Here is a 57671-nt window from a genome sequence, read left to right on the forward strand (position 1 = left end):
CACCTCGCGCAGCTCGACAATGGGCAAGCGCTATATGTGGACAAGCGTGATTCTACGCGGCCTATTCAAATGTTCAGCCAAGCAGGCAAAGTCGGGCCGGGTTATTGCACCGGGGTTGGCAAAGCCATGCTGGCGTTCTTGGACAAGAATGAGCAGGAAAAGGCGCTAGCACAACAAGCATTCTATGCGTTCACCGACAAAACCATCACAGGTTCTGAGCAACTGTTGGCAGAATTGGCTGAAATCAAAAAATCTGGCATGTCGTTTGACCGCGAAGAGCATGAGCCCAACATTATCTGCATTGCAGTACCCATTCTTGCCCCGTCGGGCCGCGTACTTGGCGGCATGTCCGTCACCAGCACCACCAACAGAACCACACTTGATCAACTTCAAGAATATGCGCCGCAAATGAAAAAAGCGGCAAAAGAAATCGCAACTGCGTCTGAGAATTGGCAGTTCCCAAACCACTAAATTTGTCACGCCCGAGGGGGGAATAAAATGTCCGGTGTAAAGATATCAAATGCAATAAAGAAATATGAGAGCGTTCAGGTTATTCACGGCGTCGATCTTGATGTTGAAGACGGCGAATTTTGCGTTTTTGTGGGCCCATCTGGTTGTGGCAAATCCACATTGTTGCGCATGATCGCTGGTTTGGAAGAAACCACAGGCGGCACCATCCAAATTGGTGACCGTGACGTAACACATGCCGATCCGGCGGAACGCGGCATTGCGATGGTGTTTCAGACCTACGCACTTTACCCCCACATGACCGTTGAACAAAACATGGGCTTCGGCTTAAAAATGAATGGCGTGGAAAAAGACGTCATCAAACAAAAGGTCAGGGATGCATCACAAATCCTAAAACTCGACGATTATTTGGATCGCAAGCCCAAGGCTTTGTCTGGTGGACAACGCCAGCGGGTGGCCATTGGTCGCGCAATTGTTCGCGGGCCTGAGGTGTTTTTGTTTGATGAACCTTTGTCTAACCTTGATGCGGAACTCCGGGTTGAAATGCGGGTAGAATTGGCGCGGTTGCACAAAGAAATTGGCGCAACCATGATTTATGTGACCCACGATCAAGTTGAAGCCATGACATTGGCCGACAAAATCGTTGTGCTGCGCGCCGGAATTGTTGAGCAAGTTGGCTCCCCGATGAAGCTTTATAAAGACCCGGACAACAAGTTTGTTGCTGGATTTATTGGCTCGCCGGGCATGAACTTCCTCAATGCGACTGTTGCAAGTAAAGCTGTAAAAATTCCAGCCTTTGGCGACCGGCAAGTGAGTACCAGTGCGGACCTTTCGAAAGCCGGAACTGATATTTCAGTCGGCGTTCGTCCCCAACATTTAACCATCGACCCAACAGGTTCGGATTTATCCGTAAACCTTGTCGAGCATTTGGGTGGAGTGACCTACGTCTATTTGGATGCAGGAACCGGCGAACGTATCATTGTTGAAACAAATGCGGATGAGGATGTTTTGGAAATTGGCACAAAAGTGTCTGTTTCCTTTGAGGCAGAAAACATGATGTTGTTTGACGCGAAAACCGAAAAACGCGTGCGCTAAGACTGGCTGAGAAATCGATCCAACACTTGCAAAAAGTTGGATCGATCTGCCTTGGTGAAACCGGGATTGTAACCTTTGATCTCGCCCGACTCGCGCAAATCCTGTTTAAGGCCGCGCATGGCGATGGCCATGCCAATATTTGCATCGGTAAACGGTTTGCCGGTTGGGCCCATTACACGGGCCTTTTTGTCCAAACACCTTTGTGCCAGCGGAATATCTGAAGTGATGGCGATATCGTTCGCTTGAATATTTTCGGCGATCCAATCGTCGGCCACGTCGGCGCCATGGGGCACAATGACGTGTTGGATCATTGGGTCACGGGATGGTCGCAGACCACCATTGGACACGATGAACGTTTTCACGTTATGCCGTTCGGCAACGCGGATAATTTCACTTTTGACCGGACAGGCATCGCCATCCACATAAATACTCACCATAGCGGTCTTTTAAATCGAAGACACTCGATTGGCTAGCGCTGATCGGCAGGCATGTGTGGACGCGTTGCGCTTCATCACGCGTGGGCTTCACCCAATATCCCTCGCCATCCGCCGACCAAATTGGTCGTTAGCTGCCACTGCCCTGTCGCAATTCTTGCCAGATCGTTCGACATAGAATTTTGATATCCAACAAAACACTTTGGTTTTGAATATACTCTAGGTCAGCCTCAATTCGACGTTTGGCCATCGAGTAATTGAGCGTTGGACCACGCAGTTTTCTAACCTGCGCTAGACCTGTAATCCCGGGTAAAACGCGATGCCTGTTATGATAATTTGGCACGACATCTTCATAAAGTGCATCGACAACCCGCATATTCGGCACATGACATCTGGGGCCAACCAAAGACATCTCGCCCATCAAAACGTTCCAGAGTTGGGGCAATTCGTCAATATTTGTACGTCGGAGGAGCCGACCAAACGGGGTAACTCTAGGGTCGTCATATTGGGTTTGCTCAAGGCCAAGCATATCGCCCTGCCCGTAAAACATGGTGCGGAATTTGTATATGGTGATCAATTTTCCGTTTCGGCCGAGACGACGCTGGCAAAAGAACACAGGCCCTGGCGTATCCAATTTAATGCCAATGGCAACGAGCAGCAATATAGGCACTAGCGCTAAACCACAAAGCGCGCCCCATATGTCCATACCGCGCTTCAATATCCGCCCGGTGACGATTGACCACAAAGGTTTTAGCCCGCGATCGGGCCTACCGTAAACAGCACGTACCCCACGTCGGGTGGTTGTGTATTCTCTGGAAAATTCGAAGCTCATAAACGAACCAAAAGCCAAAAGTAAAAGTTAAATATGTGTTAACATTATCCGTACTTTTACCTATTGGCAATTGCAATTTGCTGGGCCAAACCAATGCAACTTAAATGGATTTAAATGCCTTATCCGGCATATGATGTTTTGTAGTTTTTCAGATATGAAGTTGTTTGGTGAGCGCCGCCATTGAGCACGGGCACAATCGATAAATGCTCGAATTGGGCAAGAATGTGATGAGCCTTTCGCACTTCTGCTTGCGCCAGCTTTCCAGACTTCACCACAAAAATTGCCGCATCTGCATGTTTCAAGAAATAGTTAGTATCCACAACTGGAAGCAATGGTGGGGTATCGATGATGATATAGTCGTAGTGCTTGGAAACACTGTTGAGTAATTTCTCCAACCCAGGTCCGGCCAACAACCTATCTGGACTTGCAGTTGGGTTACCCTGACCGATCAAAACATCCAAATTTGCTTCAATTTGATTGTGAAACGACGCCGTTAAAGCCGTTGCGTCTAGTGGGGTCGCCAAGAAACTTGAAAACCCTTGATCGCTTTCCACGCCGAGCAGATGATGAAGCGTAGGTTTTCGAAGATCACCATCAATCAGCAATACACGTTTTCCCAATGAGGCCGTCACTTTAGACAGAGCCGCGGAAACGAACGACTTTCCTTCGTTCTCCACACTAGATGTGACCAGTACAATTTTTGCGCTCTTTTCCCCAAATTGGGCTGTTCTGGCTTTTTGTGACAATGCCAACTCCAAATCCAACCTTAGCCGACGTGAGGCCTCAGAAAATTCAAGTTGTTGCATGGCATGAATAAGGGAGGCTGAATTTTGATTTTGGTTTGGCGATATGTATGGCAGTGCGAGTTGAGGAAACGATGCGCCGATGCGCTTGCCCATTAATTCACTTAATTGATCATCTGTGGTTACACCGCCCAGATACAGATCATAAAAATAGGTGACTGCTACACACAGCCCGAGCAGAAGGACAGCAGCCGTTAACATGATCATGGTCCGGTTGGGAAAAACTGCCTTGGAGGCTGGTGTAGCAAATGCTGCTATGCGCAAGCTCGGCGTTTGTGCGGCAAGTTGGCGATCCATATTTGACGTACGTTTGACCAATTCTTCATATTGCTTTCTTGCAGCATCCGTTTGGGTTTTGACCTGATAGAACTTGGATAATATCGCCGCAGGAAGGTTGACCTGCGCTAAGCGAAGTCGAACTTGGGCCACAACAACCTGCTGCTGACCAACCAACTCTCCAATCAACCTGCTTGTCGACGATCTTTCATTTTCCACCAACAGCGAGAAGTTAGCTTTAAGGAATTCCAAGTCCTTTTCGATGTTTTCTACCCCGTCTTGACCCACACCTTTTGCCGCCTGCGCCGCCAATTCATCACGCTGTCTTGCCAGTTGCTCGAGCGTTGCGCCGCCTATTTCGGCTGCCAGCACATTCCATTCTGATGAGATATCAAAGCTGTCAATTCTGCTGATCGAGGTTCTTGCTAGAGCTTCTTGTTCCTTCATGCCAAACAGAACTGATTTGAGTTCTGCCAATTTTGGGTCACCTGAATGGGCCGCAATTTCAGCAAGGTTTTCAACAACAAATTCGCTCAGTTGAAGTTCTGAATTCATCAGAACATTTTTGGCCTGTTCCACTTGTTGCTCGAGCATTGTCTGTGCGCGTAAAACGGAGTTAATCCGTTGGGCAAGGCGGAGATCGATATGAAGTTGAGCCAGCTGATTGACAATGGCGGCGGCTGTTTGCGGATCAATGGAACGGGCGGAAAGTTCTATTATGAATGTTCTACCCTTCCGCTTCACAAATACCGCGTCTTTGAGATGGCGCACAATTTCGTCCATCGAAATTTTTTGAGGCGGCACCGGCTTTAAAACACCCAACATCCATTTGAGAATGGAAGAATTTGTTTCAAATTCCTGAAGTTGTTCCAATGGCAGTGCGCGTGCAACTTCATAGTAAACTGGGTCGGACTTTAGCAGTTCCACTTCACTGTCAATCACGCCATTGACGAGGCCAAATGCCAGTGGTTCCGCCTGCGGGTCAAATAGACGCTGACCGTCAACATCCACTAAAAGTTTTGCGTTGGCTGAATATATTGGGGTGATCAGATTTGTCGTCATAAAGACAAATGCCAGTGCGGCAAAATAGAAAATAAAAATCAATCTTGCTCTGCGTATCAACAGCGCGGTAACCGCACGGAAATCGGCTTTTGGTTGGCTCACTAAGTCACCGGCAATAAAATAAAAAACGCATAAAATATATATTGGATTAGTATAATCACGTATTAGCCTATTGAATAGCCCTAAACGACACGCCCGCCTTTCCGCCGGTTTGGCCGGTATTCATCCGATCGAATTATTGATCAGTTCCAAAAATATCTCTTGTGAAGACCTTGTCGCGCACATCATCAAGGTTCTGGTCAACCCGATTGCCAACGATCAAATCGGCTTCGCCCTTAAACTTGCGCAAATCGTTTTCCACTCGGGAGTTAAAGAAGCTTGGCTCGTCAAGCCCGGGCTCATAAACAATAATTTCTATGCCTCGGGCCTTCAGTCTTTTCATAATACCTTGCACCGAACTCTCACGAAAATTGTCGGCACCAGCCTTCATCGTAAGCCGATAAATGCCGACCACAGAAGGATCTTTCAACAGAATTTGCTCGGCAATAAAATCTTTTCTGGTTCCATTTGCCTCAACGATTGCCTTGATCATATTTTGAGGCACATCAGCATAGTTCGCCATGAGCTGACGCGTGTCTTTAGGCAAGCAATAGCCACCATAGCCAAACGAAGGGTTGTTATAGTGCATTCCAATCCTTGGATCATGCCCGATACCTTCAATGATGACCTTGCTATCAAGCCCGCGCGCCATGGCGTAGCTGTCCAACTCGTTCATATAGGCAATCCGCATGGCGAGGTATGTATTGGCGAACAATTTGATTGCCTCAGCCTCTCGGGCATTTGAAAACACCATGGGAATGTCTGGTTTGATCGCACCTTCAGCAAGAAGCTGTGCAAATACATTCGCACGGTCAGAAACTTCGCCAACAACAATTCGCGAGGGATGCAAATTGTCAAAAAGCGCTTTGCCTTCGCGCAAGAATTCGGGTGAAAAGATAACGTTTTTGGTGTTGAGTTCTAGCGAAATACTTTCGGTAAACCCTACCGGCACCGTCGACTTGATGACCATTGTTGCGTCGGGATTAAGCTTAGTGACATCGCGAATGGCGTGTTCAACTGAAGAAGTATCGAACGTGTTTTGAACAGGATCGTAGTTCGTGGGCGTTGAAATGATCACAAAGTCTGCATTGGCGAAAGCAACGTCAGGATTGTTCGTCGCTTGCAAATCAAGGCGCTTATTTTGCAAGTAATCCTCTATTTCAGGATCATGGATCGGGCTAACTCGATCATTGATCTGCTTTATGCGTTGTGAAGAGATATCCAGCGCCACAACTTGGTTATGTTGGGCCAACAAAATGGCATTTGCCAACCCGACATAACCCATTCCAACAACTGCTATTCTTTTGTTCATCGCCAAATCGCCATCTCAAAACTGTGTTGCTGTGGTTCAATAAATCGGTGCGCCAAAATCGCTTAACTGGGCAACAATACACACCTGTGACAAAGACGCAATTTCAGCGAGGGGCATTTTTTGCTGGGCAAATAGACCCGCCCCTAAATCCAACTTATCCCCCTTTGGCTTTCATGCCCCATAATTTGCACATCATCTAACAAACATTGGACCAGATATGCTTGACCGTTTTGAAAGCCTTAGTACCAGCACAAACGACCCGGCCTCCCGGGCTTTTTCCATCACACCCGACGATGTTTCAGACATAGCTGAAATCACCCGCGCACTATTTGTTGGCGTGGGCGGCGATGTTTCTGTTGAAATGGCAAATGGTGACAACGCGATTTTTAAAAATGTGCCCAACGGCGCGACGCTGCCCATCCGCGTCCGGAAAGTAAGAACGGACACAAGTGCAAACTCAATTTTAGGCCTATCCTAATGATCGGGGTGGGCATTGATCCGCAATCCGCTAGCCCGCAACCCTTTTTGGCAATCAGCCAAAAATGGGACAAGCATCGTGGTGCCTTGGACGCGCATTTTTCAAACTTTCCAACCGGCAACGGCCCACATGTGCAACCCGTCGCTGGCACAAAACCAACCATAACGACCAGCAATGGCGACATGCTGGGCAGTTATCCAGTGTTTATCCAATTTGATAATACTGCACTGGTTGACCAACATGTGCGCATTGAATGCGGCGTTCCAGCCCTTGTTGCGGGTTCTTTCCTACGGCCTGAACAGGCAAGTTTGAACAGTTCACAAAAGGCCAAAGTGAACTCGCGTATATCGGTAAATGTAACATCGCAAGCCGTCGCGTTTTACGTCATCGGCTCAGCGGACCCCTACCGGTTTATCGTAGACGGACAATATGTCGATCTGGTCGGCACCCTACCCGCCGCAGCATCAGGCACTGGCGCAAACTATATCATGCTCAATTTTGCGAGCGCGGCAACGCGTCATGTAACAATCGAGCTACAGCGTGGGCAAGGCCTGCGGCGCATCTTGGCCGATGGTGCTGGCACCTTTGAAGCAAAACCTGTTGCATCAACAAAACGCATCATCATTGTTGGTGACAGTGTAACTGGTGGGCAAGGGGCCACCCATTTGGGGGACGGATTTGCGCCCGTACTTGGTGATCTTCTGGGCGTTTCAGATTGCTGGGCCTCAGGGGTTGGTGGCTCAGGTTACCTGAACACCCAAGGCGGTTCGCGGTTCAAACTGAGCGAACGATTGGGCGACGTAAATGATCATGGACCATGGGACTTGATTGTGATCGCGATGGGGTTGAACGATTTCGGCCTTGGCGATGCGAAGGCAGAGGCAGGTATTTGTTTTGACCTGATCCGATCATCCAACCCGGAAACACCGATTGCAGTGGTCGGACCTTGGGACAATTATGCACCCACGCCTGTTGGCTCCACCTACTCCGCCACGAAATCAGCCATTATGTCAGCAGTTGGCGCCCGTCCGGGGGTTTATTTTATAGACCCCGAAGGCATCGCCTACACAAAAGATGATAGCGTGCATCCGGATACAGCGGGGCATACCACTCTCGCTCAATGGTTAAATGGCGAGTTGCGACAATTGGTTCAATGAGCTTATTCGTTATGCTAAATTTCGGTTCTTGATCCATTTCGCTGGGTTGCCCACGTAAACCCCGCCGGCGTCCAAATCCCTAAACGTGACGCCGCGCGCGCCCAAAACGGCCTCATCGCCGATTGCAACACCGGGCCCGACAAAACTCTGGGCCGCAATCCATGCACGATCACCAATGGCAATCGGCGCGGTTTTTAGACTAAAATCTACATCCGAAATATCGTGACTACCTGTACAAAGATATGCACCTTGCGAAACGATTACAAAATCGCCAACTTCGATTTTGTCCATGGAATAGCAAATTGCGTTTGGACCAATAATTGAATTGGCACCCACGTGCAGGTTTTTGGGGTACCAAACTTGAACCGATGAATATAGCCGCGCTGATGGGTGAATATTTGCGCCAAAAAGATTAAGCAGAAATGCACGCCACTTATAAAATGCCGGTGGTGTCCAGCGGGCAAAAAGAAACCACACTGCGCGAAATAATGCCCGTTCCAGTCTGTGTGAAAGGGGAAAGCTCGCTTTACCGGTAAAGATATTTTCCTCCGGTTTTGCCAAACCACTCCGTGCATCACGCATTTTGCTTGCCCTCCAAAACCCGTTGATATTGCGCGATCATTGAAGTGGCTATGTCTCCCCAATTGTAACGGTCCGCGAACGCCTTGCTCAATTGCGCCTGCGCTTGTTTTTCTGTTTCAGATTTGGCCAGTTGTGTTCGTAAAACTGATGACAGGTTGGAAAAATTGATCATAAGACATGTTGCAACATTGTGTGTGAACAGTTCAGGCAAATTGCAGCGTTCGGAGATAAGCGGCACGCAGCCAAATTGCAGTGACTGCAAGACTGCCATGGGCAATCCTTCGCTGAGCGACGGCAAAACAAAATACCGCGCTGTTTCGAGCGCCTCGGTCTTTTGCTCACCATAAAGCGGTCCGACAAAATTCACGTTATCATGCGCACAAGCCGCTCGGATTACGGCACTCTCGTAATCCTCATTGCCCCAGCCAGCTATTGTTAGAGGGACGGGCATATCCGCAGCATGCGGCCAATTCTCAATCAGCTCGATGACCTGTTTTTTTTGATGCAAACGACCCAGATAAAGTGCGCTATCGGTCTTTAGACCTGTGAGTTTCCCATCCTGTTTTTCAACACCGTTGGCAGCTGTAAAACACCGTTCTTCGTTACAATTCGTAAACTCGAATATCGCCTGCCGTTCGGCATTGCATAAAGCATGCACATGTGATCGACGCATCAATGGCTTTTCAAACAGCGCCGCATGAGCCCATTTCAAGGTTGCACGTCGTGCCAAAATATATGGATCAAGCATACCACGCGGGGAAACCACAACGGGTATATTTAGCAATTGAGCGAGCCGGCCGACCGCACTTGTTGCGCCCCATATGCCATGCAAATGAATAAGATCCGGCTTGCTTAAAAACAATTTGACCAAAGACTGGAAGCTAAAACTCCATGGCCCTGCCCATCTGCTGTGGGCGATGAGCGGCGTGTCCTGCCAAACATGCTTGTCGCTCTCGAAGAACTGGTCCGTTCCCCCCATGACAACGTTCTCCACTCCAGCAACCGAAAGCGCCTTGGAAAGACCTGAGACGGAGAAATATAGTCCGCCAGCGCTGCGGGAAAGTGACGGTGTAACATGGGCGACCTTCATTTTAGGCCACCGCCAAGTTGGACGCAGAACGCCTTGCGTACCAGTTAAAGAATTGGCTGAATAAGATTGCGAGGTAGAAATATCTGAGGCAGTTGCGGATGGGATATTGGGAAGCAAAAAACAACGCCAATAGAAATATCGCCAAAACAAATAGGTAAGGCGCAGCACCAATTTGCGCCGTTTTCGACACTGATCGCATAGCGACAAAAACAATTCCCCAAAATAGAAAGAAATATAGCGAACCAAAAACCCAGGCTTCACCAAATGCATTGAAAGGGACATAGTGTAAAACGCGTTGCTCGTTCAAAGCCTTGACCGACTGAAACCCATCAATCGCGTCGATGGTGGGCATAAACGACAGCACCTTAAATGCAGTATCATAGTTTTCAGGGACAGCTGTTTGGACAGAAGCCGATGTGACCAGCAGGCCCGAAGAAACGTTTGCTAAAATCTTTTGGAATTGCTGGCCATTCTCAAATGAAAAAATCAACTGTTGAACGACAGAACTTAAACCCAACTCCGCATGATTGCGAGCTTCCAATGCGTACGAAATAGAGGCGAAAGCCAACAATACCAAAACTGCAGCAAGTAAGGTCCTCTTGCCTATAAACATGGCAATAGAAGCAATAGCAAAATAGACAGCAACAATGCGGCTGCCTTCCGCAAGGCCCAGGCCAATTGCAAACAATATGAGCGGCAGTGAAAACCAAAAGAACTTTCGGTCATCGGATAAAAAGCTACTCATCGCTAAAACGATCAATAGGGCCGAACCCATCCGGTAGGTCGTGATGATCAACTTGCCAATTTTATCGTCCGCAAAAAGCGCGTTGTAGTCTTTGATTGACCCATAGTCGGCATACCCAAACAATGTTTCTTGCCCAAACTTTATGGAGATAAAAATTGTGGCAACGGCGCAAAACCCGAGAAGCGAATTTGCAAGTAAGGGCGGGACTTGTAGCGCTGAATATGAACATGCAAGTTGCGTGTTTGCATCCCGATATGAAAGTGAGGCCGTAAGTCCGAGCATCACCAATATCAAGCCCGAAACTGCTTCTGGGCCAAACCAATTGGGTTGACCATCAACGAAATACGCGACTGACCCGACCAGTTCGATTAGGTCATTGAAGATCGACATGCCAAAAAGCCAATTGTTTGCGGCGGCAAAAATCAGCAATATGCGGCCCAACAATGGTGCATTTGGCATGAACAACGCGCAAAGCAATGCCCCGACAGCGAACAGGTGAAACAAACTCATGTTGTTGTTCCCTGTTCAATGCCAGTAGAGGTGCGTTGGTTATGTCTTGAAATACATAGGTAGGCAGCGAACGCCACACAGCAATTCGCCAACAAATCAGCAGCAACAACTGCGCCCAACCCCCAATGCTCGGTAAAACCAAATGTTATGGTCAGGCCAACGATCACGCCGATCACGCTAAAAATTGCGGCTTCTTTGAACATGCCCAGCGCTGTCAAACTCTGGATAAGCGTTAGGGCGACGGCACCTGAAAATATCAATATTGAAAATTTCAGGATCAACTCACCAATGGCTGACGAGCCGCTTTGCGCGCTGAAAGCGCCAATAAGGGCAGCAATCAGTGTCGACATAATAGCAATGGAAAGGTTGATCCGTTGCGCTGAAATAATATTAGAAAACTGGATGCGATGAGACAAATTGATCTCTCTCACCAAATCAGGAAACTCGACACGCCTAGCAATGTTGGTCAGCAGCAAAAACCCGGTCACGATTTGCTTTACGTAAATGAGCGCGCCGACAGCCCCACTCCCCAAGACGGAGAAACAAATGAGCAGTTGAAGACGGAAGTAAATTTGTCCCGGTATTACACTCATCAGGGATGCGAGCGAAGTGAAGAATATGTCCTTCACCATTTTGGACGTAACTTCTTCATTCAAGAGTTTCAGGCCGCAACGTCGACTGACGAGGTGCTGAACGAGAACGGCGATTAAGCAGCCGAGTGAAAATGCTGTTCCCAATAAATAGCCACCAACTGCATCTTGCAAGTTGAGCGCGATCGGCAAAATTAAGGCTGAAATCACATATGGTGATGCAGTGGATATGCCGCTGGCACCGCTAAGACCTAGCCCATCCAAGACACCTGTTGAATTGAACACCCAGATGATAATTGCTGGTGCAGCGCATATCACAAACGCATTTGAGAAAGCCCAATTGCTCACTAAAGTATATGCAAGCACGGCGCTTAGTATCAGCATACAAATTCCGGCACGCACGATAATGGCAGCGCGAAATAATTGCGCGATTTCATGCCGGTCGGTTTTGCCATGAACGATCAGGGCGACCTTTCGCGTCAAAACCGTAGTGCAGCCACCATCAACGATAAGAAGGGCTAAAATTAAAAATGAAAAGTGTGTGCCAAAACTAGCCAACTCGAGCAGTTTGTCGCCCATCACCAGCCATGTATTGGCCAGGAACATCGCGCCCTGCCCCAACAAAAGTCCGAAAAGGAGCCAGGCCATGTTGACCCACTTCGTCGTGAACCGTTTGACATTCAAGTGGTACAAAGGCGCTCCAATTCTACTTCGAATTGGGCCAGTATTTTGGTTTTGCTCCAGCTTTTTAGTGCTCGTTGTCGCGCGTTGACTGCCATCTTTTGATAAGTGTCTTTTTCATCAAGCAGTTTTACAATTGCAGCAGCGAGTTCAATTGGGTCGCCAGGTTTTGTTATTAGACCACAGCCCTGAACTTCATTAGCGATGCCGGTTCTCGCCTCAACGGTCGCGACGACCGGCCGGCCAGACGCCAACATGTTTGTCAGTTTGGATGGCAACACCAAGTCCGCAGCGCCAAATGTTTGTGGCAATAAATGAATGGTTGCAAGATTGAGCAGCTCATTGAGCTTCTCAGTTGGTTGGAGATCGTGAAACTGGATGTTGTCCAAACCGTCGGCTTGCGTTTCGAGCCCGGTTAGTGAGGGCCCCTCTCCGCAAATCACAAATGTTATGTCAGCTCGATGCGCCAAGACCTTGGCGGCTTCCACAATGACTTCAATGCCTTGTTTGAGGCCGATGCTGCCTGAATAGAGCGCTATGTGCGGCGTGGAAATATTCCAACTTTGTCGAAACGCTGAGGGCGCATCAAGGGGATGGATTTTATCGGTGTCCGCCCAGTTTCTAAATTCGATCGTATTTTCTTTGCTCACCCCTTTTGTGTGCAACTTCTTCACCATTTGTGGCGAGATGGAGCTGACCCGATGAAACCGAGCCATAATCCAATTTTCAAAACCGCACGCTAACCGACCCAGCGCGGTTCCCTTCGACAAAAGAGCGGTTGCTGACGCCGCTTCAATTTCAAAATCTTGGATATGCAACCAAGACTTAGCCCCCACCAAAAACGCTGAAAATCTCGCCGCGATGGCTGAGAGTAACGAAGGGGCAATGCAAAACACGCAATTTGGGCGAAGGGCAATGGCTTGAACCAGTGCGGGCACAAAGCAACTCAGCAAAAAGCTCAGGTGGTGTAAAATTCGTTTTGGCCCGGTTGGATTTTTTGGCACAAAAATCGGCACTCGGTGCACACAGACGTTGTTTTCCACGTTGGTGGTCCAGTGCCATTTTGAATAGCCTCTGGCAACTTCCCAGTTCGGATAATAAGGCTGTGCTGCGATCACATGAACCTCGTGCCCTTTGGCGGCGAGCATTTGTGCCAATTCAGATGTATAAACGGCAATGCCAACTTTTTCAGGCGCATAGTTGAGCCCCACGATTAGGATTTTCATGGCACCTGCTCCAAGCTCGTGCGCAGTAACTTACTGTCATGCGTAAAGGTCTTTGCATCAGTGCGATAATAGCTTTTGTGCCAAGCAACATATTTGGCAATCCCGTCATCAATTTTCGTGTTCGGGACATAATCAATGAGCTGTTTTAGCAAACCTGTATCTGCCCAGGTTGCAGGTACGTCCCCTGCTTGCAGGGGCAAAAGATTGCGCAGTGCCGTTGTGTCGACAGCATTTTCAATAGAACAAATGAGGGTTTCGAGTGGGGTTGGCTGTGAACTTCCAATATTTACCACCTGATAAGGAGCAGCTGTCGGCATAGCCGCGTCAGTTGGGGTTGGCGCGACGTCAATCAGCAACCGCAAAGCGCTGATCAGGTCATCAATAAACGTGAAGTCTCGGGACGACTTACCATAATTGTAGACATCTATCGGCTTGCCATCGAACATTGCTGAGGCGAACTTAGAGACCGCCATATCAGGCCTTCCCCACGGCCCATAGACTGTAAAAAATCGACATATGGTAGTCGGTATTTGATACAGATGCGCATAGGAATGGGCCATCACTTCCATTGATTTTTTGGTGGCGGCATAAAACGATAATTGATGTTCCGTGCTGTCGTTTTCTGCATAGGGAGTTTTTGAATTGCTTCCATAGACCGAAGAAGAAGACGCAAGGAGCAGATGGTTTGGCGTAAATTTGCGGGCCGCTTCCAAGAGTTCAAACACGCCGTCGACATTGCTGTGCAAATGAAGCCTTGGGTTTTCAACAGAATGACGAACCCCGGCTTGCGCAGCAAGATGAACCACAATTTCGGGTCGATATTTTTCGAACATGCCTGAAAGAAACTCAGGTTCATCGATAGAACGGCAGCTGAAAGTAAATTCGGGTGTTTCAAGTAGCATCGCGCAGCGCTTTTCTTTTAGCGCCACATCGTAATAATCGGTATGCGCATCGATGCCAATGACACGGAAACCATCTTGCAGCAGCAGTTTACAGCAGTGATATCCGATGAAACCTGACGAGCCTGTAACCAGCGCTATAGGTTTGATCTTGTCCATTTCAAAAAGCATCCGTAGCCAAGAATGAATTGTACGTTTGCGCGATCCCGTCCTTGAGTTGGATTTTAGCTTCCCAGCCCAGCTCCCTTAATTGGTCGGTGTTCATGCACTTTTGAAATGTGCCGTCAGGCATGCTCAAATCGTTGGACACCTCCCCTTTAAAACCGACTATTTCGCACACCAATTTTGCCAGTGCTTCGATACTGATATCCTGACCTGTACCGACATTTATATGTCCGCCGCGCTGGTAATTTTTCAGCAAAAACACAAGCGCATCCGCACAATCATCTATATGCAGAAATTCACGTCTGGGCTTACCAGTCCCCCACATTTCAATCGTTGAATTATTATTCTGTTTTGCCTGATGCGCCTTTTTTATTAATGCGGGCAGCACATGGGCTGTTTGCAAATCATAATTGTCATGGGGCCCGTAAAGATTGCACGGCATCGCTGTGAAATAGGCGCGTCCATATTGACGATGATAGGCATCGATCAGTTTTAAAACCGCGATTTTGGCAATGGCATAGGCTTGATTGGTCGGCTCCAATGCGCCAGTCAAAAGTGCATCTTCTTGTATGGGCTGTGCGGCCAATTTGGGATAAATACAACTGGAGCCTAAGAACAGCAATCGATCGACATCGGCCAAATGAGCCGCGTGGACAATGTTCGTTCCAATCATCAAATTGTCGTACAAGAATTGGGCTGGATAACTGTCATTCGCTGATATTCCGCCAACAGTTGCCGCGGCGAGAATAATGGCGTCGGGTTTGATGTCTGCGACATAGGTTTCAACCGCTTTTTGATCTCGCAAATCAAGTTGCTCGCGATCAATCCCCAGGGTTTCACATGGTTCGTTTTCAAGCCGTCGCAACAGCGCCTTGCCGACCATACCATTGTGACCTGCAACCCAGATTTTTTTACCCGCTAAATCAAATCTCATTCGGCGGCAGTTTGGTAATTGGGGATATCATTTGCCAAAGCATGCAAGTCACGTTGCACCATCTCGCGTATTAACTGGCGGACCGATATTTTGGGTGACCAACCCAATTTTTCGCGTGCCTTTTTCGCGTCACCAATAAGTAGGTCAATTTCTGTAGGTCGAAAATATCGCGGATCAATTTCAACGAGGCACTCGCCCGTTTGCCGATCATATCCGCACTCATTTAAACCCTTACCACGCCAAGCAAGTTGAATGCCGACCTCTTTAAACGCCAACTCAGTAAATTGGCGAACAGATGTGGTTACGCCCGTTGCAAGCACATAATCTGAGGGTTCGTCCTGTTGCAACATTGCCCACATTGCTTGGACGTACTCTTGAGCATGCCCCCAATCCCGCTGTGCGTCCAGATTGCCCAAATCTATTTTGCGTTGTTTGCCAAACTGGATTGCCGCCACTGCGCGAGTGATTTTTCGGGTTACAAACTCTTCGCCGCGGATCGGGCTTTCGTGATTAAACGCAACACCGTTCGAGGCGTGCAATCCATAGGCTTCTCGGTAATTGACCACGGTCCAATAGGCATGAAGCTTCGCGGTTGCATAGGGCGAACGGGGGCGAAACGGGGTAAGTTCGTTCTGCGGTGTTTCTTTCACGTCACCATACATTTCGGACGATGAGGCTTGAAAAAACCGTGTCTTTTGTTCAAGGCCCAGTATTTTTATGGCCTCAAGCAATCGCAATGTACCAAGGCCAACTATATTCGCTGTATGCTCTGGAATATCAAAGCTGACGCCAACGTCGCTTTGAGCGGCAAAATTGTATATTTCATCTGGTTGGGTTTTTTGCACAATACGGATCAAGCTCGACGCGTCAGTCATATCTCCATGGTGAAGTGTGAAAACGCCGCATTTTGCAGATTTCTCAAGTAGCATATCTAAGCGCGCAGTATTTGGAGATGATGTACGGCGCAAGATGCCGTGTACGCGATAGCCTTTCTCAAGAAGAAATTGAGCGAGCAACGACCCGTCCTGTCCGGTTACACCGGTAATTAAAGCTGTTTTGTGCAAAACGCCACCCGACACAAGTATAAACTAAGTATTTATTCAAAAAAACATATATTCTGATACGTAAATATAAATACGTACATATAAATACTAATGTCATTTATGATTGTTTGACAAGTGCCACAAAAAGTACGTTCATAATATTCTAAAAATCAACGAACCTCGAAAGCCCACTTCGAGTGGTATCGGCTATATCGCTGCGAGGTAAATGCGAACGGCTTCCTGGACGTGCCTAAACCGGTCCCCGCCTAGATGTTTTCCGCCGTACCATCGGGTGACAATCACAAGATGGTTGGTAAGGCCTTCCCGTTCTAACATGCGCAGAATAATCATCCCTGCGCCGCTTTCGCCGTCGTCGTTTTTAACTCCACCATCGGTGCATAAAACACCCCAACTATTATGTGTGGCTTTTGCGAATTTCTTTTTCTTTTTCAAGGTTTTGATGAGGGATTTTGCATGCTCGGCTGAATGACATTCGCCGCCAGAAACAGCATATTTAGACCCACGGTCAGAGATGATATTTTCAATGATTTTCATGGTGTCGCTTTTCAACCCGCAAACGAGGATCAATAATCTTGTTCGAAGAAAATTCCCGCTTTTGTGTTGCCATCGCCGGAAGTTTCACCGCGTGCTTTAAGGCTGTCTGTTATTTCCAAATCAATGATGATTTTGTCGTCTTTTGCGGCAGTGCCTTTTTCAACATTTAGATAGGTCCGATCGTTCAAATATCCACCTATACCAACTGTGGTCTCGCCGCTTTCGTTTGACTTCACGTCAATATTATCCACGCCAGATAGGTTTCTCAAACGGTCAAGCAGCCCTGGACCGGAATTTGAACCGTTTAGCGTGGCCACTGCATTGGCAAGTTGAGCAATTTGTAAAGCTGAAAGACTGCTCAGGCTTTTGCCGAAGAACATATTTGCAATAATCTCGTCTTGCGGAAGTGACGGGGACGAGCTGAACAAAAACTCAGGTTCGGACGCATAGCCTTGCACGAGGATAGAATAAATCGCACTGCCATCGCGGGTGTTTGCCCGGAAATTAAGCGTCGGGTCCAATGGGCCTGCAAATGTGACGCGCCCCGTATCAAAGTCAAACCGTTTGGTCAGCAATTCCAGTCTGCCGCGTTGTAATGAAATTTGCCCCGTAGCTCTGGGGTTTGACGTTGTGCCGCTCACTTTAATGCGGCCTCCAAGTTCTGCATCCAAGCCCCTTCCCCGAATGTAGATACGGCGCGGCGCATTCACATCGATATCCAGCCTGATGGTTGAACCCGAACTTCCTGAACTGTTTGCTGGGGCGAGTTCTCGTGCCTGCTGCTTCACCGCAGTTGGCGCGGATTTGTGCGTTATATCAACAGGTGAAACGGAGTTCGGCAGGTTTTCAGGTATGGTGATATTGGCCTGTGCAATTGCAACGGAACCGCTTAACACACCTGATCGCGCAATCGGCCCTGTCAATTTCAAAGTAGCATTCATGGAGGTGGCAACAACGCCATCCTCATATTTTACGTCGTTTAGCTTGATATCAAAGTCACTGTTCAACGCATCTGCGGCCCTAAGTGACGTATTGCCCGTAATCGTGATCCGCCCGCCGGACGCGACGTCGCCCGACAATTCCTGCACCTCAGCTCGATCATTATTCAATATGATGATGCTCGAAATGTTGCCGAGTGACAATTTTGAAGCGACCTCCTGCAGACTGGCGCCCTGCGTTTTCACAACACCGCGAAATCTTGGCGCTGCAATGGGACCAGTAATCTGCGCCTCAATGGATGCTGCTCCAGAAGCCAAAATACCAGCCCGGGACAATGGTTGCGCGATGTAAGCGAAGGGCAAGTTTCCTGAAACCCCAACATTCACGGATTGAGCAGTCAAGTTCACATCGCCGTTGACGGATGCCGACGCTCCACCTGAAAGGGTTGAGGCAATGGATAGGCGGCCATTTTGGAACGTCCCAGTACCATCCGAGTTTAACGAAGAAAGTCTATTTGTTCTGGCAGCGAGAATTGATGCGCCGCGAAGCGAATATTGATATCTCGCTTTTGGATCGGCGATTGTGCCTGTTACAAAAACATCTGCTGAAATTGTACCCTGCGCCCCTTGTCCTGATGGGGCCACTGCGTCCAATTCAGCAACTGAGATGTCATTTAGCTTGAGTTCTAAATCTAACTTTTCTGCAATATCCCCTGATAATGCAGCCGTGCCGGAGCCAATCCCGATGAAAGGAACATTGATCTGTGTATTTCCATCCGCGATTTTGATTTGAGCGGTCTGTCGCAATCGTACTGGCAAGTCTTTGTACGTCAGTTTAAACTCATCGATATTGACTACCGTGCCATCGCTTACATTCTGCATGGTCGCATTTACGACAATCGGCGCATCGTTGCTTCTTGCGTCTAGGCTTATTGCAAGGTTGGATAGCGGGCCCAGGATTTTCGTTTCTACATTTTGTATTTTCTCGCCACCGGCAATCACTTGCTCAATAGTTGCAGTGCCTTCTAACTGGCCATCACCCAACAAATCGGCAGCCACTAAATTAACATTCAACGCTTTCACGTTCGTGCCCTGCACACTGAGCGCAGGGGCAGTTAACTGCAATTGTGCTGACTGCTGACCACCATCGCCAGAAAGCAGCAATGAACCGGAAATTGCGCCCTCTAGTTGTTCTTGCAGCAGCAACGGAGCGATTTGCTTTAAGTCCGTTTGATAAAACTGAATTTGCCCGTTTGCCATGCCAGACACTTCAATCGCCAACTGCCCTTTTATTTGTGTCGCAGGCGCGATGACTACTAAATCGTTCAGTATGTGCGATCCACTATCGCTACCCGTATAAATTGCTGAGGTGCTGATCTTTTGCTCTTTGAACACACCTGACAGATCCAGCTTAATGCCTTCTTGCAGAAGCCCTGATATTTCCCCTGAGACGTCCTTAATCGGCTCCCCGGCAACGCTTAAATCCTGACCGTTTAGCTTGATCAGGGTTGTTGGATTGTTTATTGGACCGTTTGCTTGAATATCTACATTCACCGCCCCAACAAGCGTCGCATCAAACGAATTCAAATCTGCCAAGGACGCATTGCCTTTGACGTCAATTTCATTGTTGTCCAAGACCCCTTGAAGCGCGAAGTTCAGGTTATCGCTTTCGCTCTGCAAAGAACGAACTTCAAGCCGACCGCCATCGCTAAACAATTGAGCGGACAACGTGCCACCGCTTTCAGAAAAGAGTTGCTTATATATGCCGCCAGCGCTTGGGTTTATCGAGGCATCTACATTCATTTCCGCTTTCGCGTTGCCCATGTCGTATTTGCCCGCAACTTGCGCGGCAAATTTGCCCCCCTTAAGCGATGCTTGGCTAAGTTCGACTTGTTGGTTGGCAATATTCAGATTGGATTGGAGAGAAAGCTGGCCGGTGAGCAATTCATCGAGTTGCTCGATACCTGTTTGCAGTTTCTCAATGTCAGAATTTGCAGAGAATTTACCATTGGATTCGAGGAAGTTGATTTCTTCGCCTTTGACAGAAACAGTGCCATTTCCAAGTTCGACAGCACCTTGAACAAAACTTTCAAGTTCAGCGTCAACCGTCAAACTCGCGTTTTGTAGCGCCCCATCCATTGCCGCGCGTAGGGATATATTGCCAAGGCGAAACTGATCTGGGGATCCGGCCGGACCAAATGCAACTTCAGTGCCTTTTTGAGAGAACATGCCTTCTAAGGTGAAGTTCATCTCGTCGCTTTTTGCGTTATACGCGCCCTGCAATTCAGCGCTTGTTAGCGCGGAGTTGAACGTTGCCTGTTGAAGCTGGACCGAGCCATCGCTCCCCCGTGTTGCATTGAATGCCAGATTTGAGCCACCAGCGACGAATGGCACCAGTTGATCAGGCAAAAGCGGCGCGAGTTGACCGTTTAAATTCACCGACAGGGTTTGGACCTCATCACCAAGACCGAGCAACAGATTTCCCTGCACAGTTTGCTTGTTGTCTAGTGCAATGGCGAGTTTTCCAGCAAGGGCTGAAAGAGGTCCGCTTGTTTCCAACTGAACGTCGAGCGCAGGCAGGCCGGGTACATCCAATAGTCGCGCAAGCATACCATCAGCTTGTTCGGAAAACGACAATTGCGCCGCTAGATTATCACTGTTTGGATCAACCGCCCAAACAGCAGATGCCATTTGTCTTTTACTGTCCAAGTCCTCGACAACGAGGTTGCCGCTTGTCTGCAACGGGATATTTTGTGCTGATGCGTTACCGGAAATATGAAGTCGTTTTGGCGTGCCAAATACTTGTTTGGCAAAGCTGATTTCACCAATGTCCAAACTATTGAGCGAAAGGCTTTGAAGCGGTGCGGGCAAAAGTTGCAACGGCGCAGTACTTTGCTGAGAGGCTGCACCTGCATCCGGAAAACGGAAAATTTCAATTGAACCAATGCGCGCTTTTGAGAGGTCGATATTGCGCCCAATCAATGCGCCAAGGCTGTATCCAATTTCGATATCTCGAATTTCTGCCCAAACGCCTTTATCGTCTGACAAAGTAAGCTCTTGAAGGGCTAGCCTGTTGCCAAACACCTGATCCAAACCGGAAATCTCAATGGATTGATCTGGTGAACTTGCAATTTGGCTCACCAAGCTCGCCGTAACGGACCGTCCAGGGCCCGTCATGGTCAAAAGCGTGGCGCTCAACAAAATTACAACCAACAGTGATGCAGCAAGGAGTGCTGCACGCAACAGCCAATTTGCCTTAGGCGGCATAGAGCTTACCTTCGTTCAAGAATCAGAAATTAGAATGCCTGACCTATCCCGAAATATAAGGCATAATTAGGCTGCCCAGCAATTTTATTCATTGGGAAAGCAATATCAGCACGAATTGGCCCCAATGGTGTCAAATATCTAACCCCTGCACCAAACCCAGTATAGAGCGATCCGCCCTGCCCTGGGATGTTCGAGGTAAACGCTCCGCCAGTATCGACGAACGCTACAACGCCGATTTGCTCGTTGACTTTGTAACGTGCCTCAACCGAAGCTTCTATGAACGACATGCCCCCTGCCGGGTTGCCATTTGCAGTTAATGGTCCTGCTGCACGATAGGCGTAGCCTCTGATCGATCCCGCACCGCCTGCGTAGAAGCGACGATCAACCGGCACATTGTTGATGGACGTGCCAAATATTGTCCCGCCCGCAACGCGGCCAGCCAAAACGAATTTCTTTTCCGCATCAAAACTATAGTAAGTGCTGGCGCTTGCGGAGGTTTTAATAAAGCTCGCTTGGGTGTTAAACGCATATGTGGGTTCGGCGAACAAGGTGGCGTATATACCCTCCGACGGGTCCAAAGGATCGTCGCGATTATCCCAAATCAATTCAAATGGCGCGGAAACGATGGAAGAATTTCTTGTCGAATTTTCGTCGGTAATCACCGCATATTCAGCCGCTAATCCACCTTTGAGCGTAAGTTCTTCACGCAGCTTATTTGAAAGACCGGCTTCAATTTTGCCGCCATATTTTCTAAATGCATTCGAGTTTTCAATACCCAGTGAAATTTTACCCTCAAAACTGGTCTTTGGGCCAAACGCGTTTGGTTTGAAAAACACCAGCGCAGTTTGAGCGTCCAAGTCGTTGATGCTACCTTGACCGATCCGACCGACCGATGCTTCTGCGCGAAGCTTCTCCGCCCCGCCAAATAAATTCCGATGAACCCAAAATCCTTCAATGCCTAAACCATCAAGGTTGCCAGCGGTAACTCCAACCCCAATTGTGCGTGGCTTGCGTTCGCTCACCTCGATCACCAGATTGAGCTGGTCGCCATCACGCGCATCTTCGTTGGGTTTAATGACGACACTATTGAAAACGCCCAGCGTTTGAAGCTGCCGGGTCGAACGCTTTATGGCTTCAGGATCATAAATGGCACCTGATTTTAAATCTGCAACTTGAATAATCGTTTGTTCTTTAACGTCGACCGCGCCTTTAACAGAGATGTCACCGATATAAGTGATGGACCCGGTACTGAACTGTAAAATAACGTCCAACTGATTTGTGGAATGATCTGCTTGTATCGTTCTTTCTTCCAAAGCAGCAAATGGGTAGCCTTGATTGCGCCATTCATCCAAAATTGTCTTCTGCGCCGACAAAATAAGATCAGACTTTGCCGTTCTTCCTTGCACAATATCGTATGGCGAAAGATCAAGCGGTGAACCGTTTATCGTCGCATTCGGCTTGGAGAATACAAACGTCGACCCCGCATCCACATTGATAATCACATCAACCAACTGCCCAGATAAATCCTTATCCAGCGGCACATCATCTAACGATTGGCCGGCGATACGGATATCTAGCAGCGCACCGTAGTGGGCCTCAGCATAAAGCGCCGCCAAAATTCTTTTTTGATCAACGCGTGCACGGGTTATCAGGCCAATCGTGCCTTCGGGCGGTTCGGCCTGATCTGCAACCAGTAAAGAGGCGTCCGTGATGACCGCGCGTAAGCTTTCATTGTCGGTTTGAACAGTTGTGGAATAGGCGACATAGCTGCCGTTGGCGTCGATGGGTGCTGTTTGAACGGCTTCCTCGCCGCCAAACCGAAAACCAAAAAACTCGAATCCCGCAGCCAATGAGCTGCTGGACAGGCCTAAAACAAGCCCGAACATCCCTATCGTTGAAAGACGCGCGAATTTGGACAATTTGGTGTAACTCCGTACATTTACGACACATATCCAGTTCCGGACGGGTCTTTGTAACACAAAGATATTACTTGTTCAAAAACGAATTCGTGAAGCGGCATTTTCGCGCACATCACCCGGTTTTGACCTGCACAAACAGTCGCCTCACCCGCAGTTCGCCAAACAATTTTCCAGTTTGCAATAGAAGGCCCTCGCCCTCAAATCGATATGGTGGCTGTGCGCAGAAAATAAATTTCGAGTGATTTTTAGTAATCGCATGTGCGGTGCTATAATTTTTGTTCCTGCGCGAAGTGTTTTTTGGCGAGCAAGAATGCGCCATCTAGCGCACCACCCAATGGTGGGTGGCAAATGCTTTGATACTCTGTCGGCATCCATTTTTGGTAAATTGGGCCAAGCCCCCCGACGAAACAAAGACGTTGCGCAATAATTTTGTCAGCGGAACCCAACATGCTGATCAATATCTTTATTGCACGGTCGATAATTTGATGTGCAACAGGGTCTTGCGCTTCGTAAGCTGTTACAATTTGGGGCGCCAATTTTGCGTAATCTGATGCAACAGATTTGCGGGCGAACTCAATCATTTTATGGGGCGAACCACCAAAGTCCTGTAGTGTTTTTTGCGTCAATTGCGAGGGAGCAAACAGCCCGTCATATGCTTTTATCGTATCACGCAGCAATTCGCGACCAAGCCAAGCCCCACCGCATTCATCACCCAATTCAAATCCCCAGCCGCCGGTACGTTGTGCTGCGCCGTATTGCTGCCGAACGATGAACGATCCAGTGCCCAACATGGCAACAACGCCGTCATTTTCTCCAAGAGCTGAGGCAACTGTTAATTCGATGTCCGTCGCGACATGTGTTTTTTTGAATGCCAGCGCAATTTGCAACTGTTCAAGATCCGCAGCGCGACTTGCGCCTGCACCGGCTAAACCCACCAGCGAGAAGTCGTGTTCACTCAAACCCAAATCACGACCCGCAGCTTGGTATGCCTCATGCTTGAGTTGGATCAGATTTTGGATGGTTTGTTGAGTGTTGGTGCAGATATTTGCAGCGCCGCCGGAAGCACCCCCAAGAATGCGCCCATCGAGCGTACAAAGCCGTGCGCGGGAACCGCTGCCACCGCCGTCAATTAGCAGTAAACTGCTATCTTCATTCGCCATTGCCAATGTTACTCGCTTTGGTCAGTGCGGCGCGCAGATGGCCACCCACACTTTTTAACATCGCAATGGATTGTTGAGCATCGGCACCTGTTTCGCAAATCAAAATTGCGACTTTTACGTCCCAATTTGCCGTCTTTAGGGCTTCTAGCGATTCCGTTTTTGAGGCAGAGGTCAATTCGCGAACAAGATTTAAGGCACGCGCGCGCAACTTTTCGTTGGTCACGTTCAATTCAACCATCCGGTTGCCATAACACTTGCCAGAGCGGACCATTGCCCCGGTCGAAATCATGTTCAGGACCATTTTTTGCGCCGTGCCAGACTTAAGCCGTGTTGACCCCGCAAGAATTTCTGGCCCCACAAGCGGGGCAATGGAAATATCAACGATTTCCTCAATCGGGCTATTCGCATTGCACGAAATACCAACGGTTGTTGCGCCCTTTTCATTCGCGAATTTCAAGGCTGCCATCACGTATGGGGTGCGTCCGGAGGCTGCTAACCCGATAACGAGGTCGTTTTCGCAAACACTCGCCTGCTCAATATCAAAAACGCCACGTTCCGTATCATCTTCAATACCCTCTTGAGCTTGGAATATTGCTGGTGCGCCGCCAGCAATGATCGCGTGAAACAGCTCAGGGGGCGCCGAAAATGTGGGTGGAATTTCGGATGCATCAAGCACCCCTAACCTGCCGCTTGTCCCGGCACCCACGTAAATTATTCGCCCACCAGCTTTTAGTGAATCTTTGGCCGCTTCAATTGCTAAACCTATGGGTTCCAAAACGCATTCGACAGCCAATGCAACAGCTTTGTCCTCGTCATTCATCAACTGGGCAATTTCTTGCGCTGACATTTCGTCTAACCGTTCTGAACGCGCATTTGTGCTTTCAGAAGTTAGCCCTTCAAGGGTGGAAGACAAACGCAATAGATTATCTTCAGCGATTTTGTTATGGTCAGCCGTCATGTTGGAATTATGTATTCCCAGTCGAGCATCGTCAAGAATTTTAAATTCTTTGCCCGACTTTTTTGTGATATTGGTGCTTTACGTCAACTAAGGGAAATGCCCATTAAATGCAAAGTGCTCAGAACCTTATCGCAAAGTTAAACGCAAATCTTGAGGATTTGTCACAAAACGAACGCCGTATTGCACAGGGTATCTTGGACGACCCTTCCCTTGTGACCACAATGACCTCACAAACACTGGCGCTGCAATGTGGCGTAAGCCAATCGAGCATAATCAAATTTTGCAAGAAGATCGGCCTGCCCGGCTTCCCGGCTTTAAAGATTGCGTTGAGCGCTGAGATTGCGCGAACGCAAGGTGCTGAACAAATTCATGGTGATATCTTTAGCGATGACCCGCTAAATGCGGTGGCGCAAAAAATGTATAACAGTAAAGTTGCGGCTTTGTCGGAAACGCTAAAGCTAAACTCTACCCATGATTTTAGCCTCGCGGTGGAGAAACTGGTCGGCGCAAATCGAATTATAATTTTGGGTGTTGGCGGCTCCGCACTCGTAAGTAGCGATTTTGCGTCCAAGCTAACCAAGTTAGGCAAGGCCGTTATCTCTGGCGGCGATGCCCATGTTCATTTGGCAAACCTTGCCCGATTTGACAGCGACGACCTGTTGATCCTCATTTCCTATTCAGGAAAAACCAAAGAACTCTTGGTTGCAGCCGATTATGCCCGACAGCACGGCATTCCAATCTTAAACCTAACAGGCCCAAGCACCTCTAAGAATATCGGCAAGAATGAATTGGTGCTCAAATGCATCGCCAGCGAAAATCTTGTCCGGTCATCTTCAATCGCGACCCGCACGGCCCAACTGGCAATCACTGACTTGCTGTTTATTTTGTTCGCTCAAAAAGAAGCAGATATGGCCAGCAAAATTCAAGATAGCCAAGAAGTGGTCAACCAACTTCGTTAGTTGGACTAAATTATTCACAAATTCAAAATCAGTGATTTTTTATTATTGACATGAGATTTTGAGAATTTTATATTCCTTAACAGAGGAATAAACTCCTCATCCGGCGAATAGCACCTTGAACATGATTTTGGTCATGCGAAAACCTCGCCGATGAAGGCGTTAAATACGTTGCTCTTCAAACCTATTCATTTGGCCAAATGCCAAAAATGTTTTTCTAGGGAGGGAACAAAATGAACAATCTTAAGAGACTTGCCACATCAGCTGTGCTCAGCGCAGCGACATTGGCGTATGCGGGTACTGCACTCGCCCAGACACAATTGGATTTCTGGTCATGGCGTCAAGAAGATGTGAAAGGCTACAACCAGATCATCGCGGCTTTTGAAGAACAAAACCCTGACATCAAGGTTACGTTCACAGCCCATGAAGCAACTGCATATAACACAATCCTGACCACAGCATTGGCTGGTGGCGCTGGACCGGACATCATGCACACACGCTCATATGGCTCATTGGAGGTGATTGCGGCCCCTGGCTATTTAGAGCAGCTTGATGGCAAAATCGATCTTTCAGCATTAAGTGCTGACGAACTGCTTGGCACAACATTGCGGGCTGATGGGCATGTTTATGCTGTTCCGTTCGCATCCCAAACTGTTCTTGTTTATTACAACAAAGACCTGTTCGAAAAACATGGTGTTGAACTGCCTGCAACTTGGGCTGAGTTCAAAGCAGCTGCTGAAATGTTTAAGCAAAAGAACGTAACACCTTTGGCAAACGGTATCGCTGATGGTTGGACAGCCGAAGTTATGGCTGGCGCGTTTATGCCAAACTTTTACGGCAAAGAGTACTTTGGTGAAGTTACATCCGGCGGAACCGATTTTGAAGACGCACGTTTCGTCGGCGCATTGGAAAAACTGGCCGAACTAACAGACTACATGCCAAATGGTTTTGAGGGCGTTGATTATGCGACCATGAAACAACTCTTTATGGCAGGCCAAGCTGCGATGTTCGTTGGCGGTTCATGGGAATTGCCTGGTTTTGTTGATAGCGGCGTAAATTTCGACATCATGGCAGGTCCATCGGCTGAAGCAGGCGGTCCACGCATGGTCGCAACATGGCTTGATGGTGGATATGGCGTAAATGCTTCATCAGAAAACAAAGAAGCAGCGCTTAAATTCATCCAGTTCACAGCAACACAGCCATTTGCACAAATGTTGTCAGATAAATTGGCAAATGTACCAGCAGTTGACGGCGCAAACATCTCAGACCCAATGCTTGCAAAAGTATCTTCGTTCCATGCTGAAGCGACACCATACATTATGCTTGTAGCATTCCGGTTCAACAAACCAACGGGCTCTAGCTTGTTGCAAAATGGATTGCAGGAACTGTTCACCGGCAAAAAGTCTGCGGCTGAAGTTGCCAAAGATATCAGCGACGGAATTAAAAGCGCTGAATAGGCATAAGTACGCCTAAACCATCCCTTTGGGGCTTCACTCCCTGCCCCAAAGGGCCTGACTATTAGTTCAGCACTACACCAATTCAACTCACCCTTTTCAGGACAATAAAATGGCACAAATTGAACTGCGCGGCGTGACCAAACAATTTGGTGATGTAAAGGTTATCCACGGTGCTGATCTTACAATTGAAGGCAATGAATTTGTTGTTTTCGTCGGCCCATCCGGTTGCGGAAAGTCAACATTGCTCCGCCTCTTGTCCGGGCTGGAAGAACAAACCGCCGGTGAGATTTATATAGACGGGGAGCGGATTGACCACTTACCGCCAGCCAAGCGCGGATTAGCCATGGTATTCCAATCCTACGCGCTTTACCCGCATATGACTGTTTATGAAAACATGTCTTACGCATTACGCGTTGCTAAGAAAAGCAAGGCGTTCATAGAAGAAAAAGTAAGAGCAGCAGCAGATATTTTACAGCTAACAGAATTGTTAGACCGCAAGCCAAAAGCCTTATCCGGTGGACAACGCCAGCGCGTGGCGATCGGACGAGCGATTGTGCGCGACCCTCGGGTATTCCTATTTGATGAACCGCTCTCCAATCTAGACGCGAAGCTTCGCGTGCAGATGCGGATTGAGCTGACCAACCTGCACCAACAGCTTAAAACCACGATGATTTACGTTACCCACGACCAGGTGGAAGCCATGACCATGGCCGATAAAATCGTCGTGTTGCGCGCCGGTAATATTGAGCAAGTTGGTGCGCCCCTTGAATTGTTCAAAAAGCCAGGCAACAAATTTGTTGCTGGGTTTATCGGCTCCCCGGCAATGAACTTCTTTCCCGGTAAAATTTTGAAAATTTCGAATGATCAACACCATGTTCGCCTAACGAACGGCGTGGAATTTGAGTTTAAAGCCGCCCCCGGTTCGCTTGAAATTGCGGACAATGTAAATTTGGGTATTCGCCCTGAGGACTTGTCGCCGATAGGCTCTGGCGATGGCACATTTACTGGCGCGGCAAGCACCGTTGAGCGCCTTGGTGCGCAAACGTATATTTACCTCAAAACCGAGGTTGGCGAAGACATCGTTGTGCATCATCTTGGCGATTTAGAAGTAAAGCCCGGTGAGAAAATTCAAGTCAGCTTTAAAGTTGATGACTGCCATCTCTTTGGCCCTGACGACCAACGCATTGAGATTGGCAGGTAGATGACCATGTCCAATGTTACTGACAACGATTTTCAGAACGCGATCAAACACCGCAAGAGACTTAGACGATTGTGGATTGTCTTTTTGCTGTTCCCCGCAGTTGCGATTTTGGCAACCTTTGTGTTTTTGCCCATGGCCTCGGCAATCTGGTATTCAGTTTACGACTGGGATGGACTGGTTCGTGGAGAGTTTGTCGGCCTTGCGAATTTTTCCGAAGTTCTTTTCAACCCGCTAAACAACAAGTTCCTATTCAACGCGTTTTTCAACAATATCAAAGTGTTTGTCACGTTGATGATTGTGCAAAACGGATTGGCTTTGGTTTTGGCGCTTTTGCTCGCGCGCGAACCCAAAGGATATCGGTTTTACCAAGTTGCGTTTTTCCTACCCGTCATCCTTTCCACTGTAATTATCGGCTTCCAATGGAAATTGTTCTTGAACCCAATTTTTGGCCTTGTGAACACGTTCTTGCGCATGGTGCAGTTGGATAGCTGGGCATTGCCTTGGCTCGGCTTGCCTGAAACCGCGCTCGGATCAATGCTCATTGTAAATACGTGGCACTGGGTTGGTTTTCCAACACTCGTGTTCCTCGCCGCGATTCATCGCATTCCCAAAGACCTAATTGAGGCAGCTCGTTTGGACGGCGCAAGCGAGTGGAATATCGCGCGCGACATCATTTGGCCGCTTATGGCGCCTGCCGTCACCATCATTGTCGTTTTGACGTTTATCGGCTCGTTCAACTGGTTTGAAATCCCTTACATTATGGGCGGCCTTGAAGGATCTCCTGCCTATTCCACAGATATGCTGGGACTTTTGTTCTACCGAACAGCCTTTGGTTCGGTTAGCGCTGGGAACTCAGACTTCGGTACTGGCTCAGCACTTGCGGTTTTGATTTTCATTTTCATTTTCACCTTCTCAACCATCGCGACACGGTATTTGACCAGTCGCGAAGTTGAATTGAGTTAGGGGCAGATCATGACAGAGAAAAAATCTGGCGATTTCGGCACATGGTTGATGCACATATTTTTGGGCTTCAACGCGCTGATCATGCTTTACCCCATCATTATGATGGCTCTATCGGCGTTTAAGACAAATAACGAGATATTCTCAGCGCCCTTCTCATTGCCGAGCAGTTTCAACCTCGACAATTTTGCTGTCATTTGGAACGAAACAAATGTGCCACGCTACTTCTTGAATTCGACAATTGTTACTGGCATTTCTGTGCTGTTTTTGTTGATCATCGGCACTATGGCTGCTTACGCGTTATCCCGATATAAATTTCGCGGCAACATCATGGTTTCGTTGTTCTTTTTAAGCGGGCTAATGTTGCCCCTGCGCCTTGCCATTATCCCACTTTTTATCCAGTTAAAAGCGCTTGGGCTGGTGGACAATCTAATTGGCTTGATATGCATATATACTGCGATGTCGCTGCCCGCGACCGTGTTTATTATGACTGGATTTCTGCGCTCTCTTCCATCAGAACTTGAAGACAGTGCCCGGATGGATGGCGCGAGTGAATTCCGCATTATGGTAGAAATAATGGTGCCCCTTATCACCCCGGCAATGGTTATTGCTGGTATCTATAATGCGGTCCCTATTTGGAATGATTTCTTCTTCCCCTTAATCTTTATTCAGTCACCTGAATGGAGAACTATTGCGCAGGGTTTGACCTCGTTCTTTGGCGAATATTCGATCAATTATGGTGTACTTTACGCAGGACTTACCCTTGCAGCTTTACCCATCATGGTGATCTTTATTGTCCAATCGAAACGCTTCATTGCTGGCATGACTGCCGGCGCGATTAAATAATCATAGTATGTTACGCGACTTAGATGACTTAATCGGGAAGGCAATTGGCGAAAGAACCTTTCCGTCAATTGAAGTATTGGTGGCCACAGGCTCTTCAACACTGGCGCATGGTGTTTGGGGCAGCCCGACAAATAATGACGTTCCTTTGAAGTTCAACTCAGTTTTTGATGTTGCGTCTGTCACCAAGCCAGTTGCCACCGCTACGTTGTTGCGACAATTGATACGAGAAGGTGCTGTTTCGCTTTCCGACAAAGTAGCGCACTTTGTCCCCGCGTTTCTTGGTGACAACAAAGAAGATATCACCCTGGGCCAACTCGCATTTCATGTCTCTGGGCTTCCTGCGGATATGCCTTTGGCAAAAATGACAGACGATCGTGAAACAGCGCACCAACTCTTGATGGATGTCGCGCTTAGTCATGAACCTGGGGCGAAGATGATTTATTCTTGTTTGGGTTACATCCTACTTGGCGAAGTAATTGAACACGTCCTAAACGTTCCACTTGAGCGTGCTTTCAACAATTATGTCGCCAAACCGTTGGATCTAAAAGACACACTGTTTCGACCTCATACACGCAGGCATTTTGCTGAACGAATTGTGCCTACGGTTAAGCCAGACAACACCAACAACGCAAGAACTGGCGTGGTTCACGACAGCACTTCGCGTCTGCTTGGCGGCAACAAAGGCAATGCAGGCTTGTTCTCAACGGCCAAGGACTTGCATAAATTCGCCCTCGCCCTGCTCGAAGAGCAAGACACGCTTACATTTGAAAACGGCAACCCCAATCATCTAGTTGCTCGAACCTTGGGCTGGGAACTAAAAACTTCGGCTGAGGATGATTGTAGTTGCGGGCGCGCGTTCCCGATCAATTCGATTGGGCATACCGGGTTCACGGGCACCTCCCTATGGATCGATCCTGCATCAGAACTCATCGTCATCGCATTGAGCAATCGAACCTACTTTTCTCATCGAGAAAACTTACCTGCGATGAAAGACTTCAGATCGCAGTTACACGACCTTGCCGCCAAAACATTACTTGGTAATGTTTAGGCGGCCTCCTCCAGCTTTCCGCAATCGATTTTTAAGCAGGCGAAAAAGTGAATAATCAAGATTTGATCAATCAGCTCTCCAATGCAGTCGGCAAACGTCATGTTCTCACAAGCAAAGCGACGACCCGACGGTTTCTGACGGGATTTAGAACCGGTCAAGGACACGCCATAGCAGTTGTGCGGCCCGGCTCGCTTGTTGAAATGTGGAATACGCTGAAAGCCTGTGTGGCGGCGGATAAGATCGTAATTTTTCAAGCGGCAAATACCGGGCTGACCGGCGGATCGACACCAGACGGCCATTACGACAGAGATGTCGTGCTGATTAATACGCAAAGACTGCGCACCATTCATCCGCTTCATAACGGTCGGCAAATTGTCGCCCTACCTGGTGCAAGTTTGTTCGAGTTGGAGAAGTTGTTAAAGCCCTTAGGCCGCCAACCCCATTCAGTTATCGGCTCATCTTGCATTGGCGCTTCGGTTATCGGCGGTGTGTGCAACAATTCTGGCGGCGCTCTTGTGGAACGCGGCCCCGCATACACCGAAATGACTTTGTTTGCTCAAGTGACGTCTGAAGGCACATTGGAGCTGGTCAACCAGCTGGGCGTAGAACTTGGCGAAACGCCCGAAGAAATTTTGACAAATGTTGAAGCCGGAAACCTTTTAAACACGCATCAGCCCAATAATCAAAAAGCTTCTGACACTCAATATCCAAATATTGTACGAGACATATCGGCCCCAACCCCTGCCCGTTTTAACGCCGACAAACGTTGCCTACACGAAAGCGCCGGATGTGGCGGCAAACTTGCGGTGTTTGCTGTAAGGCTCGACACTTTTCCAACGCACAAACGCGATAAGACGTTTTATATAGGTACTAATGACCCATCCGATCTAACCAAAATTCGGCATTCAATCCTTGCAGAGTTCGAAAACCTGCCAATTAGCGCCGAATACATGCATCGCAATTGCTTTGACATAGCTGCAAAGTACGGCAAAGACACCGTGGTAATGATCGATAAGCTGGGGACAGATAAACTACCGGCATTTTTTGCACTGAAAGGCGCGATCGACGCGCGATTGAACAAGTTCGCAATTACTCATGGCTTCACTGACAAATTCATGCAGACGATTAGCGGTCTATGGCGTGATATTTTACCGCGAAGGCTATACAAATTTCGAGACCAATTCGAACATCACCTCATTTTAAAAATGTCTGATGACGGGATAGATGAAGCGGCTCAGCATTTACCAGAAATACTATCTGGCAAAGATGCCTCCTTTTTCGAGTGCGGCGAAAGAGAAGCTCAACTTGCTGCTCTCAACCGATTTGCGGCAGCAGGCGCGGCCATTCGATATGCTGCAATTCATCGCGATGAAGTTGAAGAAGTATTGGCACTAGACATTGCGCTGCCGCGAAACGCGCTAGACTGGTTTGAAAAGCTTCCGCCAGAAATCGCCGACAAACTTCATCACTGCCTTTATTATGGGCATTTCATGTGCCACGTTCTGCACCAAGACTATATTGTCAAAAAAGGAGAGGACCCTGCGGCCATCAAAGAAGCAATGCTTCAACTTTTAGATAAACGCGGCGCGGAATATCCTGCAGAGCACAATGTCGGTCACCAGTATGAAGCAAAACCAGATCTAGCCGCGTTTTATCGCACAATTGACCCAACCAACTCGCTAAATCCCGGTATAGGCAAAATGTCAAAACGTAAGCACTACGCGTCGTCAAATGCAGCGCAGTAACATGAGTTCATTTGATCTAGCTGCCGAGAAGACCTAACAATCCTTCGAGGTTTTATCACACAAATTTATGCAAATGGGCGCCCGTGCTGGACGCCCATTTTTGATCTGCGGCTATGCCTAAGCTGCCGCAACTTCGTCTAGGAATTTGTCCACTGTACCTTTAAGGACGGTAGACTGTTTGGACACACCTTCTGATGCGCTTAGTACTTGTGCGGCGCTTGTGTTGGTTTCATTTACCGAGGCCGAGACGATATCCAATGACCCGACAACCTGCTTTGTCCCATCAGCGGCTTGTGAAACTGCTTGTGCAATTTCTGCTGTGGCAGCGCCCTGCTCTTCTGCTGCGGAGGCAATGGATGCAGTGAAAGAGTTAACCTCAGCCATAGTGCGAACAATCTCCTGAATGGCTGACACCGCATCACCGGTAGATTCTTGTATGTCAGCGATTTGGTTTGAGATTTCTATCGTGGCGGTGGCCGTTTGATTTGCCAAGGACTTCACCTCTGTGGCAACGACTGCAAACCCCTTACCTGCTTCCCCAGCCCGCGCAGCCTCAATGGATGTGTTGAGTGCCAAAAGATTGGTCTGCTCTGCGATGTCTTGGATAAGGGATATAACGTCCCCGATTTTTTTTGCAGCGGTTGCTAAGTTTTCTACCTTATCGTTGGACGCATTAGCTGCGATATTTGCCGCACTGACCAAATTATTTGTTTTTGAAACTTGGCGGGAAATCTCTTCAATGGATGCAGCCAATTCCTCAGCTGCCGCGGCGACAGCCTGCACATTCTCAGACGCCATTTGGGACGCCCCCGCTGCTTCACTGGTTTGGCCTGACGTGTTGTTCGCGATAGTGGTGAGTGAATTCGCCGTCGCGCTCATTTCAGATGTATTTGTGGCCACAACATCCAACGTTGCGGTGACTGTGCCCCTAAATTGAGCAATCAGTTCTTCGATGTTGGTCTGCCGCGCATTGCGGGTCATCGCTTCCGCGGCGCTTTCCTTTTCCAGTCGAATTCGCTCAATGCCGTTTTGTTTGAATATCTCAACAGCTCGCGCCATATTCCCAATTTCGTCCGAACGATCACGCGAAGGAATTTCTACCGAAAGATCGCCATCGGATACGACTTTCATCGTTTCGGTCATTTCCACAATCGGCCCAGAAATTGCTCTGCCGGTGACGAATGCCAACAACGTACCGAATATCAAAGCAATAATCGAAGCAATGCTCGTCGTCATAACAGTTGTGTTGATTTCTTGTGTGGCTTGAGGTCCAAGCTCGTCTTGAAGTGCCTGACTTTCAAGCTTAAGGCGCTCCATTTCGTCGGCGAGCGCAGGGCCAATTTTGTCTAAGGTATTTTGAATTTGGTTGTTGCGCGCATTGATGATGGTCACTGTTTCATCAAATGCAGTTTCATAAGCATTCGCACTTTCTAGCACTGAATTGGCAAGTTTGCGCCGTGTCGGATTTTGAAGTTCGTTCAGCATTGCTTGTGCCAAGCGTTTAAACTCTGCTAGCTCCAGTTTTGCGCGATCCGCACTTTCTTGACTATTGTCGACCAAAAAGCGATTGGCATAAAGACGCGCAAGCAGCAAACTTCTCAAGTCAATACCAGCCATATAACTTGCTTTGGCGTCTGAAGCCGAAAACGCACTTTGCATAATTGATGTGAGGTCTTGTTCCGCTTGCGGACCCACCACGTTCATTTTTGCAACAAGTTCATTACGCTGTCGCACCAACTCTGTGACATTCGTGAATACAGTCTGATAAGTTTCAATCTGCAAATAGGCATCCGACATCGCCGCAAAGGCTTGCTCCCGCGCGAACAAATTTGAGCCTTCATTTATCAAGGCCTCGGTAGAGCTAATTCGATTTCGAACTTCCTCAGCAGCGGCATCCGAGTTATTCAGTATGAAGTCTTTGGCACCTAGTCTCGCCATCAATAAATTGGCCTGAATACGCCCTAAATGGTTGGTTTGCAGCGCGTAGCTGCGGTATTGTTTAAAGTTCTCATTCGCACCTGCAAGACCAAAATACGCTAGTGCTGCGACGACCACGAGAAAAGCCAAGATCATTCCTGAACCTAAACCAATTTTCATGCCAACCCTCATGTTTTTAAACGGGTTTTTCAACGAAACACTTGGCTCTTGTTCTATGCTTTTCATGATCGATAGCCTTCTCAAATGGACATAATTCAGAATGATGGTTGTGCGTTTTTGTGCGCGAAACGGCCATCAGAGCTTTAATAAATACATGAGACCGAAAGTATGGAATTCAGATGGTCACGGGTCATGTTCAACTGAGGTTATTGAATCAAAGAATTGATCGTTTGCCCCATCATATGTTTGATTAGTTTTGGTTAATCCCGGGTAACACAAGGCGTGTGTGTAAGTACCTATGCCCGGCGAGAATGATTAAATACAGCGCGACAACAACCAAGATCATAGATAGGCATTTGCCGAATTGTAGCGGCAAATTTGGTGGGGAATGGGAAGATAATTGTCGTGTTACAACAACCGTAAAGCGAACTCTATTTCGCGATACGGCCACCAACCATGGGTCGCGGAGCGCCTGTGGTGGTGGGGAAACTAATCGGCATTCCGCGCAATGTTCGCACAGCAAGCAAAGCAAAACATTCCGCCTCAACAGCATCACCACGCCAACCGTGATCTTCTGCAAATTCGACAGTACACCCCGTGCGCTGACCAAGTGCCTTCATCATCGCGGGGTTTTTTCGGCCCCCGCCACAAACCACGAGGCGTGAAGGTCGTTGAGGCAACAGATCAAGTGCCTTGCCAACTGCGGCAGCTGTAAATGCTGCAAGAGTTGCTGCACCGTCGGCATTGCACAATCCATCAACCATTTCTGGTCCGAAATCAAAACGGTCGAGCGATTTAGGAAACGCCGCATCAAGGTACGGATGGTCTAGCAGTTTTGAAAGTCGTTGTTCATCAACCTTGCCTGAAAGGGCCAATGCGCCGTCCTCGTCCATCACCCCAAGACCACGCGCTTTCATAAAATCATTGGTTGGCGCATTTGCGGGGCCGGTATCAAATGCAATCAACTGATCGGCACCGTCGGTCCAGGAGATGTTGGCGACACCTCCCAAATTGAGTATAGCCACATCTCCATTGGCCTCAATTCCGCGCAACAATGCAGCATGATAAATTGCGGAAAGTGGGGCGCCCTGTCCTCCGGCTTCTATATCAGCAGTTCTAAAATCATAAACGACTGGCACACCCAGATGGTTTTGCATCCGAGGACCATCCCCCAACTGACGCGTTCGCCCAATGCGACCCGGTTGCGGTGCGCGGTGTAATACGGTTTGTCCGTGAAACCCTACAGCGCCAATTTGTGACATCTTCATGCCTGCACTCTCAACCAGCGCCTTTACCGCTTGGGATTGCGCATCTGTTAGCAAGGCTTCAACTTTGGCGAAAATTGCAGGTTCCGGGCCATCAAAATTCCAGTCGCGCGCTTCAGCAAGCGCTTGGGAAAGCATCTCATTGATCTCATTGGGATAAGGCGCGAGTGTGTAGGGTCCGAATTCTGCGACACTTTCTCCGTCCGTGCGAATGAGCGCGACGTCAATGTTCCCGTCCAATACCGTCCCTGTCATGAGGCCCACGGACCAAATTGAAGCCATGTCTTGTTCCTTATGAACTTGTAACGAGGTCGCCAACTGCGCGTCGTAATTGTGCAATGCCGCTATCAAAATGGCGGGTGGGGTGAACGCGGTTGGTCAGTAATGTCCAACTCAGCCCTGCATCAAAATCCACCCATAAGCCCGTACCCGTAAAACCAGTGTGACCGATTGTATTTGTTGAACAATTGTCGCCACCAGACCAGCCAGCGTGAGGACGTTCAAATCCATGCGCCCGTGTTTCAGACAGTGGAGTACGCATCAGTTTTACCGCTGGGCTATGGGCGTCGCGCATCAGGTCAGCTGCAAAATCTAGGACTGCATTGGCAGTGCCAAATAGGCCCGCATGACCTGCGCCCTCTAGCGCGTAACAATTGTCGTCATGGACCTCACCGCACATCACTTTGTGCCGCCAGGTACAATCCTCAGTCGCTGCACTTTTCATGGGATCTGCGCTGAAAGAAAATCCTCTTGGAAGTTCTATTTCGCGGAGGCTGCAACCATAGAACCGTTCGAGTGCAAACCCTAACAGAATGAAATTGATGTCGGAATAGACCGGAGACCCATGTCGCCACTCGCACTGGAGAATAAAAGCGCGCAGCAATTCTGGATCACGTCCATATGTATAAATCGGCTCCACGGCCGGAAATGGAGTTTGATGCCCCAAGCACTGGCGAAATGTCACTTTTCGTTCCCACGCATTCGCATCATATTGCCTGAGATCAGGCAGTAGGCTGATCAGCGGCGTATCCAGATCAATGTGTCCGTCCACGGCAAGTGAAAGAATTTTGGGTGTTGTAAATATCACCTTGGTCAAGGATGCCAAGTCAAACCAAGTATCATCATGCATTGATCGAGCGGAAGGCACAGTTTGCGCCTGGCCTTCAGAAATGATCGCTCGATCACCTTCGTTGGTAAAGACGGCTAAAACACCACCGGGAATGCGCCCTGCTTGAATGGCGTCGGATACAGGCGCGAACGCTTTTCGAACGATATGTGCTGCGTCCATCATTGCTTAAACAGGTGGCATGCCACCTCTCCTTTTGCGCCCACGTCACCAACGCCCAATTCGGGTCGAATGGACGAGCACACATCCATAACTTTTGGGCACCTTGTGTGAAAGGCACATCCTGACGGTGGATTAGATGGATCGGGCACTTCGCCGCCCAAATTGGTGCGGGAGCGTTTGTCTCCGACCCGAGGAATGGCAGATAACAGCGACTGAGTGTATGGGTGTTGTGGGCGCGCCATCACTTCTTCGGTTTCGCCAATTTCGACAATTCGCCCCAAATACATAACCGCAATTCGATCACTCACATGGCGGATCACAGAAAGATCATGGCTGATAAAGATGATTGAGAGATTGAGCCGTTTTTGCAGGCTTGCAATCAAATTGATGATCTGACTTTGAATGGAAACATCAAGCGCAGAAACTGCTTCGTCGGCAACAATCAGTTTGGGGTCCAGCGCAAGCGCACGTGCAATAGCAATGCGTTGCCGCTGCCCTCCGGAAAACTCATGCGGATATCGGTCAATTGAACTTTGCGGCAACCCAACGATATCCAACAGGCCTTTGACCTTTTCCAAGCGCTCGGCGCGTGTGCCAATTTTGTGAACATCAAGCGGTTCACCAATCAGCTGTCCGACCTTATGGCGCGGGTTGAGCGACCCGAAGGGGTCTTGAAAAATGATTTGAAGTTCACGGCGAATTTCTTTGAGCTGTTTACGATTAAGCTCAACGATATCGCGACCCTCGACGATAACTTCGCCAGCACTGGGCTCAATCAACCTCAGAATTGAGCGTCCTAATGTGGATTTCCCGCAACCAGACTCGCCCACGACGCCCAAAACTTCACCATCTTCAACGTTGAACGAAACGTCGGAAACCGCCTGAACGGTAGCCCCTTTTGGCCCGGGGAATGTTTTTGATAGGTTCTTAACTTCAAGTAGTGCCATTAGACTGGGTTCCAACAACGTAATCGGTGGGCTTCATCGCTCAATTCCGGCATTTTTGTTTTGCATATTTCAACTGCGGCGGTGCAACGCGGGTGAAATGCACAACCGTCAGGCCGGTCACCGGGCGGTGGCACAGTACCGGGAATTGCTGGCAACTCAGTGCCGGGTGGGTTGGCGGCAGGAATAGTTCGCAAAAGCGCCTCTGTATATCGATGACGCGGTTTAGAAAACAACTCAGCTGCAGGAGCCTCTTCCACCACGCGTCCCCCGTACATCACGGCAACACGCGCACAATATTGCGAAACAACACCTAGATCATGGGTGATGAGCAAAACTGCCATCCCCATCTCGCGTCGCAAATCTTCAAGGAGCTCAAGAATTTGTGCCTGCACTGTCACATCAAGGGCGGTAGTCGGTTCGTCGGCAATCAGCAATTCAGGATCACAAGCCAGCGCAATTGCAATCATTGCCCTTTGCCTTTGTCCGCCAGACATTTGATGCGGGTACTTCAATGCAGCTTGTTCTGGGGCAGGAATGCCAACTCTTTCGAGCAGTTCAATCGTGCGCTTTTTTGCTGCAGACTTGTCTGGACCAAGGTGCAACAAAATCACTTCAGTTATCTGGTCTCCAATAGTGAAAACCGGGTTGAGCGACGTCATCGGCTCTTGAAAGATCATGGCAATTCTATTGCCGCGCAACGCTTCAAGCTCATGTTCAGATTTGGACAAAATGTCCTCACCGTCGAAGTGGATTTTTCCTTTTCGAATGTGCATTGGCGGTTCATCCAAAAGCCGTGCGATCGCTAATGCCGTCACCGACTTCCCGCAACCAGACTCGCCGACCAGTCCCAGCATTTCACCCGGATTTACCGAAAGAGACACCCCTTCAATGACCGGACGGGAGCCGACATCGATACAAAGATCTTCAATGGTTAGTAGCGGTGTTTGAGTCAAACTCATCTCCCAATTCGCACGCCTTCACACGCGCACATACGTCGCATTATACGCACTTATCGACCGAATGCATGAAACTGAATATGTGAATCGCATCCCTCTTGTCACAATCAAAATAATACCATATCGTCGATATTGTCCAGAGTGGTCTTAGATTGGATATATAAAGCGGGAGTAAATTACCTTCTCGCCCAAACAGACGCCTCGGACTAAACCGATGTCCAGCATCGGACGCAGAAACCACAGGAGGCAACATGTCTGTCAAAAAACTTGGACTTGCATTAACCGCTTCGGCCATTTTAGTCGGAAGCGCCACGGCCGCGACGCTCAACGTTGCGATTGACTCATCACCCGCGGGACTTGATCCGCACCTCATCACTGCATTCAACTCTGTCGTCATTGTGCAAGGTAATGTCTATGAAGGACTTACCGATATCGACGCTGGTTTGAATGTTGTACCTGACCTCGCAGCATCTTGGGAAATCTCCCCTGACAATTTGAGCTACACATTCAAGCTGCATTCTGGCGTCACCTTCCACGACGGTTCGGCAATGGACGCAGAAGATGTTGCAGCCTCAATCCGTCGCGTACAGGCTGAAGCAACAGCGTCGCCAAAAGCGGCCAGCGTTATGCCGATCACTGGCATCGAGATTATTGACCCGCTCACTGTAAAACTTTCGTTGGATGCGCCATTCGCGCCGATCCTGTCTTCTCTCGCAACCATTGCTATTGTACCTGCAGAATTGGAAGCCGACGTTGAAGCGCTGCAGCAAACACCTGTTGGCACTGGTCCATTCAAGTTTGTTGAATGGCTACCAAACAACGAAATCACGCTGACAAAATTCGATGGTTATCGTGAAGCTGGCTTGCCAAAATTGGATGGCGTAACATTCAAATTTGTGCCTGAAGCCTCAACCCGCCAAGTCGGACTTACAAGTGGCGACTATGGCATACTACCTGGTATTGACCCTGCAACTGCGTTGCAATTGAAAGCACAGCCTGGTGTTGAACTTTATGACACGCTCAACGTTTCTTATACGCTGCTCGGGATGAACGTTACCCGTGAACCACTTGGCAATGCCAAGGTTCGCGAAGCGATCAACATGCTATTGAACCGCGAAGAAATCATCGCTGGCGCGTTGTTTGGCGCAGGCGTACCGGGTGGACCTCTGTCACCCGCTTTGACCGGTTGGGCTTTAGATACCAGCGAGTTTGCGTGCTACACAACCAATGTAGATGGCGCAAAGGCTCTGTTGGCAGAAGCTGGCATTGAAACACCTATCAAGCTGTCGATCTTAGTGCTTCCACGTCAGGATGCTCGCGACATTTCTCAAGTCATCCAGCAGCAGTTAGTAGCCGGTGGTATTGAAGTTGAGTTGGTGAACAAAGAAATCGGTGAGTTCGTACAAGATTGGCGCAACTCAGACTTTGACATGTTCGTTTCAGCCAATGGTGGCAATCCAGATCCGGACCAGTATTTCTTCAGAACATTCCGCTCTGGTGGGCCAACAAATGTGTTCAAATATGCGAATGCAGATATGGACGCATTGCTGGATACTGGTCGGACTGAGACTGACATAGCAAAGCGTAAAGAAGCCTATGATGCGGCTCAACGCACTTTGGCTTGCCAAGGTCCAGTTGCACACCTCGCTTATGGCAATCTGTTTACAGCTGTGAACGCCAAAGTTAAGGGCTTCGAGATTTACCCAACAGGTAGATTGACCAGCTTGGTCAACGTCAGCATAGACGAATAATCCACAACTTCGCGGCGCCCCAATGTGCGGGCGTCGCATACTCATCAGGCAATTTGAAACGGTCAAAACCCATGCGCGCTACACTCGGCCCGATCACAAACCGATTGATCGACCTCGCAGTCGTTTTACTAGGTGTCTCGATCATCGTGTTTTTGATGATCCGACTCATCCCCGGTGACGCGATCGCCATTATGTTGGGCGCGAATACCGAAATTACACCGGGACGCATTGCCGAACTTGAGGCGCGGCTTGGTTTAGATCAACCCATCTACATTCAGTACTTCAATTGGATCGCGGGCGCGGTCCAAGGCGATTTTGGCACATCTATCTGGACAGGCCGTCCAGTGATGGCAGAAATCAGCGCAAACATCTGGCCTACGCTTGAACTAACTTTCCTGTCTGTTTTAGTCGGTGCAGGTCTTTCAATTCCCATCGGCTGCTTTATGGCGGAAGCGCGCGGCAAAAACTCCGAAGTCGCCGTAAGGGTTGTTGCAATCGCAGGGCTAACCATTCCATCCTTTTGGCTTGGCATTGTGTCGATCTTCGCGGTTTCCAAATTGTTGCCCGGGGTCTCGACACTCGGCTACGTTCCGTTTAGCGAAGACCCATTGGGAAATTTACAGCGCATGGCGCTGCCTGTGCTCGCCCTTAGTTTGCCTATGCTCGCCAACCTTTCCCGCTTGGTGCGCTCCGCAATGCTCGACGCGCTTGGTCAGGATTATATCCGCACAGCGCGCGCGAAAGGCGTTCCTCGCCGCAATTTGGTCTACAAACACGCGCTTCGCAACGCACTGATCCCCTTTGTCACAAGCGTCGGCGTCGCGACAGGCTACCTCTTAGGCGGAGCAATCGTCGTTGAGCAAGTATTCGCCATTCCGGGTCTAGGCCGTTTGGTTCTTGGTGCAATTGCAGAGCGCAACTATCCGCTGGTGCAGGCTTCAATTCTTGTCATGACCACCTCATTTGTGATGGTCAATTTCCTCGTAGATATACTTTATGCCTTCATTGATCCGAGGGTTTCACAATGAAGAAATTTCTTACTCAGAACAAACTCCTCAGCTTCGCAATGATATTTGTCACCCTTCAACTATTCCTGGCGGCCTTTGCTCCCTTTTTAGGCTTCCAGGACCCCTTCCAACAGGTGATGATACAGCGAATGAAACCGCCCGGCGCGCTGAACTTTTTGGGCACCGATCAGCTGGGGCGTGACGTGCTATCGCGTATTGTTTACGGATATCGCACGTCACTCGTTACTTGTCTTTCGGCCGTTGGGATTTCGCTCGCGATTGGCGGATTGCTAGGCATGTTGGCCGCATACTATCGCGGTTGGTTTGATCGCATTGTAATGCGCATCATGGATATTTTGTTCGCGTTCCCGATCCTACTTTTAGCAATTGGTGTTATTGCGGTGATTGGACCAAGTACTTGGGGCGCTGCGATTGCCATCGCCATTGTTTATACGCCAATTTTTGCGCGGCTTTTGCGGGGCCCTTCCCTTGTGATCGTTGAAAGCGAATACGTGATGGGTGCTCGGGCTATTGGCGCTACAGATATGCGCATTATTTTTTCGCACCTACTTCCCAATCTAGCTTCCGTCATTTTGGTTCAAGCAAGTCTTTTACTATCGGCTGCCATTTTGGTTGAAGCGTCACTTTCATTTTTGGGGCTCGGCGCGCAACCCCCAACGCCATCGCTTGGGTTGATGTTGTCAGAAGGGCGCAACTTCTTGCTGCTGTCGCCGTGGCCAGCCATTTTTGCAGGCTTTGCAATTCTGTTTTTGTCGTTCGGGTTCAACCTGCTGGGCGACGCATTGCGCGATACACTCGATCCGCGCCTGCGAACTGAGAACTAGGAACAAATTCATGGCAAGCAAAACGCGTTCCCTTTCGGGCAAAAACAAAACATCACCCCCTTCTCGCCATACGGCTCAGGTGGGGGAAGTCTTAATCGACGAAATTATGGCCCGACTTCAACGCACCAGTCGAACTGCAGACCCGCTTTATCGACAATTGGCCTTCACCATCCGAGAGCTGATCGAATCTGGGTCTTTGCGGGGGGGCGAAGCTCTCCCTTCGGAACGTGACATGGTCAAGGCGACGGGCCTATCGCGCATCACTGTGCGCAAGGCCATTGAAGAGTTGCTTGGCGACGGGCTGATTTCCAAACAGCATGGCGTGGGCACTTTCGTGTCGCCGCAAATTGATCAGCCTTTGTCCATTCTACTCGGGTTTACCGCAGACATGCAGCGCCGCGGCGCGACGTCCAGCTCAGTCTTGCTGAGCAAGGCCGTCGGGCTGCCAGACTCGTCTGAAGTTTTAAAGCTGGGCATTTCCCCCGGCGAACAGGTCTTACGACTCTCCCGGGTGCGCCTTTCAGAAGGCGAACCACTCGCGATTGAAAACGCTACCGTACCGCTGTTTGCTGCTGGTCCGGATGCTCTGGGCGAGTCTTTATATGACGCATTGGAAGAAAGCGGCCACAAACCGGTGCGTGCGTTACAACGCCTAAATGCCGCCGTTGCGAATGACGAAGAAGCCGCCCTGCTTAAAATTTCACCCGGCGACCCGGTGCTTCATATTGAACGCCGATCATTTCTTGCGAACGGGCGTCCCATTGAGGTCACCACATCTGCATATCGAGGTGATCGCTACGACTTCATCGCGGAGCTATCAATTGATCAATGATTTACACATGGCATCATCCGGCACATCGTTGGAGCGATATTTATGTCAGCCCAAAGACTAGACCGCGGATGCCTTTAGCGGCGCAACGTCATTTATCTCTAGGTCAAGTTCAGCGCTTGGCAGTGTGAACAATATTTCTGTGCCAATCTCGCGATCCTGATTGATCCAGATTTCAGTACCCAGATCTCCAATGATCCGCTTGCAGACAGCAAGCCCGACGCCTGTCCCTGCAAACTCTTCTTCGTTATGCAATCTGGCAAACATATTGAACACTTTGTGTGCGTGCTCTGGATCAATGCCTATTCCATTGTCCGCAACAGACATTTGCACAACACCGTCCTTCAAGATTTCACACGAAACAACTACCTCCTTGTTTTCCTTATCGGAAAACTTCAGAGCATTGCCGATCAGGTTTAAAAGTACATGCTGTAAAAGCAGGCCGTCGCATCTTGCATAAAGCGGATCTGGAAGATCTACGATTACATTGGCACCACCAATGTCGGGCTGCAAAGTATCGATCGCCATCGTTACCAAAGCGCCAATGTCCGTGACTTCATTTTGCAGCGAACTACCGCCTGATGTCGTATAGCGGTGCAACGCATCCAACATATCACGCATTCTAATTGTTCCCGCCCTCACACGGCGCAAGATTTCGGTTCCTTCACCGTCAATGTTCTCACTATACTCATCTTGAATTATGTGAATAAAGGATTCTATGCGTTTGAGCGGCGCGCGCAGATCATGTGCAATTATTGATGCAAACTGCGTGAGATCATCATTTGCCAGTTCTAGTCTCTTGTTTGTATTTTGCGCCTCTCGTCTCAGATTTATTTCGGTCTCTCTGGATTCTTCAGCAACTTCTTTGGCCAATCTCAATTCAGCAGTCATCTTGGATGCGAGTTTTTGCGCTTCCTCGCCTTTGCGAGAAAGCGACCAAATCGCCATAAAGATGAGTATGTTTATAATGCCCCCGCCAATGGCAATAACATAAGGCTGACTTTGTTCTGTGTTTGAAACAAGAGAACTTTTGCTGGAAAACTCCAACAACCAAGTACGGGCCCCCGTAACCAATTGTACCGTCGAGAATTGTGGCCGATCCCGCCAATTCTGAATATCCTTGTATATACCATCACTCGAATAAAGAAGGTTTTCTTCGCTTGGCATAGCGGCGTCATATATCCGAAAGTCAATATCGGTATTTCTGCTGTTTAAGATGCCTTCCATCAGGTCTTCAGCCCTAAATGCACTATATACATACCCAAGAATTGCAGCACGCCTATCCGCTTCGGTTTCCACCGCCATACCGTTTTTGTATACTGGGGCGTACATCAAAAACCCGTTTTGAACATCGTCGCCATTTTCCTGAACAAGTGTGACCATTCCAGACAGTGCTGGCTCTCCGCCGTCACGCGCAGCCGCCATCGCCTCGCGACGGACAGGGTTTGACCACATGTCATAGCCAAATGCCCGTTGATTGCGCGCATCAAATGGCTCCAAAAAGACAATCGCCGAATAAAGATCTCTGGCACCTTCAGGCTTTATCGCAAACTCAGGAAACCCTTCTTCACGAATTTTAGTCTCTATAGCGTCTTTTTCTTCGGGTTCAACGAAAATCGAATATCCATATCCCTGCGAACCCTTGGCATATTTATCTTGCCTAAGAACTCTAACGAACGTGTCCCACTCGTTTCTGGTCACCTCCGCAGAAGAAACCATAAATCCGACGCCCGCCAAAAGAATGGATTCTTGCGCGAGCATACGGCTGGAAATTACCTCGCGAACATCTGCTGCTCTAAAATCAAATCGCTCCTCAGCAGTGTGTACAATTCGGTCGTTCGAAACCCAAGATGCCAGGGCTGTAATTGCGACTGAAAATGCAAGAATGCCCCACGCTGAAGGCGAAGAGCGCAGCTTATTCAAAGCCTTTAGATATCCAGGGAACGAATTCGACATGTTAATTTAGCCCGCCATTAGATTAATAAAGAAATCGTCGTTAAAGCACTGAACAATTAAGCTACATGAGAAGACGTTTTTTCACACGAGGCACACCTGAAAGTGCCGCGAAAAACTCTTCGGATGTAAATGGCTTCACAATATATCCATCGCTCCCGAGCTCCATCGCTTCAAAAATGTCAGCCTCATCATCAGATGCAGAAAACATAATCACAGGAACACTTCCAAAATCGGGATGTTTTCTGATTTTTCGCAGCAACTCAAAGCCGTTGGTTCGCGGCATGTTTACATCCAGCAAAATCATAAAACTGGATTTTTCAACACCGATCTTAACTAACTCGTTAAGAGAGTCGAACAGTTTTTCGGGGTGTCGTTCAGATACAAACCGATTGACAATTCCCTCGCGACGCACTTTTCGACGCGTCAGGAATATTTCATCGACATTGTCGTCAACCATAACAAAGGTTGTTTCAGAAAGTTCGTCAGCAGCAGTCGCATGTTTCATGTCGCTCGTCGCCTCATGTCAGGTTTACAAACGGAGTTTCAATCCGCTTTCAGACGAACAGTGTGCCTATCGAAAATATAAAATTTCCTAATAAAAGCGAACTATTACATTAGGCATGCGTTAAATATAAAAATGGAAATTCATCAGCAAGTTCAACAATGTTTGTCGAAACACACTAAAAATGGAGCCCGTCCTGTATCAAACAGACGAGTTCTAAACTCAAAATTTTGCAAAAGCGCTTCACCTGAATCTCATAATCTTGAATTTATGCCGACATAAATTTTGCGAGATTTGGATTTTCAGCACAGGACTTAAAAAACGCGGCTGGATCGATTGGCTTACTTAAGTAACCATCACTTCCAAGCTCTGCGGCCTTGGTTTTGTCAGATTCAGCATGAGAACTTGAATACATAAACACTGGAATATCAGCAAATTCTGGATGATCACGAACTTTGCGCAAAGTCTCAAACCCATCTTGTCGAGGCATATTGATGTCCATCAAGATGACAATCCTGTCTAGCTCATCCTCATCCGTTGCAAGGGTTTCCAACAGATTTATTAGATTAGGAGAGTTCCGCTCAGCAATAAAATCACCAACAACGCACGATTTGATAATCGAACGTTGTGTCAAAAAAATCTCATCAACATTGTCGTCAACAAGAACGACTTTAATTTGCGACATATTCACGGTTGTGAATCCCACTCCAACTTTCCCATTTCAATTCTCATAATACTCGCAACACATTAAATCTACCAGACCCAACACGCGCAATACGTGTTAATACATTGGTAACTATTTAGTATAAATCCGAGTGAAAATAATTTCTTGAGAATCAAAACATACTGCAACAACAATAACAAGAAAATTCTGGCTACGATATAAAACTGACCATCACCATACGACGAAATTATGATTGTTTACTTAATAAGGTTTCGTTGTTCACATATATGTGAATAACGGGACCAGCAATACTGTCAGTTTGGAACATCTACCTCACCTTTGGCATCATACAAATATGAACTAGGTGCGGTTCTGACTGCACGAATTCAGTAATTTGGACGGTCAATTTTAAAAAACACCGGCAGGGTTACAACCGACAGATCAGGCCTTAGCAGCACTCCAGTTCAGAATTTGCAATGAGACATCGTTTAGAGCGCTATTCAGACCGACTATTGCGCCAGTGTCTACGTTGGAACTTATCGGAACTGTTGCCGCGAAGACGGAGTTTGCAAAAATACTGCCTCGGCGTTCATTCACAAGCTTGGCCGAAAGCTTTACTGAAGCACTGGGGCTACCTGTGGTGTCAATCTCAAATGCTCGAATTTCAGTGGCCAGTGTAACGTCGACTGACAATTGATCATTGGGGCGGCCTACATTTGGAAATGCTGCGTCTTCAAAAGTTTGCAACAAGCGCGTCTGAATCAGAAGTGGTAATTTGTCCGACCATTGCGCCTCAGGCAGATAACTAAGAACACCGCCGGGTGCCCGAACAACAACACGTTCCGTGTCATAGGTTTGAACACTTTCTGGACGTGTAATCACTACAGTTCTAGAGCTTCTACGCCGCACCTTTTGGGCCGTAGCGGACGTCAGATCATAGGTCTCAGGCGGCAACGCCGCCAGCGTACAACCAGCCACCGGCAACGATAGACAAGCCGCGCCAGAAAGTAAAAATAAACGTCTGGATTGAAGTTTCATGTCCTGTGTCATCTCTTATTGTACTCCCGCACTGTATCCCCGCCAAAGATTAGCCCTTGTGGATTGCGATCAATTTTTGACAATACACTATCAAGTCGACGCAATGTAGCGCGCGCGTCCGAGGCAAGTGCTTGGTACTCCGCAAGTCCACCGCTGGTAAATCTATTTAAGCCCGAGGCAATTGTCGATGTCCGACTATCAAGGTTTTCTGCAAGCACCTGAATGGCAGTAGCAGCAGTCGACAGCTGCGTGAACAGTCCCTCATCATCTGCATTGTTAGCCATTTTGTCCACAGCATCAACGATTGAACGAACTTGTGCAACAGAATTGGTTAGCTCATCAGATACCGTTGTCATATTGCCAATGAACGTTTCAAGATTGCCTCGATTATTTTCAAGAGTTGATGAAATCGCTCCGATATTATCAATAAACGTTTTAACGGTTTTCGGGTCGACGCCCTTCGTAATCGCGTCAACATTTTCCGTAATCAGGCCAATTTGTTCTGACGTACTATTCAGACTGGCAGACAACTCCGTTGCATCCGCAAAGAACATATCGACGCTGGCAGAATTGCGCGAAATGGACTCGGTAAATGTGGACACATCATCGATGATTTTGGCGACTTTACCTGGTTCGACATCGCCAACAATGCCTCTTAACTGCTCAGAAAGCACACGCAATTCGCCAGCTAGCGGACCAATTTCTTTCCCTGCTCCAGCCAAACTGGCCAAAAACTGTTCAACTCCATCAGAATTTGCAGCCAAAGCCGCACTAAACGCCTCGATATTGGCCAAAGTGGAAGACGTTGTAGCTTCGTTGTCATCAAGAAATTTGTTCAATCGTTCAAACGCGACACTTGCCCCAACAATCGTGCCTTGCACGCCGTCAAGGATCGATTGAAAATCTGATTTATCCGCAATAATCGTTGTAGGATTGTAGGTCGAAGATGGGGCCAACGAAGCCGCTTCTGATGAACCACCCGATAGCTGAACGAAAGCAACACCCGTCAGGCCCTGAAACTCCAAAATAGCCTTGGTATCGGTCTTAACTGGGGCTGCTATATCCACTTCGATACCGGCAATCACTTTTCCCGGGTCATCAGGGTCAATTTTGACAGAGCGGACTTGTCCGACTTTGATGCCGTTAAAGAGCACCGGCGTCGAAACACTAAGTCCGGTCACTGTACCCGTAAAAACAACATTGTATTTCGCCGTGGCGACGTTGCTATCAAGAATGGCAAACCAATAGATGAATCCGCCAGTGACCAACATCACAACCAAAGAAATAAGCCCCACAAGTGAGTAGTTTGCTTTACTTTCCATCTATTTCTCTCCAATGCGGCGCGCACGCGGACCACCAAAATATTGTTTTATCCAAGGGTCATCGTGCATTCGAACTTCATTTAACGTTCCCTGACACATTAGCTTACCCTTTGAGAGGACCACCAGATCGTCGCAAATGGCCCCTAGACTATCTAAGTCATGGGTGATCATGAAGACCGTTAAGTCAAACGCCGCGCGCAACTCCAAAATAAGATTATCAAATGCAGCAGCTCCGATAGGGTCCAGACCGGCTGTAGGTTCGTCTAAAAACAGCAGTTGCGGATCTAAAGCTAATGCGCGCGCCAGCGCAGCCCTTTTTATCATACCGCCAGATAGTTCGGAAGGATAAAGATTTGCCGCGTGTTTCGGCAAGCCAGCCATTTCGATTTTAGCCCGCGCCGTTTGGCCAATCAAATCGGGGTTAAGGCGAAAATGCTCCCGCATCGGCAATTCGACGTTTTCTTGCACTGTCAAAGATGAAAACAAAGCACCCTGTTGAAACAGGACCCCAATTTTTTGCCGCGTTTTCACCAGTTCTTTGGGTTCAACTTTTGCAAGGTCTTTTCCCAAAATTTCTATCAATCCAGATCGTGTTGGCACAAGCCCCAAAAGAGCACGCATTGACACAGATTTACCACAGCCAGAGGGACCAATTACGCCAACAACATCACCGCGTCGAATTGAAAATGAAAGCCCATCCAAAACCAGCCGATCCCCAAAACCAACGCTGAGTTCAGACAAACTAATAATGGGGGCGGAATTTACGTCCTGTATCAAAATCCAATTGCTCCAAAATAGACCGCAAACAAGCCATCAAGAACGATCACCATGAATATTGATTTCACAACAGAAGCGGTCGTATGTCGACCAAGAGATTGGGTTGAGCCTGAAACTTGCAATCCTTCTTCAACCGAAATGATGGCAATTGCCAACGCCATTAACGGCGCTTTGATTAGCCCCACCAAAACAATCTGCAAATTGACCACATCATTTAGTCGCGCCAAAAAGACGTCGAACGCGATCCCGCCGGAAACACGTGCGGCAAGGGCCGCTCCGGTTATGCCCGCGATAGCGCCGACCAGGCCCAGAATAGGCAGCCCAACAATCAACGCCATCACACGCGGCATCACAACAGCACGATAGGTATCCAAACCCATAACCTCAAGCGCATCGATTTCTTCGCGCATTTTCATCGCGCCAATCTCTGCGGTAATCGCTGATCCAGATCGACCAGCGACCATAATGGCGGCAAGCAAAATGCCAACCTCGCGCAGCATCAATATACCACTTAAATCGACCACAAAAATTATGGCGCCAAAATTCCTCAATTGATCAACAGATTGTTGGGTCAAAATAACGCCAACAACCAATGAAATCAGGATAACGATTGGAATAGCGCGGAGAACAATTTCTTGAAACTGATTAACAATGGCGGCGATGCTTATCGGGCCGCGCAAAGCCAGCATGTTGAAAAAGGACACAATAATGCGTCCCTGGACCGCAACAAAATCCACGCCTTCAGACCCTGCCTCAACAACAATACGTCCAAGGGCATCAATAGGTAGGACGGGGCGGGTTTGCACTTCGGGTGCCTCAGAAACATCCATTTCCACCAATTTGTTGACAAGGGCGATATGGCGCGGCTGTCCGCCTAAAAACTCAACCTTGTGACCTTTTTGGATTATCTCTCTGCCAAGCTCAGCAAGCGCCACCGCGCCAAAAGTATCCATCTGCGAAACGTTAGAAAGATCGCATGTCAAACTGGAGTTTGGCTGCATTTTTTTAGAAAAATCATCTGTCTCAAAACTTGGGCCGCCGTCAACAAGGCCGCCTGCCGTCCAATCACCCTTAACATCAAGCGTATCGCCATTCAGGAGATCGAGTTCAGGCGGGGACTGCAATTTATTACTGTTGGTCAATTCTTGCCGCACTTTATTTGCTCAAATTCGCTCTTTGCCGATTTTAGGGCAATGGATTGATATCACTGAAAATCATCTGAAAGAAGCAAATTATAACTCCAAATGGGCCATAATTCTTCTATTATGCCGGAAGTCAGGCGCAAGCAATAGAAGGGGCGGTCGAGTTTTCACCCGGCCGCCTAAAAATGCGAAGGTCTAGACACCCTTCATCAAGCAACCGGCTGCCAAAACAACATAAGCCGCGGTGACCACCCAAACCGATGCTATTGGCAAGAACGAAAATATGGAGAGTGCTGCCAATACGCCAATGACCGCTAATACAAGTGAAATTACAAATACGATTACTGTTGGTGCGCTTAAGTTCATGATCGAGTTCCCTTTGCAAGTTAACTTCTCGTTAACGTTTCCACCAAACCAGACAAAACCGATAAGTGCAAACCGGTATCGAGAAAATCAAAAACAGACCCGAGCGCAATTTCACTGTTAGCGTCATTTCACAACGACGTAAGCCAATGCAACACCCAAGGTTATCCCATGGCCGGTATTGACAGGTTTAACGTTTTGTGGCTTTGTCAGACAAAGGAATTAACGCACAAAGAGAATTATGCCGAACGAAATGACAGCAACACCGCCAAGACCTGCTGTTTCTGCATCGCAATATTTGCGCCCTATCAAACGGCGTACGCGTGATGTTGAGGTGCTTGAAGCGCTTGCCGTTATGATCGAGCAGGCAGGACTTAAGGTCGGGGACAAGCTTCCCATCGAAACAGAACTCGCCGCCAAACTAAAAGTTGGGCGCTCCACCGTTCGCGAAGCCCTTAAAGTTTGGGAAAATCTTGGCATTGTGGAACGGCGCACCAGCGTCGGCACCATTTTGGCGATGAATATTGTGCCCAATTCTGTCCATGTTCCCGTTGTGTTGCAGTTTGAAGCCGAAGGGCTTTTGCGTACTCAACAAGTACGCCGTGCGCTCGAAAAGGAAGTGGTGCAGCTCGCTGCAAAAAATGCGACTGAGCAAGACCGGACCAAAATTCGCGATACGCTAGCGACATTGTTTGAGTTTGTGGAAAAAGGAATACCGTGGCATCAGGCTGACGCAAATTTTCACAGAGCTATATACGCGGCATCCGGCAACCCATTATTTGAGCAGTTGATTGAGCAAGTGCACAGCGCATTTCATCAACATTATATCGAGCCGTTCATGGACAATAGCTATGGGCTACCCTCAATTCCCCTGCACAAAGATTTAGCCGACGCGGTGGTGAGTGGAAATTCTGCGGCAGCCGTGGAGGCCGTTGAGCGAATTTTGGATAGCACTGAGCAGCAAACGAAATTGTTGCTGGGATAAAACCCGGCGACGCAGATATTATTTGGCCAACTAATACAACGATGTACAAATTGGCCAAACGAGCAGTTTCCGGACGTTCCGGGAGTTAAGGCGTCACAATAATGTGACGTAATCTAGAGGGAGGAAAGAGTGAAAAACTTATTCCGTACAGTGGCCACAAGCGCAATTCTTGCTGCAACATTGTCAGCAGGCGCTGCTTTGGCCGAAACGAAACTCAAGCTTGTTGAAGTCATCACAAGCCCAGCGCGAACAGAAACACTGAACGCGCTCGTTTCTGAATATGAAGCAAACAATCCTGGCGTAGATGTTGAAATCGTATCGCTGCCTTGGGGCGAAGCATTCGAGAAACTTTCCACCATGGTGGCAGGTGGCGAAATACCTGACGTCGTTGAAATGCCTGACAGCTGGTTAGCGCTATATGCGGGCAATGATTTGCTTCTTGACCTTGATGCAAGCATCGCAAGTTGGGAACACGGCGGCACATTGGCACAAAAGACCCTAGATATGGGCCGTTTGGCTGGTGGTAAAGCATATACATTGCCTTATGGTTTCTACCTACGAGCTATGTTCTACAACAAAAAGCTTCTGGCAGAAGCTGGTGTAGAAAATCCACCGCACACAATGGCGGAATTCATGGATGCGTCGGCTAAAGTGTCAGCTCTTCCAGGCAAATCTGGCTACTGCTTGCGCGGTGGCGGTGGCGGCCTGAACGGCTGGATCATGTATGCTGCAACCATGAATGGCTCAAACGAGTTCTTCACAGAAGACGGCAAAAGCCGTTTGAACGAAAAAGGCTCCATTGAGGGTATCCAATTCCTAATGGATATGTACCAAAAAGGTTATGCGCCGAAAGACAGCGTAAACTGGGGCTTCAACGAAATCGTTGCTGGCTTCTATTCTGGTACTTGCGCATTCCTTGACCAAGATCCTGATGCCTTGATCTCTGTCGCTGAACGTATGGACGCAGCTGACTTTGCTGTAACGCCAATGCCAGTTGGTCCATCAGGCAAAGCATTCCCAACAATTGGGTTCGCTGGATGGTCAGTGTTCAAATCAACTGAACATCAAGACGAAGCAGTAGCACTCGTACAGCATTTGTCTTCTCCAACTTCAAACCTTGCTTGGACAAAACGCGTTGGCGTTATTCCAATTCATAAAGGCGCGGAGCAAGACAGCCACTTTGCAACTGCACAGTTCAAAGGCTGGTTCGACACGCTTAATGGTGACGATTATATTCCAACCATTATGCCGATCTACCTGAAAAACTTTGGTGTATTCAAAGAGTTGGCCATCGCATCAAGCCAAGAAGCACTGTTGGGCTCACGCACAGCGGAAGATCTTGCAAATGAGTGGGCAGACTTCTTGACCAAAGAATATCAAGACTGGAAAAACGCTCAATGACCTCGGCGCTCTCCCCTTCTCCCGGCAAAAGCCGGGAGAAGTCCCTCAAAAAACTGAAATGGCTTTTGGAGCCATATTTGTATTTGTCCCCGGGGATCATTCTGATCACCTTGGTCATGTTGGTGCCCCTCATCGTTGGCATATCCTATGCATTTCAGTCCATTTCCCTCCTCAACCCGTTTGAAACGGGCTGGGTTGGCTTGGCGAACTTCGAAAAGCTGTTTTCGGATCGTCTTTTCTGGAAAGCATTGAGCAACACGGCTTGGTGGACGATTGGCTCTTTGGTCTTTCAGTTTTTTTTGGGATTGGGGTTAGCGCTTCTATTGAACAAACCCTTTGTCGGGCGCGGACTTGTACAAGGCTTAGTGTTTTTGCCGTGGGCCGTGCCCGCATTTCTATCTGGCCTGAATTGGGCATGGCTGTTCAACCCAATTATTGGGCCAATTCCGCATTGGCTGACAGCACTTGGCATCATGGACGAGCCGACGAACATTTTGGCTGACCCAAGTATCGCCATGTGGGGACCAATTATTGCCAATGTATGGTTTGGCATTCCGTTCTTCGCGATCACCTTGCTGGCCGCACTTCAATCGATCCCAAAAGATCTTTATGAAGCCGCCGCAATTGATGGCGCGAGCGCTTGGCAGTCATTTGCAAAAATCACCATTCCGTTTTTAGCACCGACAATTGCGATTACCGTCATGTTGCGCACGATTTGGATCGCCAACTTTGCCGACCTTATCTACATCATGACTGGCGGCGGACCGGCAAACTCCACCCACATCGTCTCATCATACATCTTCACAACGGCCTTTAGACGCCTAGATTTTGGCTACGCTTCAGCCCTCGCTATTGCACTGCTGGTGTTGTTGCTGGCCTACGCGATGGTCATCATTCAGATGAGAAAACATCTGGTTAAGGGGATATAGAGCATGCACGCCAAAGCAAAATTCTCCGTCACGGGCAGTTTGCGCTACTTAGCGATAGCGCTTTATGTTCTTTTCGCTTTGTTCCCGATCTATTGGCTTGTCAAAATTGCCGTTACGCCGGACAAACTCATCTACACTGAAGGCACAAAATTCTGGCCTTCAGCGTTCACCTTAGACAATTTCCAATCGGTTTTGTTTCTTACTGACTTCTTGGTGTATTTTAAGAACTCTTTGATTGTCAGTTTAGGCACTGCGTTCTTCACAACTATTGTGGCAACGGCCGCAGGTTACGCGTTTTCGCGCTTTCACTTCAAAGGCAAAGCGATTGTGATCGCGGTAATGTTGATCACTCAAATGTTCCCGCTTTTGATGATCATTGCGCCAATATTCAAAATCATGGCCGGCCTACATTTGCTGGATACGTTGACCGGATTGATCATTGTATACACGGCATTCAATGTGCCTTTTGCTACCTTTTTAATGCAGAGCTTTTTTGACGGTATTCCCAAAGACCTCGAAGAAGCCGCAATGATTGATGGCTGCTCGCGTTTTGAAGCATTACGCAAGGTAATTTTTCCACTCACTTTGCCGGGCTTGGCCGCAACGCTAGGTTTCATCTTTACAGCGGCGTGGAGTGAGCTTTTGTTCGCACTTATGCTGACCAATTCAAATGACAAAATGACCTTCCCAGTAGGTTTAAAAACCTTCGTTTCCAAGTTCGCGGTGGACTGGGGACAAATGATGGCAGCGGGCACTTTGGCGCTCATTCCAAGCTGCCTGTTCTTTATCCTCATCCAACGCTTCCTCGTACAGGGATTGACCGCAGGCGCGGTGAAAGGCTGATCATGACCGGAATTACACTTAATCAAGTCAATAAGAGCTTCGGCCCTATTCATGTTCTCAAAGACATCAATCTCCAGTTCGGTGCCGGAGAGTTTGTTGTGCTTGTTGGTCCATCGGGCTGTGGCAAATCCACTCTTCTTCGCATGATTGCGGGTCTGGAAACCATATCGTCCGGCGACCTGCTTTTTGGCGATGAACGCGTCAATGACCTAGAGCCGCGCGAACGTGACATCGCGATGGTGTTCCAGTCCTACGCGCTCTATCCGCACATGAGTGTGGAGCGAAACCTTGGCTTCAGTCTTGAAATTCGCAAGCGCGAACTGGCCGAAAAAAAGGAAAAAACTGCCAAAGCATCTGGTATACTGGGCTTAAACCAACTTCTCGACCGACTACCAAAAGCGCTTTCGGGTGGGCAGCGCCAACGCGTAGCGATGGGCCGTGCGATCGTTCGTGATCCTCAAATATTCTTGTTCGATGAACCACTTTCCAACCTTGATGCATCCCTAAGGATTGAGATGCGGATTGAGATCGCAAAACTCCACCACAAGCTCAAAACCACAATGGTTTATGTGACCCATGACCAAGTCGAAGCGATGACGCTTGCGGATCGCATTGTGGTAATGAACGCAGGCCGCGTTGAACAAGTTGGTTCCCCGCTTGAGTTGTATAAAAATCCAACAAACCTGTTTGTTGCAGGGTTTCTCGGATCGCCAAAAATGAACTTTGTCGATCACGAAGACAAAGCCCTCAACTTACCCAAAGCGTCTCTTCATCCTGATGCCAAAACATATGGCATTCGCCCCGAACATGTCAGCGTTACCAACGCCGACAAAGCTGCACATCTGGTTGGCACCATTGAGGTGGTTGAACGTTTAGGGTCGGACACAATGTTTTATCTAAATCACGGCGCACAAAACCCATTTGTGGTTCGGGTTGCTGGCATTGATGAAACCAATGTGGGCGAAAAGATCGGCGTTGTCTTTCAGCAAGACAATTTGCACCGATTTGACCAGTCCAGCAATGCAATCACTGCCTAATCAGTCCCACTCCAATTTATTCAAGCCGGACCAGCACAATATTATGTACGATAAAAAATTATCCACAAAACTAAAGCATCAACTCGTTCTGCTCAAAAAAATGGCGTGGCGAGAAGGCCCGGATAAACTTGAATTGCATGAGCAGTTGACCGACGCGCCGGCTGCGACTGTTATCCAAGAGGACTGGCGCAAATGGGACACAATTGGCGACGACTTTGCTTGGGGAACACCAACGG

Annotated in this window: 51 protein-coding genes (2 of these 51 only partly in view); 21 read left to right on the forward strand and 30 right to left on the reverse strand. The window is 48.5% G+C overall.

Going from position 1 to position 57671, the window contains the following annotated elements; translation table 11 throughout:
- Positions 1 to 471, forward strand: partial view of an IclR family transcriptional regulator gene (locus tag ACSHWX_RS00310; protein ID WP_435666171.1) — the 3' portion only. 312 nt of this gene lie to the left of the window's left edge; 471 of the gene's 783 nt are visible here — the last part of the coding sequence; the start codon falls outside the window, past its left edge; the stop codon is at positions 469 to 471.
- A gap of 27 nt (positions 472 to 498) precedes the next feature.
- Positions 499 to 1563, forward strand: coding sequence for an ABC transporter ATP-binding protein (locus ACSHWX_RS00315; protein ID WP_435666172.1), 1065 nt, complete (start codon positions 499 to 501; stop codon positions 1561 to 1563).
- Here ACSHWX_RS00315 and ACSHWX_RS00320 read toward each other — a convergent pair.
- The 4 genes from ACSHWX_RS00320 to ACSHWX_RS00335 all read right to left on the reverse strand — a co-directional run bounded on the left by ACSHWX_RS00320 (position 1560) and on the right by ACSHWX_RS00335 (position 6381).
- A complete protein-coding gene (locus ACSHWX_RS00320; RefSeq protein ID WP_435666173.1) occupies positions 1560 to 2000 on the reverse strand; it encodes a YaiI/YqxD family protein in 441 nt (146 codons plus the stop codon). The genes ACSHWX_RS00315 and ACSHWX_RS00320 overlap by 4 nt on opposite strands.
- Positions 2001 to 2127: 127 nt before the next feature.
- Positions 2128 to 2829 (reverse strand): sugar transferase, encoded by a 702-nt coding sequence (locus tag ACSHWX_RS00325; protein WP_435666174.1) that lies wholly within the window; start codon positions 2827 to 2829, stop codon positions 2128 to 2130.
- 119 nt (positions 2830 to 2948) lie between these two features.
- A complete protein-coding gene (locus ACSHWX_RS00330; protein WP_435666175.1) occupies positions 2949 to 5072 on the reverse strand; it encodes a polysaccharide biosynthesis tyrosine autokinase in 2124 nt (707 codons plus the stop codon).
- Positions 5073 to 5205: 133 nt separating this feature from the next.
- Complete coding sequence (locus ACSHWX_RS00335; protein WP_435666176.1) at positions 5206 to 6381, reverse strand: nucleotide sugar dehydrogenase; 1176 nt, start codon at positions 6379 to 6381, stop codon at positions 5206 to 5208.
- 217 nt (positions 6382 to 6598) lie between these two features.
- On the opposite strand from ACSHWX_RS00335, the gene ACSHWX_RS00340 reads away from it, so the two are divergent.
- Both ACSHWX_RS00340 and ACSHWX_RS00345 read left to right on the forward strand, forming a co-directional pair.
- Complete coding sequence (locus ACSHWX_RS00340) at positions 6599 to 6859, forward strand: spike base protein, RCAP_Rcc01079 family (protein WP_435666177.1); 261 nt, start codon at positions 6599 to 6601, stop codon at positions 6857 to 6859.
- Positions 6859 to 8016, forward strand: a complete 1158-nt coding sequence (locus ACSHWX_RS00345; protein WP_435666178.1) for an SGNH/GDSL hydrolase family protein — start codon at positions 6859 to 6861, stop codon at positions 8014 to 8016. Before ACSHWX_RS00340 ends, ACSHWX_RS00345 begins: the two co-directional genes overlap by 1 nt.
- A gap of 9 nt (positions 8017 to 8025) precedes the next feature.
- Here ACSHWX_RS00345 and ACSHWX_RS00350 read toward each other — a convergent pair whose 3' ends face one another.
- From ACSHWX_RS00350 to murQ, 13 genes are all read right to left on the reverse strand, one after another.
- On the reverse strand, positions 8026 to 8598 hold the full coding sequence (locus ACSHWX_RS00350; protein ID WP_435666179.1) for a putative colanic acid biosynthesis acetyltransferase: 573 nt from the start codon (positions 8596 to 8598) through the stop codon (positions 8026 to 8028).
- A complete protein-coding gene (locus tag ACSHWX_RS00355; RefSeq protein WP_435666180.1) occupies positions 8591 to 9688 on the reverse strand; it encodes a glycosyltransferase in 1098 nt (365 codons plus the stop codon). The genes ACSHWX_RS00350 and ACSHWX_RS00355 overlap by 8 nt, the downstream gene beginning before the upstream one ends.
- Before the next feature lies 1 nt (position 9689).
- Positions 9690 to 10943 carry a hypothetical protein gene (locus ACSHWX_RS00360; RefSeq protein ID WP_435666181.1) on the reverse strand — a complete coding sequence of 418 codons (1254 nt, stop codon included), beginning with the start codon at positions 10941 to 10943 and terminating at the stop codon, positions 9690 to 9692.
- Entirely contained in the window at positions 10940 to 12181 is a 1242-nt protein-coding gene (locus ACSHWX_RS00365; RefSeq protein ID WP_435666182.1) for a hypothetical protein, read from the reverse strand. Before ACSHWX_RS00365 ends, ACSHWX_RS00360 begins: the two co-directional genes overlap by 4 nt.
- A 32-nt stretch (positions 12182 to 12213) precedes the next feature.
- Positions 12214 to 13440 (reverse strand): WcaI family glycosyltransferase, encoded by a 1227-nt coding sequence (locus ACSHWX_RS00370; protein ID WP_435666183.1) that lies wholly within the window; start codon positions 13438 to 13440, stop codon positions 12214 to 12216.
- Positions 13437 to 14498, reverse strand: coding sequence for an NAD-dependent epimerase/dehydratase family protein (locus tag ACSHWX_RS00375; protein WP_435666184.1), 1062 nt, complete (start codon positions 14496 to 14498; stop codon positions 13437 to 13439). The genes ACSHWX_RS00370 and ACSHWX_RS00375 overlap by 4 nt, the downstream gene beginning before the upstream one ends.
- A gap of 1 nt (position 14499) precedes the next feature.
- Positions 14500 to 15438, reverse strand: coding sequence for a GDP-L-fucose synthase family protein (locus ACSHWX_RS00380; RefSeq protein WP_435666185.1), 939 nt, complete (start codon positions 15436 to 15438; stop codon positions 14500 to 14502).
- Positions 15435 to 16502: a GDP-mannose 4,6-dehydratase gene (gmd, locus tag ACSHWX_RS00385; RefSeq protein ID WP_435666186.1), complete on the reverse strand. Its 1068-nt coding sequence runs from the start codon at positions 16500 to 16502 to the stop codon at positions 15435 to 15437. The genes ACSHWX_RS00380 and gmd overlap by 4 nt, the downstream gene beginning before the upstream one ends.
- Positions 16503 to 16688: 186 nt before the next feature.
- Positions 16689 to 17036, reverse strand: a complete 348-nt coding sequence (locus ACSHWX_RS00390) for a YigZ family protein (protein ID WP_435666187.1) — start codon at positions 17034 to 17036, stop codon at positions 16689 to 16691.
- A 29-nt stretch (positions 17037 to 17065) separates the two neighbouring features.
- Positions 17066 to 21241: a translocation/assembly module TamB domain-containing protein gene (locus ACSHWX_RS00395; RefSeq protein WP_435666188.1), complete on the reverse strand. Its 4176-nt coding sequence runs from the start codon at positions 21239 to 21241 to the stop codon at positions 17066 to 17068.
- Between the two features lie 29 nt (positions 21242 to 21270).
- Positions 21271 to 23160, reverse strand: a complete 1890-nt coding sequence (locus ACSHWX_RS00400; protein WP_435666189.1) for an autotransporter assembly complex protein TamA — start codon at positions 23158 to 23160, stop codon at positions 21271 to 21273.
- Positions 23161 to 23426: 266 nt separating this feature from the next.
- On the reverse strand, positions 23427 to 24320 hold the full coding sequence (locus tag ACSHWX_RS00405; protein ID WP_435666190.1) for a BadF/BadG/BcrA/BcrD ATPase family protein: 894 nt from the start codon (positions 24318 to 24320) through the stop codon (positions 23427 to 23429).
- Entirely contained in the window at positions 24310 to 25278 is a 969-nt protein-coding gene (gene murQ / locus ACSHWX_RS00410; RefSeq protein ID WP_435666191.1) for an N-acetylmuramic acid 6-phosphate etherase, read from the reverse strand. Before murQ ends, ACSHWX_RS00405 begins: the two co-directional genes overlap by 11 nt.
- A 107-nt stretch (positions 25279 to 25385) precedes the next feature.
- On the opposite strand from murQ, the gene ACSHWX_RS00415 reads away from it, so the two are divergent.
- The 7 genes from ACSHWX_RS00415 to dld all read left to right on the forward strand — a co-directional run bounded on the left by ACSHWX_RS00415 (position 25386) and on the right by dld (position 33491).
- Positions 25386 to 26237 carry a MurR/RpiR family transcriptional regulator gene (locus ACSHWX_RS00415; RefSeq protein ID WP_435666192.1) on the forward strand — a complete coding sequence of 284 codons (852 nt, stop codon included), beginning with the start codon at positions 25386 to 25388 and terminating at the stop codon, positions 26235 to 26237.
- A gap of 230 nt (positions 26238 to 26467) precedes the next feature.
- Positions 26468 to 27691 carry an extracellular solute-binding protein gene (locus ACSHWX_RS00420; protein ID WP_435666193.1) on the forward strand — a complete coding sequence of 408 codons (1224 nt, stop codon included), beginning with the start codon at positions 26468 to 26470 and terminating at the stop codon, positions 27689 to 27691.
- Between the two features lie 109 nt (positions 27692 to 27800).
- A complete protein-coding gene (locus ACSHWX_RS00425) occupies positions 27801 to 28892 on the forward strand; it encodes an ABC transporter ATP-binding protein (RefSeq protein ID WP_435666194.1) in 1092 nt (363 codons plus the stop codon).
- Between the two features lie 6 nt (positions 28893 to 28898).
- Positions 28899 to 29855: a carbohydrate ABC transporter permease gene (locus ACSHWX_RS00430; protein ID WP_435666195.1), complete on the forward strand. Its 957-nt coding sequence runs from the start codon at positions 28899 to 28901 to the stop codon at positions 29853 to 29855.
- Positions 29856 to 29864: 9 nt separating this feature from the next.
- A complete protein-coding gene (locus tag ACSHWX_RS00435) occupies positions 29865 to 30698 on the forward strand; it encodes a carbohydrate ABC transporter permease (protein WP_435666196.1) in 834 nt (277 codons plus the stop codon).
- Between the two features lie 7 nt (positions 30699 to 30705).
- The gene (locus ACSHWX_RS00440; RefSeq protein WP_435666197.1) at positions 30706 to 31746 is read left to right on the forward strand and encodes a serine hydrolase domain-containing protein; all 1041 of its coding nucleotides are present in this window, start codon (positions 30706 to 30708) and stop codon (positions 31744 to 31746) included.
- Between the two features lie 47 nt (positions 31747 to 31793).
- Positions 31794 to 33491 (forward strand): D-lactate dehydrogenase, encoded by a 1698-nt coding sequence (gene dld, locus ACSHWX_RS00445; protein ID WP_435666198.1) that lies wholly within the window; start codon positions 31794 to 31796, stop codon positions 33489 to 33491.
- A 117-nt stretch (positions 33492 to 33608) separates the two neighbouring features.
- Here dld and ACSHWX_RS00450 read toward each other — a convergent pair whose 3' ends face one another.
- The 5 genes from ACSHWX_RS00450 to ACSHWX_RS00470 form a co-directional block, all read right to left on the reverse strand.
- Positions 33609 to 35654 (reverse strand): HAMP domain-containing methyl-accepting chemotaxis protein, encoded by a 2046-nt coding sequence (locus ACSHWX_RS00450; protein WP_435666199.1) that lies wholly within the window; start codon positions 35652 to 35654, stop codon positions 33609 to 33611.
- A gap of 365 nt (positions 35655 to 36019) precedes the next feature.
- Positions 36020 to 37135, reverse strand: coding sequence for an anhydro-N-acetylmuramic acid kinase (locus tag ACSHWX_RS00455; protein WP_435666200.1), 1116 nt, complete (start codon positions 37133 to 37135; stop codon positions 36020 to 36022).
- Positions 37136 to 37145: 10 nt separating this feature from the next.
- Positions 37146 to 38144: a serine hydrolase domain-containing protein gene (locus ACSHWX_RS00460; protein ID WP_435666201.1), complete on the reverse strand. Its 999-nt coding sequence runs from the start codon at positions 38142 to 38144 to the stop codon at positions 37146 to 37148.
- Positions 38141 to 39088, reverse strand: a complete 948-nt coding sequence (locus ACSHWX_RS00465) for an ABC transporter ATP-binding protein (protein WP_435666202.1) — start codon at positions 39086 to 39088, stop codon at positions 38141 to 38143. The genes ACSHWX_RS00460 and ACSHWX_RS00465 overlap by 4 nt, the downstream gene beginning before the upstream one ends.
- Positions 39088 to 40047: an ABC transporter ATP-binding protein gene (locus tag ACSHWX_RS00470; RefSeq protein ID WP_435666203.1), complete on the reverse strand. Its 960-nt coding sequence runs from the start codon at positions 40045 to 40047 to the stop codon at positions 39088 to 39090. The genes ACSHWX_RS00465 and ACSHWX_RS00470 overlap by 1 nt, the downstream gene beginning before the upstream one ends.
- A gap of 248 nt (positions 40048 to 40295) precedes the next feature.
- Here ACSHWX_RS00470 and ACSHWX_RS00475 point away from each other — a divergent pair, with 248 nt between their 5' ends.
- From ACSHWX_RS00475 to ACSHWX_RS00490, 4 genes are all read left to right on the forward strand, one after another.
- Positions 40296 to 41795 (forward strand): ABC transporter substrate-binding protein, encoded by a 1500-nt coding sequence (locus tag ACSHWX_RS00475; protein ID WP_435666204.1) that lies wholly within the window; start codon positions 40296 to 40298, stop codon positions 41793 to 41795.
- A 71-nt stretch (positions 41796 to 41866) separates the two neighbouring features.
- Positions 41867 to 42823: an ABC transporter permease gene (locus ACSHWX_RS00480; RefSeq protein ID WP_435666205.1), complete on the forward strand. Its 957-nt coding sequence runs from the start codon at positions 41867 to 41869 to the stop codon at positions 42821 to 42823.
- 128 nt (positions 42824 to 42951) lie between these two features.
- Entirely contained in the window at positions 42952 to 43647 is a 696-nt protein-coding gene (locus ACSHWX_RS00485) for an ABC transporter permease (protein WP_435666206.1), read from the forward strand.
- A 10-nt stretch (positions 43648 to 43657) separates the two neighbouring features.
- Positions 43658 to 44479 carry a GntR family transcriptional regulator gene (locus ACSHWX_RS00490; RefSeq protein ID WP_435666207.1) on the forward strand — a complete coding sequence of 274 codons (822 nt, stop codon included), beginning with the start codon at positions 43658 to 43660 and terminating at the stop codon, positions 44477 to 44479.
- Positions 44480 to 44536: 57 nt separating this feature from the next.
- Here the strand turns inward: ACSHWX_RS00490 and ACSHWX_RS00495 are convergent, their stop codons facing one another.
- From ACSHWX_RS00495 to ACSHWX_RS00530, 8 genes are all read right to left on the reverse strand, one after another.
- Complete coding sequence (locus ACSHWX_RS00495; protein WP_435666208.1) at positions 44537 to 46432, reverse strand: CHASE domain-containing sensor histidine kinase; 1896 nt, start codon at positions 46430 to 46432, stop codon at positions 44537 to 44539.
- Positions 46433 to 46493: 61 nt separating this feature from the next.
- On the reverse strand, positions 46494 to 46937 hold the full coding sequence (locus ACSHWX_RS00500) for a response regulator (RefSeq protein WP_435666209.1): 444 nt from the start codon (positions 46935 to 46937) through the stop codon (positions 46494 to 46496).
- 265 nt (positions 46938 to 47202) lie between these two features.
- Positions 47203 to 47640 carry a response regulator gene (locus tag ACSHWX_RS00505; protein ID WP_435666210.1) on the reverse strand — a complete coding sequence of 146 codons (438 nt, stop codon included), beginning with the start codon at positions 47638 to 47640 and terminating at the stop codon, positions 47203 to 47205.
- A 399-nt stretch (positions 47641 to 48039) separates the two neighbouring features.
- Complete coding sequence (locus ACSHWX_RS00510) at positions 48040 to 48636, reverse strand: ABC-type transport auxiliary lipoprotein family protein (protein ID WP_435666211.1); 597 nt, start codon at positions 48634 to 48636, stop codon at positions 48040 to 48042.
- A gap of 8 nt (positions 48637 to 48644) precedes the next feature.
- Positions 48645 to 49958, reverse strand: coding sequence for an MlaD family protein (locus tag ACSHWX_RS00515; RefSeq protein WP_435666212.1), 1314 nt, complete (start codon positions 49956 to 49958; stop codon positions 48645 to 48647).
- Complete coding sequence (locus ACSHWX_RS00520) at positions 49959 to 50735, reverse strand: ABC transporter ATP-binding protein (protein ID WP_435666213.1); 777 nt, start codon at positions 50733 to 50735, stop codon at positions 49959 to 49961. It abuts the gene before it with no gap.
- A complete protein-coding gene (locus tag ACSHWX_RS00525; RefSeq protein WP_435666214.1) occupies positions 50732 to 51889 on the reverse strand; it encodes an MlaE family ABC transporter permease in 1158 nt (385 codons plus the stop codon). Before ACSHWX_RS00525 ends, ACSHWX_RS00520 begins: the two co-directional genes overlap by 4 nt.
- A gap of 183 nt (positions 51890 to 52072) precedes the next feature.
- Positions 52073 to 52243, reverse strand: a complete 171-nt coding sequence (locus ACSHWX_RS00530) for a hypothetical protein (protein ID WP_435666215.1) — start codon at positions 52241 to 52243, stop codon at positions 52073 to 52075.
- 238 nt (positions 52244 to 52481) lie between these two features.
- On the opposite strand from ACSHWX_RS00530, the gene ACSHWX_RS00535 reads away from it, so the two are divergent.
- From ACSHWX_RS00535 to ACSHWX_RS00560, 6 genes are all read left to right on the forward strand, one after another.
- Complete coding sequence (locus ACSHWX_RS00535; protein ID WP_435666216.1) at positions 52482 to 53225, forward strand: FadR/GntR family transcriptional regulator; 744 nt, start codon at positions 52482 to 52484, stop codon at positions 53223 to 53225.
- Positions 53226 to 53354: 129 nt separating this feature from the next.
- Positions 53355 to 54626 (forward strand): ABC transporter substrate-binding protein, encoded by a 1272-nt coding sequence (locus ACSHWX_RS00540; protein WP_435666217.1) that lies wholly within the window; start codon positions 53355 to 53357, stop codon positions 54624 to 54626.
- Positions 54623 to 55555, forward strand: a complete 933-nt coding sequence (locus ACSHWX_RS00545) for a carbohydrate ABC transporter permease (RefSeq protein ID WP_435666218.1) — start codon at positions 54623 to 54625, stop codon at positions 55553 to 55555. Before ACSHWX_RS00540 ends, ACSHWX_RS00545 begins: the two co-directional genes overlap by 4 nt.
- A gap of 3 nt (positions 55556 to 55558) precedes the next feature.
- Complete coding sequence (locus tag ACSHWX_RS00550) at positions 55559 to 56398, forward strand: carbohydrate ABC transporter permease (RefSeq protein WP_435666219.1); 840 nt, start codon at positions 55559 to 55561, stop codon at positions 56396 to 56398.
- A 2-nt stretch (positions 56399 to 56400) separates the two neighbouring features.
- Positions 56401 to 57435, forward strand: a complete 1035-nt coding sequence (locus ACSHWX_RS00555) for an ABC transporter ATP-binding protein (RefSeq protein ID WP_435666220.1) — start codon at positions 56401 to 56403, stop codon at positions 57433 to 57435.
- A gap of 43 nt (positions 57436 to 57478) precedes the next feature.
- Positions 57479 to 57671: the 5' portion of an alpha-mannosidase gene (locus tag ACSHWX_RS00560; RefSeq protein WP_435666221.1), read on the forward strand. The gene runs 2933 nt beyond the window's last position; the window shows 193 of its 3126 coding nt (coding positions 1-193); its start codon is at positions 57479 to 57481; its stop codon lies beyond the right edge, outside the window.

Origin of the sequence: Maritalea sp., from assembly GCF_051251695.1 — a bacterium.
In the GTDB taxonomy this organism is placed as follows: domain Bacteria; phylum Pseudomonadota; class Alphaproteobacteria; order Rhizobiales; family Devosiaceae; genus Maritalea.

Bases quoted from the DNA above. Each gene is read 5' to 3' on its own strand.
- ACSHWX_RS00315 (WP_435666172.1), top strand. From the start codon at position 499: ATGTCCGGTGTAAAGATATCAAATGCAATAAAGAAATATGAGAGCGTT.
- ACSHWX_RS00320 (WP_435666173.1), bottom strand. From the start codon at position 2,000: ATGGTGAGTATTTATGTGGATGGCGATGCCTGTCCGGTCAAAAGTGAA.
- ACSHWX_RS00325 (WP_435666174.1), bottom strand. From the start codon at position 2,829: ATGAGCTTCGAATTTTCCAGAGAATACACAACCACCCGACGTGGGGTA.
- ACSHWX_RS00335 (WP_435666176.1), bottom strand. From the start codon at position 6,381: ATGAACAAAAGAATAGCAGTTGTTGGAATGGGTTATGTCGGGTTGGCA.
- ACSHWX_RS00340 (WP_435666177.1), top strand. From the start codon at position 6,599: ATGCTTGACCGTTTTGAAAGCCTTAGTACCAGCACAAACGACCCGGCC.
- ACSHWX_RS00345 (WP_435666178.1), top strand. From the start codon at position 6,859: ATGATCGGGGTGGGCATTGATCCGCAATCCGCTAGCCCGCAACCCTTT.
- ACSHWX_RS00350 (WP_435666179.1), bottom strand. From the start codon at position 8,598: ATGCGTGATGCACGGAGTGGTTTGGCAAAACCGGAGGAAAATATCTTT.
- ACSHWX_RS00355 (WP_435666180.1), bottom strand. From the start codon at position 9,688: ATGAAGGTCGCCCATGTTACACCGTCACTTTCCCGCAGCGCTGGCGGA.
- ACSHWX_RS00360 (WP_435666181.1), bottom strand. From the start codon at position 10,943: ATGAGTTTGTTTCACCTGTTCGCTGTCGGGGCATTGCTTTGCGCGTTG.
- ACSHWX_RS00365 (WP_435666182.1), bottom strand. From the start codon at position 12,181: ATGGCCTGGCTCCTTTTCGGACTTTTGTTGGGGCAGGGCGCGATGTTC.
- ACSHWX_RS00370 (WP_435666183.1), bottom strand. From the start codon at position 13,440: ATGAAAATCCTAATCGTGGGGCTCAACTATGCGCCTGAAAAAGTTGGC.
- ACSHWX_RS00375 (WP_435666184.1), bottom strand. From the start codon at position 14,498: ATGGACAAGATCAAACCTATAGCGCTGGTTACAGGCTCGTCAGGTTTC.
- ACSHWX_RS00380 (WP_435666185.1), bottom strand. From the start codon at position 15,438: ATGAGATTTGATTTAGCGGGTAAAAAAATCTGGGTTGCAGGTCACAAT.
- ACSHWX_RS00390 (WP_435666187.1), bottom strand. From the start codon at position 17,036: ATGAAAATCATTGAAAATATCATCTCTGACCGTGGGTCTAAATATGCT.
- ACSHWX_RS00395 (WP_435666188.1), bottom strand. From the start codon at position 21,241: ATGCCGCCTAAGGCAAATTGGCTGTTGCGTGCAGCACTCCTTGCTGCA.
- ACSHWX_RS00405 (WP_435666190.1), bottom strand. From the start codon at position 24,320: ATGGCGAATGAAGATAGCAGTTTACTGCTAATTGACGGCGGTGGCAGC.
- murQ (WP_435666191.1), bottom strand. From the start codon at position 25,278: ATGACGGCTGACCATAACAAAATCGCTGAAGATAATCTATTGCGTTTG.
- ACSHWX_RS00415 (WP_435666192.1), top strand. From the start codon at position 25,386: ATGCAAAGTGCTCAGAACCTTATCGCAAAGTTAAACGCAAATCTTGAG.
- ACSHWX_RS00420 (WP_435666193.1), top strand. From the start codon at position 26,468: ATGAACAATCTTAAGAGACTTGCCACATCAGCTGTGCTCAGCGCAGCG.
- ACSHWX_RS00425 (WP_435666194.1), top strand. From the start codon at position 27,801: ATGGCACAAATTGAACTGCGCGGCGTGACCAAACAATTTGGTGATGTA.
- ACSHWX_RS00430 (WP_435666195.1), top strand. From the start codon at position 28,899: ATGTCCAATGTTACTGACAACGATTTTCAGAACGCGATCAAACACCGC.
- ACSHWX_RS00435 (WP_435666196.1), top strand. From the start codon at position 29,865: ATGACAGAGAAAAAATCTGGCGATTTCGGCACATGGTTGATGCACATA.
- ACSHWX_RS00440 (WP_435666197.1), top strand. From the start codon at position 30,706: ATGTTACGCGACTTAGATGACTTAATCGGGAAGGCAATTGGCGAAAGA.
- ACSHWX_RS00450 (WP_435666199.1), bottom strand. From the start codon at position 35,654: ATGAAAAGCATAGAACAAGAGCCAAGTGTTTCGTTGAAAAACCCGTTT.
- ACSHWX_RS00455 (WP_435666200.1), bottom strand. From the start codon at position 37,135: ATGGCTTCAATTTGGTCCGTGGGCCTCATGACAGGGACGGTATTGGAC.
- ACSHWX_RS00460 (WP_435666201.1), bottom strand. From the start codon at position 38,144: ATGATGGACGCAGCACATATCGTTCGAAAAGCGTTCGCGCCTGTATCC.
- ACSHWX_RS00465 (WP_435666202.1), bottom strand. From the start codon at position 39,088: ATGGCACTACTTGAAGTTAAGAACCTATCAAAAACATTCCCCGGGCCA.
- ACSHWX_RS00470 (WP_435666203.1), bottom strand. From the start codon at position 40,047: ATGAGTTTGACTCAAACACCGCTACTAACCATTGAAGATCTTTGTATC.
- ACSHWX_RS00475 (WP_435666204.1), top strand. From the start codon at position 40,296: ATGTCTGTCAAAAAACTTGGACTTGCATTAACCGCTTCGGCCATTTTA.
- ACSHWX_RS00480 (WP_435666205.1), top strand. From the start codon at position 41,867: ATGCGCGCTACACTCGGCCCGATCACAAACCGATTGATCGACCTCGCA.
- ACSHWX_RS00485 (WP_435666206.1), top strand. From the start codon at position 42,952: ATGAAACCGCCCGGCGCGCTGAACTTTTTGGGCACCGATCAGCTGGGG.
- ACSHWX_RS00490 (WP_435666207.1), top strand. From the start codon at position 43,658: ATGGCAAGCAAAACGCGTTCCCTTTCGGGCAAAAACAAAACATCACCC.
- ACSHWX_RS00495 (WP_435666208.1), bottom strand. From the start codon at position 46,432: ATGTCGAATTCGTTCCCTGGATATCTAAAGGCTTTGAATAAGCTGCGC.
- ACSHWX_RS00500 (WP_435666209.1), bottom strand. From the start codon at position 46,937: ATGAAACATGCGACTGCTGCTGACGAACTTTCTGAAACAACCTTTGTT.
- ACSHWX_RS00510 (WP_435666211.1), bottom strand. From the start codon at position 48,636: ATGAAACTTCAATCCAGACGTTTATTTTTACTTTCTGGCGCGGCTTGT.
- ACSHWX_RS00515 (WP_435666212.1), bottom strand. From the start codon at position 49,958: ATGGAAAGTAAAGCAAACTACTCACTTGTGGGGCTTATTTCTTTGGTT.
- ACSHWX_RS00530 (WP_435666215.1), bottom strand. From the start codon at position 52,243: ATGAACTTAAGCGCACCAACAGTAATCGTATTTGTAATTTCACTTGTA.
- ACSHWX_RS00535 (WP_435666216.1), top strand. From the start codon at position 52,482: ATGCCGAACGAAATGACAGCAACACCGCCAAGACCTGCTGTTTCTGCA.
- ACSHWX_RS00545 (WP_435666218.1), top strand. From the start codon at position 54,623: ATGACCTCGGCGCTCTCCCCTTCTCCCGGCAAAAGCCGGGAGAAGTCC.
- ACSHWX_RS00550 (WP_435666219.1), top strand. From the start codon at position 55,559: ATGCACGCCAAAGCAAAATTCTCCGTCACGGGCAGTTTGCGCTACTTA.
- ACSHWX_RS00555 (WP_435666220.1), top strand. From the start codon at position 56,401: ATGACCGGAATTACACTTAATCAAGTCAATAAGAGCTTCGGCCCTATT.